The sequence below is a fragment of the Bacteroides sp. AF39-11AC genome (genome assembly GCF_003474285.1).
Classification (GTDB): Bacteria; Bacteroidota; Bacteroidia; order Bacteroidales; family Bacteroidaceae; genus Bacteroides.
The window spans coordinates 173,014-230,684 of the sequence record NZ_QROH01000009.1 but is presented as its reverse complement, the minus strand read 5'-3'; the positions used below and the strand labels follow the sequence as shown (position 1 = coordinate 230,684).

The 57,671-nt window shown below is 42.8% G+C and carries 47 protein-coding genes and 2 pseudogenes (2 of these 49 only partly in view); 39 read left to right on the top strand and 10 right to left on the bottom strand.

Going from position 1 to position 57,671, the window contains the following annotated elements; translation table 11 throughout:
- The 4 genes from DW036_RS20185 to DW036_RS20170 all read right to left on the bottom strand — a co-directional run.
- Positions 1–176, bottom strand: partial view of a hypothetical protein gene (locus DW036_RS20185; protein WP_118465975.1) — the 5' portion only. Its footprint begins 463 nt before the window's first position; 176 of the gene's 639 nt are visible here — the first part of the coding sequence; the start codon lies at positions 174–176; its stop codon lies off the left edge, out of view.
- Between the two features lie 74 nt (positions 177–250).
- Positions 251–907 carry a DUF4276 family protein gene (locus DW036_RS20180; protein WP_118465974.1) on the bottom strand — a complete coding sequence of 219 codons (657 nt, stop codon included), beginning with the start codon at positions 905–907 and terminating at the stop codon, positions 251–253.
- Positions 904–1,995: an AAA family ATPase gene (locus DW036_RS20175; RefSeq protein ID WP_118465973.1), complete on the bottom strand. Its 1,092-nt coding sequence runs from the start codon at positions 1,993–1,995 to the stop codon at positions 904–906. The genes DW036_RS20180 and DW036_RS20175 overlap by 4 nt, the downstream gene beginning before the upstream one ends.
- Positions 1,996–2,086: 91 nt before the next feature.
- A complete protein-coding gene (locus DW036_RS20170; RefSeq protein WP_118403274.1) occupies positions 2,087–2,539 on the bottom strand; it encodes a hypothetical protein in 453 nt (150 codons plus the stop codon).
- A 381-nt stretch (positions 2,540–2,920) separates the two neighbouring features.
- Here DW036_RS20170 and DW036_RS20165 point away from each other — a divergent pair, with 381 nt between their 5' ends.
- The 9 genes from DW036_RS20165 to DW036_RS20125 all read left to right on the top strand — a co-directional run bounded on the left by DW036_RS20165 (position 2,921) and on the right by DW036_RS20125 (position 14,243).
- Positions 2,921–3,856 (top strand): site-specific integrase, encoded by a 936-nt coding sequence (locus DW036_RS20165; protein ID WP_118465972.1) that lies wholly within the window; start codon positions 2,921–2,923, stop codon positions 3,854–3,856.
- Between the two features lie 455 nt (positions 3,857–4,311).
- Complete coding sequence (locus tag DW036_RS20160; RefSeq protein WP_118465971.1) at positions 4,312–4,686, top strand: hypothetical protein; 375 nt, start codon at positions 4,312–4,314, stop codon at positions 4,684–4,686.
- A gap of 52 nt (positions 4,687–4,738) precedes the next feature.
- Positions 4,739–5,281, top strand: a complete 543-nt coding sequence (locus DW036_RS20155) for a DUF3575 domain-containing protein (RefSeq protein WP_118465970.1) — start codon at positions 4,739–4,741, stop codon at positions 5,279–5,281.
- Positions 5,282–5,322: 41 nt separating this feature from the next.
- Positions 5,323–6,843 (top strand): DUF3868 domain-containing protein, encoded by a 1,521-nt coding sequence (locus DW036_RS20150; RefSeq protein ID WP_118465969.1) that lies wholly within the window; start codon positions 5,323–5,325, stop codon positions 6,841–6,843.
- Positions 6,844–6,875: 32 nt separating this feature from the next.
- Positions 6,876–7,997, top strand: coding sequence for a fimbrial protein (locus tag DW036_RS20145; protein WP_118465968.1), 1,122 nt, complete (start codon positions 6,876–6,878; stop codon positions 7,995–7,997).
- A gap of 126 nt (positions 7,998–8,123) precedes the next feature.
- A complete protein-coding gene (locus tag DW036_RS20140; protein WP_118465967.1) occupies positions 8,124–8,930 on the top strand; it encodes a FimB/Mfa2 family fimbrial subunit in 807 nt (268 codons plus the stop codon).
- 11 nt (positions 8,931–8,941) lie between these two features.
- Positions 8,942–11,293 carry a DUF4906 domain-containing protein gene (locus tag DW036_RS20135; RefSeq protein WP_118465966.1) on the top strand — a complete coding sequence of 784 codons (2,352 nt, stop codon included), beginning with the start codon at positions 8,942–8,944 and terminating at the stop codon, positions 11,291–11,293.
- 219 nt (positions 11,294–11,512) lie between these two features.
- Positions 11,513–11,863 carry a hypothetical protein gene (locus DW036_RS20130; protein WP_118465965.1) on the top strand — a complete coding sequence of 117 codons (351 nt, stop codon included), beginning with the start codon at positions 11,513–11,515 and terminating at the stop codon, positions 11,861–11,863.
- Positions 11,864–11,981: 118 nt separating this feature from the next.
- The gene (locus DW036_RS20125; RefSeq protein ID WP_118465964.1) at positions 11,982–14,243 is read left to right on the top strand and encodes a restriction endonuclease; all 2,262 of its coding nucleotides are present in this window, start codon (positions 11,982–11,984) and stop codon (positions 14,241–14,243) included.
- A gap of 299 nt (positions 14,244–14,542) precedes the next feature.
- Here DW036_RS20125 and DW036_RS26065 read toward each other — a convergent pair.
- A pseudogene (locus tag DW036_RS26065) lies at positions 14,543–14,780 on the bottom strand (site-specific integrase); the annotation flags it as partial.
- Between the two features lie 454 nt (positions 14,781–15,234).
- On the opposite strand from DW036_RS26065, the gene DW036_RS20115 reads away from it, so the two are divergent.
- From DW036_RS20115 to DW036_RS20095, 6 genes are all read left to right on the top strand, one after another.
- Positions 15,235–15,723: an HU family DNA-binding protein gene (locus tag DW036_RS20115; protein ID WP_118465963.1), complete on the top strand. Its 489-nt coding sequence runs from the start codon at positions 15,235–15,237 to the stop codon at positions 15,721–15,723.
- A 63-nt stretch (positions 15,724–15,786) separates the two neighbouring features.
- Complete coding sequence (locus tag DW036_RS25615) at positions 15,787–15,879, top strand: smalltalk protein (RefSeq protein ID WP_007215796.1); 93 nt, start codon at positions 15,787–15,789, stop codon at positions 15,877–15,879.
- Between the two features lie 272 nt (positions 15,880–16,151).
- Entirely contained in the window at positions 16,152–17,384 is a 1,233-nt protein-coding gene (locus DW036_RS20110) for a Cof-type HAD-IIB family hydrolase (RefSeq protein ID WP_007215797.1), read from the top strand.
- Positions 17,381–19,432, top strand: coding sequence for a DUF3352 domain-containing protein (locus tag DW036_RS20105; protein ID WP_118465962.1), 2,052 nt, complete (start codon positions 17,381–17,383; stop codon positions 19,430–19,432). Before DW036_RS20110 ends, DW036_RS20105 begins: the two co-directional genes overlap by 4 nt.
- A 14-nt stretch (positions 19,433–19,446) precedes the next feature.
- A complete protein-coding gene (locus DW036_RS20100) occupies positions 19,447–20,520 on the top strand; it encodes an alcohol dehydrogenase (RefSeq protein ID WP_118465961.1) in 1,074 nt (357 codons plus the stop codon).
- A 111-nt stretch (positions 20,521–20,631) separates the two neighbouring features.
- Positions 20,632–21,435 carry an RNA methyltransferase gene (locus DW036_RS20095; RefSeq protein ID WP_118465960.1) on the top strand — a complete coding sequence of 268 codons (804 nt, stop codon included), beginning with the start codon at positions 20,632–20,634 and terminating at the stop codon, positions 21,433–21,435.
- A 276-nt stretch (positions 21,436–21,711) separates the two neighbouring features.
- On the opposite strand, the gene DW036_RS20090 is transcribed toward DW036_RS20095, so the two are convergent.
- Positions 21,712–22,521 carry a hypothetical protein gene (locus DW036_RS20090; RefSeq protein WP_118465959.1) on the bottom strand — a complete coding sequence of 270 codons (810 nt, stop codon included), beginning with the start codon at positions 22,519–22,521 and terminating at the stop codon, positions 21,712–21,714.
- A gap of 472 nt (positions 22,522–22,993) precedes the next feature.
- Here DW036_RS20090 and DW036_RS20085 point away from each other — a divergent pair, with 472 nt between their 5' ends.
- The 21 genes and pseudogenes from DW036_RS20085 (at position 22,994) to DW036_RS19975 (ending at position 50,003) form a co-directional block, all read left to right on the top strand.
- A complete protein-coding gene (locus tag DW036_RS20085; RefSeq protein ID WP_117723683.1) occupies positions 22,994–23,224 on the top strand; it encodes a helix-turn-helix domain-containing protein in 231 nt (76 codons plus the stop codon).
- 3 nt (positions 23,225–23,227) lie between these two features.
- Positions 23,228–23,551 (top strand): HipA N-terminal domain-containing protein, encoded by a 324-nt coding sequence (locus DW036_RS20080; protein ID WP_117723479.1) that lies wholly within the window; start codon positions 23,228–23,230, stop codon positions 23,549–23,551.
- Positions 23,548–24,555 carry a type II toxin-antitoxin system HipA family toxin gene (locus DW036_RS20075; RefSeq protein ID WP_118465958.1) on the top strand — a complete coding sequence of 336 codons (1,008 nt, stop codon included), beginning with the start codon at positions 23,548–23,550 and terminating at the stop codon, positions 24,553–24,555. The genes DW036_RS20080 and DW036_RS20075 overlap by 4 nt, the downstream gene beginning before the upstream one ends.
- Before the next feature lie 121 nt (positions 24,556–24,676).
- Positions 24,677–24,793, top strand: a pseudogene (locus DW036_RS26215) (type II toxin-antitoxin system HipA family toxin); the annotation flags it as partial.
- A 336-nt stretch (positions 24,794–25,129) separates the two neighbouring features.
- Entirely contained in the window at positions 25,130–26,395 is a 1,266-nt protein-coding gene (locus DW036_RS20065; protein ID WP_255421321.1) for an ATP-binding protein, read from the top strand.
- A gap of 929 nt (positions 26,396–27,324) precedes the next feature.
- On the top strand, positions 27,325–30,150 hold the full coding sequence (locus DW036_RS20055; RefSeq protein ID WP_118466001.1) for an SNF2-related protein: 2,826 nt from the start codon (positions 27,325–27,327) through the stop codon (positions 30,148–30,150).
- Positions 30,151–30,165: 15 nt separating this feature from the next.
- Complete coding sequence (locus tag DW036_RS20050; protein WP_118465956.1) at positions 30,166–33,303, top strand: DNA methyltransferase; 3,138 nt, start codon at positions 30,166–30,168, stop codon at positions 33,301–33,303.
- A gap of 6 nt (positions 33,304–33,309) precedes the next feature.
- Positions 33,310–36,564: a DEAD/DEAH box helicase family protein gene (locus DW036_RS20045; RefSeq protein ID WP_118465955.1), complete on the top strand. Its 3,255-nt coding sequence runs from the start codon at positions 33,310–33,312 to the stop codon at positions 36,562–36,564.
- 146 nt (positions 36,565–36,710) lie between these two features.
- Entirely contained in the window at positions 36,711–37,310 is a 600-nt protein-coding gene (locus tag DW036_RS20040; RefSeq protein WP_118465954.1) for a TetR/AcrR family transcriptional regulator, read from the top strand.
- 159 nt (positions 37,311–37,469) lie between these two features.
- Entirely contained in the window at positions 37,470–37,976 is a 507-nt protein-coding gene (locus tag DW036_RS20035) for a hypothetical protein (RefSeq protein ID WP_118465953.1), read from the top strand.
- 89 nt (positions 37,977–38,065) lie between these two features.
- Positions 38,066–39,289 (top strand): hypothetical protein, encoded by a 1,224-nt coding sequence (locus DW036_RS20030; RefSeq protein WP_118465952.1) that lies wholly within the window; start codon positions 38,066–38,068, stop codon positions 39,287–39,289.
- Between the two features lie 69 nt (positions 39,290–39,358).
- Complete coding sequence (locus DW036_RS20025) at positions 39,359–39,862, top strand: DUF6714 family protein (protein WP_118465951.1); 504 nt, start codon at positions 39,359–39,361, stop codon at positions 39,860–39,862.
- 12 nt (positions 39,863–39,874) lie between these two features.
- Positions 39,875–41,023: a DUF2931 family protein gene (locus DW036_RS20020; RefSeq protein WP_118465950.1), complete on the top strand. Its 1,149-nt coding sequence runs from the start codon at positions 39,875–39,877 to the stop codon at positions 41,021–41,023.
- Positions 41,024–41,037: 14 nt separating this feature from the next.
- The gene (locus DW036_RS20015) at positions 41,038–41,919 is read left to right on the top strand and encodes a helix-turn-helix transcriptional regulator (RefSeq protein ID WP_147401520.1); all 882 of its coding nucleotides are present in this window, start codon (positions 41,038–41,040) and stop codon (positions 41,917–41,919) included.
- A 56-nt stretch (positions 41,920–41,975) separates the two neighbouring features.
- Positions 41,976–44,051: an Imm5 family immunity protein gene (locus DW036_RS20010; RefSeq protein ID WP_158585977.1), complete on the top strand. Its 2,076-nt coding sequence runs from the start codon at positions 41,976–41,978 to the stop codon at positions 44,049–44,051.
- Between the two features lie 22 nt (positions 44,052–44,073).
- Positions 44,074–45,156, top strand: coding sequence for a hypothetical protein (locus DW036_RS20005; protein ID WP_118465947.1), 1,083 nt, complete (start codon positions 44,074–44,076; stop codon positions 45,154–45,156).
- A gap of 149 nt (positions 45,157–45,305) precedes the next feature.
- Positions 45,306–46,127 (top strand): RteC domain-containing protein, encoded by an 822-nt coding sequence (locus tag DW036_RS20000; RefSeq protein WP_118465946.1) that lies wholly within the window; start codon positions 45,306–45,308, stop codon positions 46,125–46,127.
- Between the two features lie 234 nt (positions 46,128–46,361).
- Entirely contained in the window at positions 46,362–46,772 is a 411-nt protein-coding gene (locus tag DW036_RS19995; RefSeq protein WP_118465945.1) for a helix-turn-helix domain-containing protein, read from the top strand.
- Positions 46,735–48,822, top strand: coding sequence for a bifunctional DNA primase/helicase (locus DW036_RS19990; RefSeq protein WP_118465944.1), 2,088 nt, complete (start codon positions 46,735–46,737; stop codon positions 48,820–48,822). The genes DW036_RS19995 and DW036_RS19990 overlap by 38 nt, the downstream gene beginning before the upstream one ends.
- Positions 48,797–49,117, top strand: a complete 321-nt coding sequence (locus DW036_RS19985) for a helix-turn-helix domain-containing protein (protein ID WP_118465943.1) — start codon at positions 48,797–48,799, stop codon at positions 49,115–49,117. The genes DW036_RS19990 and DW036_RS19985 overlap by 26 nt, the downstream gene beginning before the upstream one ends.
- 400 nt (positions 49,118–49,517) lie before the next feature.
- Positions 49,518–50,003, top strand: a complete 486-nt coding sequence (locus DW036_RS19975; protein ID WP_118465941.1) for a deaminase — start codon at positions 49,518–49,520, stop codon at positions 50,001–50,003.
- 96 nt (positions 50,004–50,099) lie between these two features.
- On the opposite strand, the gene DW036_RS19970 is transcribed toward DW036_RS19975, so the two are convergent.
- The 4 genes from DW036_RS19970 to DW036_RS19955 form a co-directional block, all read right to left on the bottom strand.
- Entirely contained in the window at positions 50,100–51,182 is a 1,083-nt protein-coding gene (locus tag DW036_RS19970) for a YhcG family protein (protein ID WP_118465940.1), read from the bottom strand.
- Between the two features lie 132 nt (positions 51,183–51,314).
- Positions 51,315–51,782, bottom strand: a complete 468-nt coding sequence (locus tag DW036_RS19965) for a helix-turn-helix domain-containing protein (RefSeq protein WP_118465939.1) — start codon at positions 51,780–51,782, stop codon at positions 51,315–51,317.
- Positions 51,779–53,878 (bottom strand): type IA DNA topoisomerase, encoded by a 2,100-nt coding sequence (locus DW036_RS19960; RefSeq protein WP_118465938.1) that lies wholly within the window; start codon positions 53,876–53,878, stop codon positions 51,779–51,781. Before DW036_RS19960 ends, DW036_RS19965 begins: the two co-directional genes overlap by 4 nt.
- Positions 53,879–53,963: 85 nt before the next feature.
- A complete protein-coding gene (locus DW036_RS19955) occupies positions 53,964–55,517 on the bottom strand; it encodes a DUF4099 domain-containing protein (RefSeq protein WP_118465937.1) in 1,554 nt (517 codons plus the stop codon).
- 281 nt (positions 55,518–55,798) lie between these two features.
- On the opposite strand from DW036_RS19955, the gene DW036_RS19950 reads away from it, so the two are divergent.
- The 3 genes from DW036_RS19950 to DW036_RS19940 form a co-directional block, all read left to right on the top strand.
- On the top strand, positions 55,799–56,218 hold the full coding sequence (locus DW036_RS19950; protein WP_118465936.1) for a hypothetical protein: 420 nt from the start codon (positions 55,799–55,801) through the stop codon (positions 56,216–56,218).
- Between the two features lie 14 nt (positions 56,219–56,232).
- The gene (locus DW036_RS19945) at positions 56,233–57,423 is read left to right on the top strand and encodes a DUF2931 family protein (protein WP_118465935.1); all 1,191 of its coding nucleotides are present in this window, start codon (positions 56,233–56,235) and stop codon (positions 57,421–57,423) included.
- A gap of 67 nt (positions 57,424–57,490) precedes the next feature.
- Positions 57,491–57,671, top strand: the beginning of a protein-coding gene (locus DW036_RS19940) for a hypothetical protein (RefSeq protein ID WP_147401518.1). Its footprint extends 182 nt past the window's final position; only the first 181 of its 363 coding nucleotides appear in the window; the start codon lies at positions 57,491–57,493; its stop codon lies off the right edge, out of view.

The following is a 57,671-nucleotide window of genomic DNA, read 5'->3' as shown; positions in this document are numbered from 1 at the left end:
TCTGTTTCAGATTGTACACATTCTAATTCGGCTTCAATAGATTGAAATAAATCTTCTGCTTCTTTGTCTGTCAATTGAAAATAGGAACGGAACAGTTCTTTTTCGTTTTCCGTTAGAATACCGTCAGCCATTGCCATTTGCTTCAGTATTTCCAGATCGTGATTGTGCTGTATCATATCCTTTACTCGTTATAGGTGTATTTAGGAATCTACAATCAAAACTTCATCGTAATAATAGTAGAACTTTTCTCTTATGACTCTTTACACAGTTCTATGAGTTTTTCTATCCATGCCCTAAATCGGGTACATTTTTCTATTATTTTAGAAAAACCAATTTCTAATGCAATCAGGTTACCTTCCAATACTTTGTCATAATCTTCTTTGATAGCTAATATCCGTTTGGAAGGTGCACCTTCCGGGGTTGTATTAATATCTTCCGGATTATCATAAGAATTGATGATTTGTTGGGCTTTCTCTTTTTGTATTTCATCAAAGAATGAATTAAATCCTTCATTTGAAGCAAAGAGTAAAGCTTCGAATTCATGTAATTGTATGTAGGGAATGAAACGTACATCTTTAATATCATCTTTTATGCATCGCTCCATTTCTTCAACCTGTCCTATATGGCTGCTTTTTACACTCCATTTTTCTTTGTGTGGAACTTCCGGACAACGGAAGAAATCAACAAACATGGATACTATGAAATCTTTTTTTTCTGATTTCAATAACCGTTCTGCATCTTTTTTCAGATGTTGATAGTTTACAAAGCCACCCCGTCCTGTTTTGCTTGTACGTATCAGGATGGGAGTTACCTCGAAAATTTCATGCTTTTGTAAATAGGGAGCAATCAGTGTTTTGACAAACTCTTGCTCAGTTTGTCCTTCAACGATGATATAAAGTCTTTTCATGGTTGACCTCCTATCACATTTTTTTCCCATATATCACCGATGCTGTACTCGTCAATCCATGCTGCTAAGTCTTCTGCATTAAGTCTGTGGAATACAGTTTGTTTATTTTCCCTATCTACTACAATGATGTCTTGCGGTTCAAAGCAGTTGACAAAATTTACTGACTGAGTTGCCAAGATGATTTGTTTTTTTAGAGAAGCTTTCCGCACTAAGGCTGCTAGTTTGTTGATGGCTGTGGGGTGCAATCCTAATTCAGGTTCATCTATGATGACCGTTTCTGGTAATTCCGGTTGTAAAAGCAAGGTCGCTAAGGCTATAAAGCGGAGTGTTCCGTCGGAGAAACTGTTGGCATCTAAATACATGTCAGATTCAACTTCTTCCCATTCCAAAGTTATAGTGTCCGGAGATAAAGGGTTGGGTCTCAGCTTAAAACTTTTGAAGTAGGGGGCGATGGAGCGTATTACTCCCTCTATCAGCCTGAATGTCTGTGGTTCGTTCTCTTGTAATCGGTATAAATAGGCTGCTAAATTGGAAGCATCGTGCCTTAATCTTTCGTTGTCTCCAATTTTACATGCTTGTCTCATTGGAGAGTTTATGCTGGTATCATGGAAGTGATAGACAGTGAAACTTTTTAGGAATGCACGTAAATATCCACCATGCCATTTGGGGCTATGAAGGATTTCTGATTCTTCCACAGATTTGTCCCACCATGTTTTATTCCATTGACCTTCATAGTCTTTGGTCTTTTCTCCTTTTGTATTGAAGTAGTCGCCTGAATATTCAATAAAGGCTTTTTCTCCAACAGTCGGTTTTATCTCAAAAAAGAAAGCATTGGTATTCTTGAAATCAATGAGACTTCGAATGAAATCTGATTGTTTTCTTCCTTGGTATAGCATACGCTCTATTCCTCCTCTACTGAGAATATAGCTACCCAAACGTTGGTTTAACATAGCTTGAACCAGTTCAAAGAAAGAGATGAAATTACTTTTTCCTACACCATTGGAACCTATCAACACGTTCAGGCTGTTCAGCCTAATCTTTGCGTTGCGGATGGATTTATAGTTTTCTATGAAGATTTGTTCTATCATACTCAATGTTTTTATTTCACAAAGTTAGAAAAAGAAATTGTATAAGTGGTATGAGTAATGATGTTTTCTGTTGCATAAAGAAAATACAATTCTATTTTCTTTCCACCTTCTTCACCCACAAAAAATAACTCTTCAGCAGCGTCTCTTCCGGTATAAGCTCCGTCATTCCGTGCTCTTCCAGATACAACTCCGTAGCCCTTGTAAACATCATCCCGTTCTTAAACTTGTTCCTGCGCAGGAAGCGGTAATAATCCATTCTCATTTCATAGTTGATTTCCTGTTCCAGGATTTTCACGGCTTCTTCTCCTAAATAATTGTAGGTTCGTGGATCTTTCCCTACACTGGGGCAGGGTAGGGAAAAGGTGATATTTCCCTGATCCCGCCATGACACACCTTTGGGGCGGGGAGTGGTGAGCTGTAGCAGGCAACTGTAAAGATTCTGATTTTTTGTGAAACGGATGGCACCCTCTATGGTACAATGCGCGTATGCGCTTTGCAGGTAAGCCGCGAGATAGGGCTTTACCTGAATGGTAACTGTAATCATTTTGTATATTGTTTTGAAGTGAAAAATATTTCCATACGTTTGTGTACCTGTGGCGGGGAGCGTTCCTCGGAGCAGTGGAAGAAGGCAGATGTGTTACTCCGGCAAACGATGGAAAATCAAATGATTACGGTATGTCGATGTTGCTCTACGACCAATAGGTCGTTTCTCTACGAGGAAGGGTGCTTTGCCCGTAGAGGAACGCATGGCTCTTCTACGGGACTAAATCACCCGCCTCTGACCTTTGGTGCAAATATCTGTCAAATTAACATCTCTGGCAAAACTTAAAGGCGGTGGTTAAAGATAGTATTGTAATGAAACATTTGTCTTTAATGCCTGTTTGTGACGTAGTATATGCGCGTGCAATAACGTGCGAAAAAATGAATGAATATGAAGACAGCCTATTTAAACAATTTTATGAGTTCGGTGGTCACTGAACTTGAAAGAAACGGGCAGTACAGTACCGCCCATGTATGTGGTAGCGTGTTGCGGTCCGTGATGGTCTTTGATGGCGACGGTTTGCTTCTGTCCGGCATTACGCCCCTGTGGTTGAAGGCGTATGAGCATTACCTCCTCCATAAGGGCGAAAAAGGCTTGGAGTGGAATACCATCTCTACCTATATGCGTATGCTTCGGGCGGTTTATAACCGGGCAGTAGTGCGTAAACTGGTGCCTTTCGTTCCCCATTTGTTCAGGGAAGTGTTCACAGGGCGCAAGGCAGACCATCGGCGGGTATTGGAACGGGATGATATGCGGCAATTACTGGCAGAAAAGGATTTGGATATTATCTCTCCCGGTATGGAGTGGGCACGCGCATGTTTGGAACTTATGTTTCGCTTTCATGGGATGCCTTTTGTTGATCTTGCCCATCTTCGGAAGTCTGATTTGAAGGATGGCTATCTGACCTTGTGCCGCAGAAAGACGGGGATGCCGCTTTCTGCGCGTGTGGATAGTCGAGCTATGCAGTTGTTGGAGCGCTACCGGAACCGGGATGACACTTCGCCTTATCTGCTTTGTTTTTTGAATGGAAGTCTGGAAGGAATGGCTGCTTACAGGGATTACTTGCGGATATTACGCTTACTTAACAGTAAACTGCGTGCGCTTGCTCTGTGGAGGAAAGTAAAGGGTAAAGTGACATCGTACACGGCCCGACACACGTGGGCCACTGCGGGCAAGTACTGTCACATTCCCATTGAAATCATTTCCGAAGGGCTGGGACACGCTTCTGTAACTACTACCGAGGGGTACATGAAGGGGTTTGGAAATAGTCGGATGGATCGGGCAAATAAGGTTATAATGAATTACATATTTGAGAGGTAGTCTAATATGCTATTTGAAGACTAAATTCCTGATTTATAATTTTATGTGAAGAAATTACCTTGTAGGTAATGTAGATGTAATTATGGCGCAAAAGTAGATAATATATTTCTAAATCCCAAGAGAAAGATATTTTATTTGCTTGTTTACATGCATTTGTCAACCGGTGATTTATATTAGAAAACAAATACTACAGATTTTACAAGTTTTTCTTCCTGTGTATAGGTCTGGCGAATGATTATTTTCTCCTGCACCGTGCAAATTTGTATATTACTTCCCTTACCCGTTTCCGAAAGCTGAAGACGGGAAAAGGATTATTGTACACCGTGAATCGTATGTACATATAAATTCTTGTATATATCGGGCTTGTATGAGTCTTTTGTCTTGCTGTATATGTGGGTATCCGTTACCTACAAGGTAATGCCAGTGTATATAATGGATAAAACAGAACAATTATCATGATAACACCCAAAGCACAAGCTGCCATCGCAGTACTTAACGACATCTATGCGGGAGGAGACATAATCCGTGCGGATGCTTGCCAGCTTACAGAGCAAGATATGGATGTCCTGCTTTCGAAGCTTCTAAGTGCCGGACTCATAAAACTGTCTGACAAAGGAGATTCCCGTAATATGCATGTGTACAGCCCTGCACGTGACTCTTCTGATGTTTCTCTTCTCGATATCCTTGAAGCTACTGGCGAGCATCTGGATTGTAATCACCCCACTACTGAAGAATTTTACATGCGATATGGGAAAGCTGCGCAGAAACTCGGTATAGTGAACTATGTTACGAGGGAATATCTGAAAGAGATAAAGCTGTTCGAGTTGTAAACGTAATCCGTGAAACCTTTTGAAAAGAAATACTTTCATATTGTCCCTGATTATGTTGCTGTTCTGTTTTGCAGACTTGCATTCTCAGATTCTTGCAGTGAAGAGTGATCTGCTGACGGGAATACTTTCTTCGCCCAATTTCGGGGTGGAAGTGAAGCTTTCCAATCGGCTCACATTAGAAGCTGGTTTTCATTACAATCCTTTTCCGGCAGGCGGAGACAAGCGTTGGAAACATTGGTTTGTGCAGCCTGAACTGCGCTACTGGATGTGCCAGCCCTTTGGCGGCCACTTCTTCGGTGCGCATTTGTTGTACGGAGTATATAATGTGGGAGGTATGAAACTCCCTCTGGGGCTCTTTAAGGGAATACGTTCTTCAAGATATGAAGGGGACTTCATGGGGCTGGGAGTATCATACGGCTACCACTTTATTCTCGCCCCCCGGTGGAGTATCGAGACAAGCGTCGGCGTAGGATTTCTGCATACCGGATACGAACGCTACCGTTGTTTGCATTGCGGTGAACAGACCGGTGGCGAACATAAAAATTTCATTGCGCCAACCCGGGTTGCGGTATCGCTGGTATATCTGATAAATTGAGAGTTGTTTATAATTTAGTAATTTGTAATTAAACATAGAGCATGAAAAACTTAATCCGTATTCCTTTGACATTGACACTCCTGTTCGCTACGTGCTGTCTCTGTCTCGGGCAGGAGTTTTACCGGGGAGAACTATTTGTTACCGGACAACATTTTTCGCTGACGAATGGGCACCTAAATGTGGAATTGTCCGTTGACTTCGAAGGTCTGAGAATGCCTTCGGATGAGTCGCTGACCGTGACCCCCGTACTTAAAAACGGTGAATACGAGCAGGAGCTTCCTGCCGTACTCATCAACGGGGCGGAGAAACAAAAAGTATATCAGAGGACACAGGCTTTGGCGGCTGGTAAACGCAATAATGCTAAGGTACGCACTTCGCCAATTCCGGCAGTGGTGATACGCAACGATCATGCGGCCTCCCGGGCGTTTACCTATAAAGTGTCGGTGCCCTACGAGCAGTGGATGGAGCGGGCTATACTCCTGTTACGTTCACAGGAATGTGCCTGCCATGGTAAGAAAGGGGATGTTTATGAAGATAAGATAGCGGATGGAATCCGCCTGCCGAAGATGAGGGTAGCCCGGTTGGATGCGGATATCGATGCCGAGTTTCTTTCATTGGTGAATTTTATTCAGCCTGCACCGGACAAGGATACGTTGCATTGCATAACAGGGTCTGTCCCGTACTTTGAACTGGAGGGAGAACAGAAGAACGGGAAGCAACTTGGTGAGCTCTCTGAGGAAAAGCAGAACTTTGAGATTTACTACCGTCTTCGCGACGCCCTGAGGGACTTGCGGCAGGAGCGGGGTACGGAATTGACGAAAGTCAGTGTAACCGGCTATGGGGTCCCTGCGGGTAATCTGAAGAAAAACGAAGCCAACGCCCTGATACGCGCCTTGAAACTGAAGGAATATCTGCGCGAGAATCGCCTGGCAGGGAGGGCTCTGTTGGAAGTGCACTGGATTCCTGAAGACTGGGACTCTATCACTTCCTTGGTGAGGAGAAGTGATATGTTGTTGCGGGAAGCCGTCCTCGATCTTATTAATAATGTAGAGATAGCCAAAGGGCGTGAACGTATGCTGATGTCGCTTGCGGACGGTAAGCCTTACAAATATCTTGCGGAAAAGATTTTCCCGGAAGTGATGCGTGTGGAGTACAAAATAGAATACACCCGCAGGCCTTTGGATGCTGCTGAAAGCCTTCAGTTACTGCGTAGCGGAAAGCAGAGCGCCCTTCATCTGAATGAATTCTTTGCCGTGGCAGGTAGCTATCCGGTGGGTTCCACTGAATATAATGATATATTGGACCTTGCTGCAAGGCTTTTTCCGGAGAGTCCGGAAGCCAACATCAATGCAGCGGCAGTGGCTTTGAGCAAAAAGGAACTGTCTAAGGCACGTGGGTATCTGGAACCTTTTGCCACCCTTCCGATAGCCTATAATAACATGGGGATTCTCTGTCTGCTTGAAGGTAACCGGGATAAGGCGGAGGTGTACCTCACGATGGCGGCGGCCGCCGGAGTGGAACAGGCGATTAAGGCGTTGGAACAATTGAAAATTAAATATTAAGCAATGAATAATAACCATAAACGGTATAATATATGAAAACGAGTAATTATTTGTGGGCCGTGCTGGCAACAGTAACCCTTTCGCTGTCTGCATGCGGCAGTGATGAAAACGAGAATGGAATGCAGCCGAAAGAAAAGACTGCAAAACTTGAACTTACATTAGTGGGAGCACCAGCGGACAGCCGTGCTACGGGGACTCTACCCACCACCGATGAATCTCAGATCAACCGCCTGACGGTAGCTGTATTCACCGGAGCGACGGGTAACCCTGTCAATGCCTTACGGGAATTCACAGGCAAGGATATCAAAGACGCAGAGACTGGCAGTGGAAAGACGATTTCGATACTTTGCGAACCCGGCGACGAGCAAATGATCTATGTGGTAGCCAATGCTTCCCCGGCACTTTTTGCGGGAGTAACCAACCTTGCCGGGTTCAAAGCTAAGCTGATGCTTCTTTCGGAGACGACCAAGGCTGCGGGAGTAGGTGAGGTAACGGATGCACAAAAGGCCAATAACCTTCCGATGTTGGGAATAGTAAACAAACAGAATCTCACGGCGGGCGCAGAAGCCACGGCTACCGCAGAGCTAACCCGCCTTGTAGCGAGGGTATCAATAAGCAGCATCAAGACCGCTTTCGACAAGGCGGGGCAATTTAAAGATGCTACGTTCAACGTGACCGATATCTATCTGAAGAATACAAATAGTTCTGTCAACGCTGAAAAGACTGGCAGTGTTCCTATCAGTGGGAGTGACAAGGCCAATAAATACCTGTATGAAGCGGTGTCCTCCCATACAGCCAATACGGAACTCACTACTCCGTACTACTTCTATGCATTTCCGAATGCTTCGGCTACGCCGACCAAACTTATAATTAAAGGAACGTTTGATGCGGATGGAACCGGTTTAACCACTGCTCCTGTGACCCGGTATTATCCCATCACTATTAATAAGAAACAGGCGAACACCACTATTACAGGAGGAGAGGGTACAGACAAAGGTAGCATAGCAGCTAACAACCGGTACGTGCTTACTGCCGTTATCAAGGGAGAGGGGGTAGATAATGATGATACAGAAATAGACCCTGCTACTTTGCAACTTACGGTTACTGTTGCTGATTGGGCGCTTACCATCAATCAGAATGTGACTTTTGAGTGATATTTCTATGAGACAGATATGACATTATAAACCAATCCGTACCAGCTTATGCGAGTTCTCGGAATATTTCCCATCTTTCCGCTTCTTCTTATTCTTCTCTGTTGCGTTTCGTGCGTGCGTGAGGATATGGAAGGTTGTGTCCGGTATGAACTGCATGTCCGTGCGGTGGATGCGGACGGGAACGACCTTACCGGAAATGGAGTTTTGCAGAAATCGGATATCTATCTTTTTAATGAGCAAGGTTTCGTCAGAATGATTCCCTCTGAGGGCTTCTCGGACTTTTCATTTGGAGAGGACAAGGACGAACGGTTCACGCTCGTAGCTTGGGGTAATCTGAAAGAAGATACTCTGATTACTACAGAGATAGCACCGGGAACATCCCTGAAAGATGCGAAACTCCAGCTTCGGCAATATACCCACGGTACGCACATTCCGCTAACAGACCTGTTCTATTGTCGCAGAGAAATAGGGGAGATAAACACGCGGGGTGTGGAAGGAACGGATATTACGCTCGTAATGGAACGTATGGTGGCGGGCCTCAGTATACGCACACGTTATCTTGCCGAACGTTATCCTTATAACGGTGAAGCATATCGTTTCATCGTACACTGCATCGGTACGGAAATGGATTTTATGGGTGAGGCTTCGGGGGCCGGGGCCGGATACGAACCGGCTTCCGTTACCGATGCCAAGGGGGATGTCTATGCACCGCTTTTTCATATATTCCCTACCGGGGAGGGAAAACCGTTGGAAATAGACGTCTATCGGAAAGATGAGAAATTATTCACTATCACTAAAGATAATGAACTACGTCCTTTGTATGCCCCTGTGGGGCAACAGACCAACATTGATATAGACTTTCGCTATGCGGAGGTTAAGGCTTTTGTGAGTGTGGTTCCCTGGGGAACGGTCGGTCAGGATGTAGAAATGTAAGTAAAAAGTGTATGATTAGGTTATTTGAATACAAGGTATATCCGAAAACGGAAGAACCCATACCGTTTTGTTGGAAGGTACTTTTCGTACTGTTCATGCTAGGCACACTGTTAGCAATGGCGGCTGTGTGCAGTTCTTGCCAATCGGAAGAAGAGGGTATGGAGGATGTGGACATGGAGGAAGGTATGCCCGCTACCATTCGGGTGGAAGTACAGGGTGAAGAACAGGTGAATTTCGTTACCCGGACAGTCAATGAGAGTGTGATCAGTGACCTGCACATTTTGATTTATAACAGTGTGGGTGAGCTGATCGGACAGAAATACCAGACGGGTGGTTCTACGGTTACCATTAATACGCGCAGTGCTACCGGATGTACCATATATGCCGTTGCCAATACGGGTAAAGCTGACTTGTTCAAGGGATATGTCATACATGAGGAATCTTATCTGAAAAGTATGGTATATAGTCTGACTAATTGGGATGACTTGAATAAAGGCACCAATCTGCCAATGACGGGAAGCATGAAAAGTGTGAATATCAAGGCGGGGACAAACACATTGTCGGGAATACTGGTATTAACCCGTATGGTCGCAAAAGTTGAGTTAAAGATTAAAGTGAAAGAAAGTAGTGGGATTAACATTACTAATTTGAAAATTTATAATCTTCCTAAGAACTCTTATTATGTATTCGGTACAGCGGATGCGACAAGTACTACTTGGCTGAATTGCGGCGGTATAGGTCCAAATAGTGCAACCACTGCCAGCACAATATTCTATATGTTTGAAAACCGAAGAGGAACCAAAACTATTTCTGCTCAAAAGGATAAAACGACTGCAAATGCGCCTGCACATGCTACATATGTAGAAATTAACGGCACAATAGGCACTGTTACTGCAAAGTGGACAGTGTATCTTGGAGAAAATAATACGAGTGATTTCAATATCAAGCGGAATGGCAATTATACGTATAACATTACTCTGAATGATGTTGCGGCAACAGATACAAGGGTTGTTGTAGATTTTACGGGAACAGAAGATTTGAGTAGTGTAGGTACGGCAAATTGTTATCTTGCCAAGAAGGTAAATACGTGGTATAAGTTTAAAGCTACAGTGAGAGGAAATGGGGCTGCCACTGCTGCATTGATTTCTCCGACCGGAAGTGCTTTGGCTGCTAATGCTGCTATCAGTCCTGCAAGTGCAGAACTCGTTTGGGAAACCAATGGTCATGGGCAAATAATACAAGGTATGATTCTGAAAGATGGATATGTTTATTTCAAAACTGGCCCGGCAGCTGAAGGGAATGCAGTGGTTGCGGTAAAAGACGGAAGTGGTAATATACTGTGGAGTTGGCATATTTGGAAAACCCATTTTAATTTGGCAGAGATACCTACGCAAACATATCAAACGAATCCAAGAGGTGGAATGAATGGCACCATTTACGCAGATGTTTTGCCGGCAAAACGTACACTGGTTATGATGAATTGTAATTTAGGTGCAGCTAGTAATATTGCTACCAATAATGCTGAGGTTGTGAAGACGTTTGGATTGTATTATCAATTTGGGCGTAAAGACCCTTTCCCAGCAGCAAAGAACAGAGAAAGAAGAATTGATAATAATTCTGAAATAGTAGATGTTTTTGATCGAAATGGAAACAAACTTAATGCAGCTACATTGAGGGGGGAGAACTATCAAATCATAAATAGTCTGATTTCATCATCTGTACAGTCAATTATTAGCTATTCAATAAAGCGACCGTTGGTTTTTATTGTATGTGGTGAGGATAATTCTTACAATTGGATTTATAGAGCCACAAGTCAGTCAGAAGCATGGAAAGCTTCCAATCGGTTGTGGGGTGGAGAACTTAATAATGAAGCAACCAGTAAACGTCTTGATACAAAGTTTACAGGTAAAACAATCTATGATCCTTGTCCTTTGGGGTGGTGTATGCCTCCTCAAGATACATGGATTAATTTTACCACCAGTCTTTTGAATGGAGATAAAAATAGTAACTACAATATAAATATTGCAAGTTTATATAATACTCCAATTGAAGATAAGAAAAATTATGTAGATGGTAATAATTCTGGATTTGTAAGTTCCACCGGAGTTTTTGGCCGTCGTTATTATATTAATGGCAATACAGGTGATCAAGCTTTTTATCCTGCGTCTGGTTATAGAAACGGTATTAATGGACAGATCTGTGATGTTGGTGCCAGTTCATGTGCATGGTCATCATCCCCCGTCAGTGCTGATTTGCCACAAGGGGCTTGCTTGAATACAAATATTGCATGGGTGTATCCTGTTAGTAGCCATAGTCGGGCAAATGGATTTCCTGTGCGCTGTGTTAAAGAAACATCTTTGTAAGCAAATGTGCTGCTTGAGTGGCTGATAGTAAAGATATGAATAGAAATATGGTTTCTGCTTCAAAAATAACACCTATACGTTTGATGTGATAAATAAAAAATAAAGATGCATTATTTATTAAGTGTTGTACTTCGATTGAAATAATTGTTTTGTTTATATTCTACAAATGCTTTTTAATTAGTAACTTTACCGAAAATATCAATCTGAAATTTTACAATTATGGAAGCAATGAATTATGAATATCTGATTAGGGCAGTCTTTAAATGTGGACGTACAAGAAGATTTGGAGCTGATGCTGATATTTTTCGTGGTTTTGAAAGAGTATCTGTACCATTTCCTGGTCAGAAGTCAGTTGACCAGTATAAACTTGGTTTCAAAATAGGAGAAGTGGCTGCATATTTACATACAGCATTATATGAAGTCCAAGAACAATATAAAGATGATAAAATGTTTATCTCAAAAATAGATAAATGCCTTGAATATCTATATGAGCCTTCATTAGAAGATATAGATAAATGTATTGAAGAAGCGTGGATTGCGTTCAAAGAAATTGGGTTATACGCAGGATAAAAAGAAAAATAACGGGAATAGCTGGCACGGTTATTCCCGTAACTATTTAATCAGTTATTATAAATCAGACAAGTCATTTGGGGTACTGTCGTAAATAATCACCCTAAGAATTAATATTATGCCTAATTATAATCTCAATGTTTTACAACCAGCTGAGTTTGAAGATTTGGCTCGAGACCTTATCCAGAAACAGTTTGGGGTTTTTGTTGAATCTTTTACAACTGGTAGAGATAGTGGTATAGACTTAAGATTTGCAACAATAAATGGAGGTAAGTCGATTGTCCAAGCAAAAAGATATAAGGATTATAGTTCATTACTATCCAATCTTAAAGGGGAGGCGGATAAAGTTCGAAGAATTAATCCAGATAACTATTATGTTGTTACGTCGGTAGGATTGACACCTAGGAATAAGGATGACATAAAAGAGTTATTCGCTCCTTACATCAAAGACACTACTCAAATTCTTGGGTCGAATGATATAAATAACTTGTTGGGTACTTTTGATGATGTGGAGAAAAAGCATTATAAACTATGGCTTACTAGTACTAATATACTCCAAAGTATAATCAATAAGGAAGTTATAAATTGGTCGGATTTTGAACTGCAACACATAAAGCAACAAATAGCGACATATGTCCCTAATAAGAGTCTTGAACAGGCCCGAAATATTTTATCTCAATATAACTATGTGATAATATCTGGGATACCGGGTATCGGCAAGACAACTCTTGCAAATATTCTTTTATATGATTATCTAGCACATGGTTATGAGGAATTTGTAAATATTCCAGGTGATATGGATAATGCATCAAAGCTTTACGATCCCCATAAGAAGCAAGTATTTTTCTTCGATGATTTTTTGGGAGCCAATGTTTTTGAAGACAATGGCTCTGGATTCGCACAAAAATTAATATCTTTTATTCGAGTAGTAAAGAAAGATAATTCCAAGAAATTTATATTGACAACGCGTGAATACATTCTACGCGATGCAAACATTCATTATGAAAAAATCCGCAATGAGAATATAGAATTGGCAAAGTGTGTTCTCGATATTGGTTCTTATACAAAAACTGTTAGAGCAAAAATCTTGTATAACCATATTGCAAATGCAGATTTGCCAAAAGAGTATATCTCCGAATTTTTAAAAGACAAAGGATATAGATGGATTATCGGGCATCGTAATTTTAATCCACGTGTTATTGAGACCTATATTGACAAACAGCTCTGGATACAAGTGCCTGTGTCGGAATTTATGAATCGTTTCAAAGAGTTTTTCTCGAATCCACATATGGTTTGGGAAATGGCATTTGAAAATTTGAAGCCAGAGAGCCAATATGCACTTATGGTTCTTGCTTCAATGGGTGGTGAGGTTTCAATAGAAAGCTGGAATAAAGCATATTCCCATTTTGGTAAATTGACATCAGACCAGCTTCAGTTGAAGTACGATGACATTACATGGAATAAAACTGTGAAGATTCTACATGATTGTTTCATTAGAACTGGCAAATACCAAGGTCTTATTGTTGTCACATTCCATAATCCTTCTGTCAGAGATTTTATTGCTAATTATATTGAAAAGAGCGCTTATACTCAACGACTACTTTTGGAAGGTGCATTCTATCCAGAACAGTTAACCTCTCTATATGATGAATTTTTAAGTCAAAATATGCCTGAAATTTTTAGGTCCAATAATATTAGCCTTTCAGATTCAAATCTGGAAATATTAAGAGCTAAACTTATAGAATTCTTAAGCAATAATCCAGAATCATGCAAATTGAGTCGAACAGGCATAAGTTTTATAAAAAACTCCTATAGTAAGACAGCGTTTTTGAAAAGCTTTGCAGATAGATTTCCGAGTTATTTTAAGAAAATTCAAAATCAATTATTGTCAATTCTTTTAACGCAAATTACTGAAGGTAATAATACAGATTTTTTTCAAAGAATTCAACTAATAAAGCGAATGAATTGGTCTAACAGAGAAACAGAGTTAAGAGATGTGCTGAATTTGTTAACTAATGAGGATAAGGATATTGATGATTATCCTGAATTGTTGAAATTGCTGCATGAAACAGGAAATATAGATTTAATAGATAAGACTCCATTTCTTGAAAAAATGGAGGAGGAAATGATAGTTGACATGGATACAATGATAAATGGTTTCGCTGACTATGAAGAACGCGAGGAGTTATATCTTGAAATTGAGAAAAGACTTCCAGATGGTGTTGCATTAAGCCGAGCATTCTCTCACCTACAAGAAATTCGGGATTCATTGGAGGATATTCCAGATGAAAATGATGAAGATTCTTATCGAGAGTCATCTTACGATAATGAACAAGAGGATTTTATAATAGATCGACTTATGGATTCATTATTACAATAGGCAAAATTGATCTTGCTTCATTGATCATTGCATTATATATAGTGGAAGATTTTTAGGTATAAATGTGAATATTGTTCTCAATAAAAGGTGTGTTAAACAATAATGTTATCTTTGCATTCTGAATTAGCGTTCTTTTAATTTAATGTAAAACGAAGTCGAATAAAGAATTTTGCTTGTTTTCAAATTGTTATCATCTAGGAATAAATATTTATAAGTTGTTTGTTTTCGGTAAGGAAGATAAATAAAATGTCTTGCGCTGTAAATGTGAATCGCTTGACAATTTCGGCCTCTTTCGCCTAAAGTTTTATTGACTGATTGACCTGTGTGATACATGGCAAGTCAAAAAATGATTCTCCGGTGTTTTATTGCCACGCTCCGGTATTCATTTCAACGCTTCAGGAGAAAGGGCAGATAAATAGGTCCTTAGGTCTTCTGCATGGATACTGTTAAACGGTATTTTCCTCTATCAACAAATACATCTCTCCATCTCAAACCGATAATATCGCTTATCCAAATCCCGCAGAAGCAGAAAAAAAGGATTTTGTTCAAGTTGTTTACTTAGGTAAAACGGGTTGATCTTGATAATATCCACATGGACAGCAGCCTTCAAAGCCCCATTTGTTAGAAATTGCTATATCTAAATATATATTTATCAGATTGGCATATTAAAGTATGACCAGTTATTATGTATAATCGTTTGTAAAATGAAGCCTATAGTTGCGTTTCTTAATTTGTACACTTGATTTAATCTCTCGAATTTTCCGGATATACTTCCCTGTTTTCTTCCTTTTTTATGGATATGAGTTAGTTAAAGTCAGTAGATTATAACTGGCAAATGCCTTTTAGTGCAACAATAGGGTAGATATTATGGATTTAAGATACCATAGTAAGTGTTCATTTGAGTTTTATAGAAGTTGCCGCATCTTTGCAACGTTAACGTTAGCGAAGAGATTTTGAACATGATTTATTTAATTTAAAAAGAAAAAGAACTATGAGTATTTTGTATAAGAAGGTTTGGAGATTACTAAATCCCCTCGATAAGCAATCGGCAAAGAAGGTATATCCGGTAATCACTTATAAGTATGGTGTGGCGATGGATCTGAAGCAGATTGCGAAAAAGATCAGCCGACTTTCTGGTGTGAGTGAAGGTGTGGTGAGCTCTGTGCTGAAGGATTTCCGCACGGAGTTGAAAGAAGAGTTGCTTTTGGGGCGGTCGGTGAATATTGACGGACTGGGATTTTTTTATCTTGCCGCCCGTAGCAAGGGGGCGGATACGGCAGAGGCGTTTACGGCGAATGATATCACTGGCTTGCGCGTTTGTTTCCGTGCCAACAAGGAAATTCGTATTACGGCTAACGGAAGCACCCGTTCCGAAGGACTTAGCCTCAAAGATGTGGATCGCATCAATGACGAACTTCCTACAGAAGGTGGCGGTTCGTCGTCACCTGACGGAGGAATAGTGGAAAACCCACTTGGATAAAGTCTAAAGCTGAGGAGCTTAGAAATTAAAAAATGAAGAATTAAAAATTAAACGATTGTATTTATGAAGAAGTCTGTTTTGAAAAAAATACTGAAAGTAGTGATGGCTATTGTTTCGGCTGCGCTGGGAGCACTGGGAAACAATGCAATGAAGTGATGACGAGGAGATATAAGATCCGAGTTAAATAATAGATAGGGGAGTGTCGGAATTCAGGCACTTCCCTATATTTTTAATGAACCATTCCGTAAAGTAAAGATCGTAAAAAGAAGCTATCTTGCGGAGTTGGTACCGTACTTGTTGCACTGATGAGCAAAAGAACTATGTGTAAATAACGAATGAAAATGCGTAAGAAAAAACTCGTTACTTAATTGCGTTTTCGCCTGAATAACTTTACCTTTGTTTTCATAAACCTAAAAAACCGGTAAGTCATGAAATACAAACTATTAGTTCTTGATGTAGACGGAACTCTGCTCGATAGTGAGAAGAAAATCAGCAAGCGCACACTGGCCGCCTTGTTGAAAGTGCAACAGATGGGCGTACGTATCGTATTAGCTTCCGGCAGGCCCACCTATGGCCTTATGCCCATTGCCAAGGCTCTGGAACTGGGCAATTACGGAGGCTTCATCCTCTCCTACAATGGCGGGCAAATTATCAATGCGCAAAGTGGCGAACTACTCTTTGAGCGTAGGATAAACCCCGAAATGCTGCCCTATCTTGAAAAGAAATCCCGTAAGAACGGGTTCGCCATTTTTACGTATCACGAAGATACCATCATCACCGACTCGCCCGAAAACGAGCACATACGCCACGAAGCCGAGCTGAATGGCCTGAAGATAATTGCCGAAACCGAATTCTCGATAGCGGTGGACTTTGCCCCTTGCAAGTGCATGTTGGTAAGCGATGACGAAGAAGCCCTCGTGGGACTGGAAGACCACTGGCGCCGGAGGTTGAACGGAGCGCTGGATGTATTTCGTTCGGAACCCTATTTTCTGGAAGTGGTGCCCTGCTCCATTGATAAATCCAATACGCTGGGCGCCTTGCTTGAGAAGTTGGGCATCAACTCCGAAGAAGTCATCGCCATTGGCGACGGAGTTTGCGATGTCTCCATGATACAATCCGCCGGACTGGGCATCGCCATGGGAAACGCCCAAGACTCGGTGAAGGTCTGTGCCGACCGCATCACCGCCTCCAACGATGAAGACGGCGTGGCCGAAGCCGTGGAGAAGGCGATACTTGCCGAAATTCGCCCCGCCGACGTGCCCCTGGAGCAACTCAACCAGCGTGCCCGCCACGCATTGATGGGAAATCTGGGCATACAATACACTTACGCCTCCGAAGACAGGGTAGAGGCCACCATGCCCGTGGACGAACGTACCCGCCAACCTTTCGGCATCCTGCACGGAGGTGCCAGCCTGGCATTGGCCGAAACCGTGGCCGGACTGGGTTCCATGATACTTTGCAAGCCGGACGAAATAGTGGTCGGCATGCAAGTCAGCGGAAACCATATCTCCTCCGCCCACGAGGGAGACACCGTAAGGGCGGTGGCAACCATCGTGCATAAAGGCCGCTCCTCGCATGTGTGGAATGTGGATGTGTTTACTTCTACGGCCAAGCTGGTGTCTTCGGTGCGTGTAGTCAATAGCATATTGAAAAAGGGATGATCGAAAATGAATTGGATAACGGACCACAAGAGCCACCCGTTGAATCCGCTAAGAAGAACAATACCCGGACCCTTGTAAAAAGAACACTTGCGATTGCCGGTTTAGCCTTGGTTGTATATTTTTTGTACTCCATCGTTCACCTGTTTGTTTCGCCCGACCGCAACATTCAGCAAATCTACCTGGTGCCCGAAGACGCGGCATTTATCATCCAGTCCTCGGCGCCCATCGACGATTGGGCAAAGTTCAGCGGAAGCGCAACCTGGCAATGCCTGAAGCGGGCGAAAGCCTTCGAGGACGTCACCCGAAATGTGGAAACGCTCGACACCGTGGTCCGAAGCAATAAAATGTTGTTATCGCTGGTGGGCAAACGGGATATGCTCATCTCAATCCATAAAGTCCGTGCCCGCGATTGGGATTTCCTGATTGTGCTGGACATGCAAAAGGCCTCCAAGATGGACTTGTTGAAGGATCAGCTTGAAACGGTGCTCACCATGGCGGGCAGTTCCGTAACCAACCGGATGCACAACGGGATTAACATCCTCGAAATGCGCGATCCGGATACGCGCGATATTTTTTATTGCGCCTTCGTGGACAACCATTTTGTAGGTTCCTATACCTCCAAACTTGTAGAATCGGCCATCGACTCACGCAACAAGCCCCAAATCGGTCTCGATCATTCTTTTATCGAAGCCGAAAAACTGGTGTCCGGCAAAGGACTTGTCCGCGTTTTTATCAATTATGCACGCCTGCCCCAATTCCTGAATATTTATCTGGGAACCGGAAACGAGTACATCGATATGTTCAGCAATTCCATGGATTTTGCCGGACTCTATTTCAATACCGACCACAAACGGATGGAGGTGAAAGGATATACCTTGCGGAAAGACACCGCCGATCCGTACATCATGGCCTTGCTGAACTCGGGTAAGCACCGGATGAAAGCCCACGAAATCCTGTCCGGCCGGACGGCACTCTATACCAACATCGGTTTCAGCAATCCGGTGACTTTTGTAAAGGAACTGGAGAATGCACTTGTGGTCCACGACCCGCAATGGTGCGAATCTTATAGAACTTCCCGGAAGAAGATTGAAAGCCTGTTCGACATCTCTCTGGAAGAAAACTTCCTGAGCTGGATGTCGGGAGAATTTGCCATCACCCAATCCGAGCCGGGGCTGCTGGGGCACGATCCGGAACTGATTCTGGTCATCGGCGCCAAAAGCATCAAGGACGCCCGTAAGAATATGGAGTTTATAGAAAAGAAGATCAGGCGGCGCACCCCGCTCCGGATAAAGACGGTTGATTATAAGGGATTTGAAATCAACTATGTGGAAATGAAAGGCTTCTTCCGTTTGTTCTTCGGAGGGCTGTTCGACAAGTTCGAAAAACCCTATTACACGTACGTGGACGATTATGTGGTGTTTAGCAACAAAGCCTCGTCTCTGCTCTCATTTATAGAAGATTACGATCAGAAGAACCTGTTGAAGGATAATCCGGGCTTTAAAAATGCCTTCTCGTACCTGAATTCGAGCTCTACCGTTTTCTTATATACGGATGTACATAAGTTTTATTACCAGTTGAAGCCTATGATGAATGCCGTTACGTGGGGAGAGATACAATCGGACAAGGACATTGTCTACTCATTCCCCTATTGGACCATGCAGATTACGGGAGACGGCCAGTCCGCCTCGTTGCAATGCGTGATGGACTATAAACCCTATCAACCGGAAGAAGCGGCCGTAGCGGTGGTAGTGGACGATGAAGCCGACGAAGTAATGAACGAAGATGCCGAAACGGAGAAGGAGCAAATGAGTGAGTTGCAACGCTTCTATGTTGAGAAATTTGAGGGCAACGTCTTGCGGGAGTTTTATCCCGAAGGAGCGTTGAAGAGTGAAGCGGAAGTGAAAGAAGGAAAACGCCACGGACGCTATCGCGAATATTATGAGAACGGAAAACTGAAACTCCGCGGGAAATACGGAAATAACATACCCAAGGGCACATGGAAGTACTATACGGAGGAGGGAGAGTTTGAACGGAAAGAGAAGTATTAAAAAAGAGAAAAACAATGCTTGCATATACCTATATTGAACACGGAAAATTTGAACTTATAGAAAAACCGAAACCCAGGTTGAAAGACCCCCGCGACGCCATTGTCCGCGTGACGCTCGGTAGCATCTGCACCAGCGATTTGCACATCAAGCACGGTAGCGTGCCGCGTGCCTTGCCCGGAACCACGGTGGGACACGAAATGGTAGGCATCGTGGAGCAAGTGGGCGCGGACGTTACTTCCGTCAGGCCCGGCGACAGGGTTACGGTGAACGTAGAAACCTTTTGTGGCGAATGCTTTTTTTGCCAACACGGATATGTGAACAATTGCACCGATACCAATGGCGGTTGGGCGCTGGGCTGCCGCATCGACGGAGGTCAGGCCGAGTACGTCCGCGTGCCTTATGCTGACCAGGGACTGAACCGCATTCCGGATGCGGTGAGCGACGAACAAGCGCTCTTTGTGGGCGACGTGCTTGCCACGGGCTTTTGGACGGCCCGCATATCGGAGATTACCGAAAAGGACACGGTGCTCATCATCGGCGCCGGCCCTACCGGAATCTGCACCCTGCTTTGCGTGATGCTCAAGCACCCCCGTCGCATCATTGTTTGCGAGGCGGCGCCCGAGAGAATCCGTTTTGTGCAGGAGCACTATCCGGACGTACAGGTGGTGAAGCCGGAGGATTGCCGGGAGATTGTGTTGCGGAGTAGCGATCATGGCGGAGCCGACGTCGTGCTCGAAGTGGCAGGAACCGATGGCACCTTCCGTCTGGCGTGGGAGTGTGCACGCCCCAATGCCATCGTCACCGTAGTGGCCCTCTACGACCGCCCCCAGGTGCTTCCCCTGCCCGATATGTACGGAAAAAACCTGACCTTCAAGACCGGTGGCGTGGACGGGTGCGATTGCGCCGAGATACTTCGCCTGATTGAAGAAGGCAAGATAGACACCACGCCGCTTATCACACACCGCTTCCCGTTGAATGAGATTGAGGAGGCTTACCGGATTTTTGAAAATAAACTGGACGGGGTGATGAAAGTTGCGGTATCTGGTACGCGGACGACGCGGATAAGGCGGACGAACGCGGATTTTTAATTTATCAATATTGTAGCGCAGCTTTTTTTAAAGTCCGCGTTCGTCCGCCTGATCCGTGTCGTCCGCGTACCCATTTAATTCATTACTCTCTAACAAAAAGAATAAAGCCTTATGCCCATTATCGAAATCACATCCTTGTCGCACCCCGGAATCGAGGTGTTCTCCACCCTCACCGAGGCCCAGTTGCGCAACCGCATCGAGCCCGATAAAGGCCTGTTCATAGCCGAAAGCCCGAAGGTGATCCGTGTAGCATTGGATGCCGGATATGAACCTCTGGCCCTCTTGTGCGAGCAAAAACACATCACCGGTGATGCCGCCGACATCATCAGTCGTTGCGGCGACGTGCCCGTCTATACGGGCGGACGGGAGTTACTCGCCACGCTGACGGGCTATGTCCTGACGCGCGGAGTGTTGTGCGCCATGCGTCGCCCCGCGCCCCGCACGGTGGAAGACACCTGCCGGGATGCCCGGCGCATCGTCGTCATCGACGGTGTTGTGGACACTACGAACATTGGTGCCATTTTTCGTTCGGCGGCCGCCCTCGGGATGGATGCCGTGTTGCTGACGCGTAACTCTTGCGATCCGTTGAACCGCCGTGCGGTCAGGGTGTCCATGGGTTCGGTCTTTTTGCTCCCCTGGACGTGGCTGGACGGCACTCTCAGTAATCTGGCACGCCACGGCTTCCGCACCGCCGCCATGGCACTCACGGACGATTCTATCTCCATTGCCGATCCTGTCTTGACGTCCGAACCCCGGCTGGCCATCGTGATGGGAACGGAGGGAGAGGGGCTTCCACCCGATACGATTGCGGCGGCGGACTATGTAGTCCGTATCCCGATGGCGCATGGGGTCGATTCGCTCAATGTGGCGGCGGCGGCGGCCGTGGCGTTCTGGCAACTTAGGATTACGGATTAAAACTATTGCTGTTTTAATTTCGATAAGTATCATTAGGTAGCTAATAATTAGCAATCTGAAGATTTTTCGTATGACACTTTCTTTTTTGCTATTTTCGGTAGCTTGAGAGTGACTTAAAGAACGAGTAGTCTGTCACGGAAGTGCGAGAAAGGAATGAGTGTGAGGTGATAAAGTGATAAAACTTCTTTCAACCCATTATATAATAAACAAAAATATATTCTTTTGCATATTATATGATGGGTTGCTACACTACAATTAATATTTTTCTTTTCGTCTTTATTTAGCTCTTCGTGTATATTCATCCTTGATGGCGGTGAAATTTTCTTTTACCTGATTGTACTCGGCTTCCTGCTTCTCTTCCAATTCAAGATCTAATGCATATATTTCGCTCGTTATTTTATTGTCTAATTTTGTCTTTTCAGCTTGGGTCAATATATTGTTGAATCGGGAAAATAATTTCACTTTCAGATCCAATAGTCTTTTTTCGAACCGTTCAAGGTCATATTTCAGGTTGTAATCAAGATAGGTATTGGAAATATGTTTCTTTTCACCTTCTTCATTATACTCTATTACTTTCACCTTTTTCTTCACCGCATTGAAAAGGGACGAAACGGACTCATCAAAATCCTGAAGGATAAAATCTATCCATTTATTATATATATTAATTTTGAAGCGCGAAACATTGACATTCTCGGGCAAAGGATAGAATAATAATATGAAATTCATCTGCGTTTGAGGTAAAAGTTGCTGTCTCTCACCTATGTAGTTTACGGGTAGATTTTCGTAGCACATAAACTCGCCCTCATGGATAAAACCCTCTCCATCCACCAATAAAACTTCATTAGAGGCGAATGTCCAATTCTCATGTCCTCCGATGTTTTTTATGTTTAGGACCAATTTATCAGCAGTAAATTGGGATTTAGTTTTGCCATTTCCCATTGTTAACTGGGCTGGACAATCTTGATAGTATTTTTTATCTTTAATATAACGACAGTTCTTGTTACATTTTATCTCGACGTTTCTCTCGAATGAGAGGATGGTATAGATAAAGCCTTCATTTTCTTTTGGAATATTAATCTCGCTCATAAATAATGTATTTTAGTGTTTTAATTTGTAGACTATTGGTGATTAGCTGGCATGTCTATTTGCCGATGCAGCATATTCGCACTATTAATTGTCAGCGTTTTGCTCTTTTAAACGGTACAGGCCTCATTTTTACAATTACATTGAAAGTACCGGGAAATTCAATGTGCTGGTTTTCAGACTTTTCGATATACGTGTTGTACCGCATTTTTTCAGCCCATTTGCGGAAGCCTCAAATCAACTTTAGAGGGTTGATTTGATGGGTGTTTCCGCATTGGAGTTACAAATGGTTTGCTGAGGCAAATATACGCATTATTTTTATATTATCAGGTATATCACATTATAATGTGATTATAGTCCAACTTGTCCACTAATAGTATCCTGGCATCTTTAAAATCATAATAAAATGTGATTTAAGCGTTGTTTTTAGAAAAATACACTATCTTTGCAGTATAAATCACAATATAGTGTGAATATGGATAATCAGATAAACTCATTACGGGTCACTATTGGGGAACAGATACGTCTCCGTAGAAAAGAACTTATGATTACGCAGCCTGACTTGGCAGATATTGCAGGTATCAGTATTAATACGCTATACAAAATAGAGCGTGGACAAGCAAACCCAACCATTGAGGTGCTGGGTAAGATTTTAGATGTGCTGGGACTGGAAATTACTGTGGGTGTCAAACAACTAAAACGATAAGCGATGCGAAGTGCAAAAGTCTATATGAAGGGTATTGAAGCCGGAACTCTAACCGAGAACGACAATGGGAGTTATTCGTTTGAGTATGAATCGGAGTATTTTGCCAACACCTTGATGCCGGAGGTGAGCTTGACATTGCCCAAAACGGAGATGAAGTTTACGAGCGATTATCTGTTCCCGTTCTTCTTTAGTTTACTATCTGAAGGAGCAAACAAAGAGGCTCAATGCCGATTGTTGAAAATTGATGAGAAAGACTATTTCGGACTTCTTCTTGCCACCACATCACACGACACAATAGGAGCAGTAACACTAAAACCGATTGAATGATGAAACTGACACATTGCCCATCAACTCTTGTGGAAGGGTATGAAACCTATTCTCCTGTTGCCCTGAGAAATCTTTTTGCAGGCAAAAAGGTATCGCATATCCTTCCTTATGATTCTCCGGAAAAGAACGAAGAGGATAATGAGAAGTTTATAGAGAATATAGAACATATCTCAATTTCAGGAGTACAAGATAAGGAGGTTTGCCTTGTTGAAAAAGGCAAAATACGCCTATCGCAAAAGGGAGAGCAAAGTACACATATCTTGAAGCCGATTCCGCTCAGCCGTTTGCGAAGAGTGAAGGAGATTCCTGCGAACGAGAATTTGACGATGCAAATTGCTTCACAGGTTTATGGAATTGAGACGGCTGCCAATGGTTTGTGCTTTTTCCAAACAGGTGAGTCAGCTTATATCACCAAGCGTTTTGATGTTGGAGTAGGGGGCGTAAAGCTACGCAAAGAAGACTTTTCTTCGTTGGCTAGTTTGATGCCCGCAAATGGTGGAAGTAACTATAAGTATGAATACAGCTACGAAGAACTGGCCGAGCTAATACAGCGATATATCCCTGCTTGGCGTATTGAAATTGAAAAGTATTTTAAAGTTGTACTTTTCAACTTTCTATTCTCAAACGGCGATGCTCATTTGAAGAATTTCTCTGTGCTCGAAACTTCAAGAGGTGATTTTCGATTGGCTCCCGCTTATGACTTGTTGAATACACACCTGCATGTTGATGATAGTGATTTCGCTTTGAGTCGCGGTTTGTTTCGCGAGGGAGATAAATCGGAATTCTTGAAATTTAACGGTAAGGCGAATGGGCGATCTTTCAACGAGTTTGGAAAGCGTATCGGAATCAATGAAAAACGGGTGGTTGAGATAATAACTCAATTCACTACGCAATACCCACTAATCGAACAACTTATAGAGGCCTCATTTCTATTACCCAGCACCAAGGAAACCTATTTGGCAGATTATCGTCAACGTAGAAATAGGCTCAAAGATATGAAGTGAGAATTTAGAAATTACATTCTTTTTACTAACCAAGTAGTTTTCTGCATCGTATTCTATCTGCACAGATCACTTTTCCCGAATAATATCTTCGACTCTAAACTCAAAAAACATACCTGTTTAGTGGCTCTCAAATCGGGATTTTTCTATTTCTCCGTTTGACTTGCCAAAACCTCGTCCTTTTGAAGGAGATTTCGGCGTTTTTGATGATTGTCTGCCTGATGGGTGGGGATTGCTGATTTACATTATGTCTTCTCTGTTGTAATCAATACCATTATATTAGGGATAATACATAAAGCCGAATTTTTCGCTGTATTTAAAAGTACTATTATACGGCAAGTTTATTATAGATTTATGCGCATTACAGGTGAAATGGCATCTTTTAAAAGTGCGTATTGCAGGTAGTCAATATGGATTTTTATTTGCGTATTGCAGAAAATATCATTGATTTTGTATATGAATGAGATGATAAACATTGAATGGTATGATATTCAAACGTAAATTATATGACAAACTGCTTGTCTGGAAACAGCAAGCGACAGGTACTAAGGCGCTTTTGATAGAAGGTGCCTGACGGATAGGCAAATCCACTCTTGTGGAAGAGTTCGCAAAGAATGAATACCGGAGCTATCTTATGATAGATTTCAACAAAGTTAGTGACTCGGTTATTTCGGCCTTTAACAATTACATGAATGATCTCGACACCTTTTTCCTTATTCTTTCTTCGGAATATGGTGTGAGGCTTTATCCAAAAGAATCCATTATCATATTTGATGAGATACAACAGTTTCCGAAAGCCCGGCAAGCGATAAAGTATCTGGTCGCAGATGGACGGTTCGACTATATAGAGACGGGCTCGCTAATCTCCATAAAGGAGAATGTAAATGATATTACCATTCCTTCTGAAGAAAGGACACTGCTTATGTACCCCATGGACTTTGAGGAGTTTGCTTGGGCTATGAATGAAGAGCCATTGATGGTATATATCCGCCAATGCTTTGATAAAAAGGTACCTTTGGAGCAGGGGATTCACGCCAAGGCTATGCTGCTGTTCCGCCAATACATGATTGTGGGCGGTATGCCGAAAAGCCTGTCGGCGTATCTGGAGAACAACCGGAACTTCGAAATGGCCGATATGGAAAAAAGAGACATACTGACACTGTACCGGAATGATATAAAGAAGATAAAGTCTGGCTACAGGTCGAGTGTACTAAGTATATTCGACCAGATTCCGGCTTTTCTTTCTCGTTCCGAAAGACGTGTAGTGATGAATCGCATTGAAAAGGGGGCGAGCTTTCCAAAATATCATGATACTTTCTTTTGGCTCTCCGATTCGATGATTGCCAATGAATGCTTTAACTGTTCGGACCCTAACGTAGGACTTTCGCTGAATGAGGACAGAACATATGTGAAGTGTTATATGGGCGATACCGGACTACTTATCAGCCATACATTTGATGAAAATGAGATCTCTGATGGAGAACTTTACCGGGAAATCTTATTGGGAAAACTGTCGGTGAATGAGGGTATGTTCTACGAGAACGTAATTGCCCAGATGTTGGTGGCGGCCGGGCACAAACTGTACTTCTACACGCGATACAATCAAGAGAAGCACCGCAACGACATGGAAATAGATTTTATCCTGTCGAACCACAGCAAACTGAAATATAAAATATTTCCGATAGAGGTGAAATCGAATGATAAATATTCCATCCGTTCTCTTACCCGGTTCAACGAGAGTTTTCGTCAGCGTATAGGAGGGAGCTATGTGATTCATCCTAAAAACCTGAGTGTAAAGGAAGGGGTGGTGTATCTACCTGCCTATATGACTTTCTGTTTGTAAGCATATTCATTCTTGTAATCACCATTTCTGCACACTATCATTCCAGTTTGATTATGTGCAGAGAGGGCTTATCGTTCATTACACTTTTCATGTTGTTCATAATCAAACGGGCTTTCTGTTTACTCCTCAAAACAGGGATTTAGTGGAAGAGCTACAGGCTTCTGTCAGGATGGTGAGGCGTGTTGGGGCCATCTGTAAAACAGAAGGATTTAGCATTGATACTTGTAAGAAGTGTCAAGACTATATTGTACGTTATGTTATCGGCAATGCCAATAACCGCAGAGCTATGCTCGGAGTCAAAATGCTGGAATACTTCAAGAAACATGAAATGCTTTTGGCTGATACAAAACAGAACCATAAAATTTCTCTGACATTATTCCTTCAGGCTTTGGTCTTTACAAGGATAAGAAGTCACCTGATAAGCTATTTGGAATTAGTCCATTCATTCTTTTCATACCGTTACATTCTAAATTTATGAACGAATCCGTAACTAAAACTTTTAATTTCAAAGAACGCTTATGTAATATAAAACTAAGGGACATTGATACTTTATTAGAAAAAAGCATATGTCCACTAATTGGGTTACAGTACGAACCAAAAACTTCAGAAATGTGGGCTAATTTAGGAATATAGAACTCTAGGTAAATCAGTGATCATCTTAAAGTGAACGGAAGGGGCAGATGAGAGTGAATTTTCCACATTACCAACTATTCCATAGATTTTTAGAAGAAAACGGTACAAATAATGGTATTTTCAAGTTTGAATGTGTATTTTTGCAAACACGTTCACCTATATAAATAGGTCAACTAAGAGTAAAATGTTTATCATTCAACTATAATGTAGTCGAGGTGATGAATCAAAAGGATACTCTTTCACATCTACGTCTGACTAAATCTGTTAAAGCGTTTTGTGACGAAGTTTTTAATAGTATGATAACTAAATATCACGCGAAGTATTACGCAAACTTGCTTACACAAAAAGCTGTGGGCGGTGAACTATCTTCAATCTCGCAATCACTAATGAGTGCGTCTGTTGACATTAATCCACATCAGATTGATGCAGCCCTTTTTGCATTCAAATCGCCACTATCCAAAGGTATCGTTTTAGCTGATGAAGTCGGTTTAGGAAAGACTATCGAAGCTGGTTTGGTCATTTGCCAATATTGGGCTATAGGCAAACGAAAGATTATAATTGTTTGTCCTGCTGCATTGAGAAAACAATGGAGTACAGAATTGATAGATAAATTTGGTATTGACAATATTATCCTTGACACCAAGAACTATAATGAAGCCATCAAGAACGGCAGATCTCCATATTCAAAGAATAAGGCAATTATTTGTTCCTATAATTTTGTGGCTCGTAAAAAGGATGAAATATTGATGCATGGTTTCGATATATCAATCATTGATGAAGCTCACAAACTAAGAAATGTTTATCGTCAGTCAAGCAAAACATCTCATGCAGTTCGTGATGCTCTCACAACAACAAAGAAGCTGTTGCTTACAGCTACCCCCTTCCAAAACTCTTTACTGGAGCTTTATGGCTTGACAAGCATAATTGATGATCATATTTTTGGTAGCGAGAAATCATTTAGAAGTGAATACGGTTCTGGAGAAAATAATGCCGACCTTCGTTCACGATTGTCTACGATGTATAAACGTACATTAAGACGTGATGTAAAAGAATATATCAATTATACAAATAGATTACCACTGACACAGAAGTTCGACTCAACTGATGCTGAATATGAGCTATATCAAGCTATTTCTGATTTTCTCAGAAGAAACGATATATACTCAGTTCCTGCACAGCAGAAGAAGTTGACTACAATGATAATCCGTAAGATATTGGCTTCTTCAACTTTTGCTCTTATAAGTACATTGACTAATATAAAATCACGTCTCGAAAAGATGCTCGAAACGGCATCTATGCCCTTATTTACAGCAGAGGATTTGATAGACGATGATGAAGAAATAGATTTGTATGTTGATGATAACGAAGATATATCAGCCGAGGAAGAGGATGCGATTGACATTGATAAACTAAAGGCTGAGATTGAGCTATTGCAAACATTTATCAACAAAGCCAAACAGATAAAGCAAGATTCCAAATCAGAAGCTCTTCTTCAAGCATTGGATAAATCATTTGAGATGCAAGCCAAAGAGGGTGCTTCACGAAAGGCATTGATATTTACCGAATCAACAAAGACACAGGCATATCTGAAAGAATATCTTGATGCTAATGGCTACGAAGGTAAAATCGTATTGTTCAATGGTCGGGGTTCTGACCCTAAAACAACACAAATATATAAAAACTGGTGCGAAGCTAATCCTTCAAAAGTTAGTGGCATCAAATCTGCTGACCGAAGAATGGCATTAGTAGATTATTTTAGAGAATCGGCAGATATTATGATTGCAACAGAGGCTGCTGGCGAAGGTCTTAATCTTCAGTTCTGTTCTCTTGTTGTAAACTACGATTTACCGTGGAATCCTCAAAGAATTGAACAGCGCATTGGTCGTTGCCACCGTTATGGTCAAAAACATGATGTTGTTGTTGTCAACTTCGTAAATATCAGGAATTACGCAGATGTGCGTGTATTCAATATTCTTAACGAGAAATTCAATCTTTTTGATGATATATTCGGCGCTTCTGATGAAATTCTCGGTAAGGCAGACGCTATCGACTTTGAAACTCGTATTTGGGAAATCTATCAGCAATGTAGAACTGAAGAAGAAATCAATGAAGCGTTCGATCGTCTTCAAACTGACATGCAGGTTGAGATAGACGAACGCATGAAAGATACTCGCCATCAAATTTTAGAAAACTTTGATATTGATGTGCAAGAACATCTTCGTGTAGCAAAAGATGAAGCAAGTACTTTCTTAAATAGATATGAACATATTCTTTGGGAATTAACAAAGTATGTGCTTGATGGCAAAGCTAAATTCGATGATAAACAACATTCTTTCGTTCTCAAAAAGTCAGTTGCGAATTGCGCGTGTGGTAAATATGATTTATTATCACAACTGCAAGATGGTGCTCCGTATCGACTTTCTCACCCTTTAGCTCAGTATGTCCTCGACAAAGCTATGATTTTAGATACAGACAACTGCAACAGTGAAATCGTATTCAACAATAAAGATACTGGTATAAACGTAGTACTGCCTGAATATCTTAGATGTCAATCAGGCTATTTAGGCTTATCAAGACTTCAAATTTCATCATTTGAAGACGAACAATATTGCTTGTTTACTGCATTCACTGAGGATGGCAAGTTCTTAACACAAGAAGAAGCCGAAAAACTATTCCTCTGTGGTGGAATTGAAAAGATAAATACCCAAATACCTGATACTATTGTTTCTCGACTGAGTGCAAATTCAAAACAACACATCATAACAACAATAAAGAATGTGGATAGTAGAAACCTTTCATTCTTCAAAGAAGAAGAAGACAGAATCTATCGTTGGGAACGCGATGTGATTGATGGTATTGAGCAAGAGCTTGATATAGTAAAACGTAATATACGTGAAACAGAAAGACTTGCTCGTCAAGCTGAAAATATAGAAGAACGTATCAGTCTTGAAGCTAAAGCAGAAGATCTGCGCCGTCAGAAGCGTAGAAAGCGCAATGAACTTGAAAACAGGGAAGATGAAATATCTGTTCGTAGAAAAGAGCTCGTTGCTGAACTTGAGAGAAAAATGATTCAAACAACTTCATCAGATAATCTATTTATTGTCCGTTGGAGTACTAACTAATTAATAAACAACATAATGAATGAATATCAGAAGCGCTTCGTCGCATTATTGAAAACCATATTTGAGTTAGATAAGTCTGACCTTGATTTCGGTATTTACAGAATCATCAATATTCGTCAACGTGAGATTGTTGATTACTTCGAGAATCGTCTACCCAAGAAAATACAAGAGATTCTCGCACCATTTGCAAATGAAAAGACTGATGAAATCAAGCAAAAGTTGGCTAAGATAGGGTCTGATGTTGAATCAATGGGTATGACTATTGATGCTCTTCAAGACAATACTCCAAAGAAGCAAGAATATATTGCTTTGCAGAAGCAGTTATCTCAAGGTTCTGATATGTCAGCACTCGAAAGCGACGTCTATTCTGCACTATATTCATTCTTTAATCGTTACTACGACGAAGGAGATTTTATCTCTAAACGTCGTTATAAAGAAGGTGTCTATGCTATTCCATATGAAGGTGAAGAAGTAAAACTGTATTGGGCTAACCAAGACCAGTATTACATCAAGACTGCTGAAAACTTCAAGGATTATTCGTTTGTTACAAAGGAAGGGATAAATGTTCATTTTCGCTTGGTTGATGCTACAATCGAGCAGAACAATAATAAGGAAACTGACGATTCTAAACGTGTGTTCATGCTGTACACAGAAAATGATGAGCGACCTGAATTGAAAACATTCGAATGGAATGCTGAATCAAAGGAACTAATCATTCGCTTTATCTTTGACATACCTGCAGACAAAAAGAAGAACTATGTTGATGATAACTATACAAAAATTCGTGAATATATTATTGGTGTACCTGAATTGATGATGCCATTGATGTACCAAACATCAACAGACCCAAAGAAACCTGTAACTTTGATTCAGAAACATCTTAACGGATATGTAGCAAAGAACACATTCGATTATTTCATCCATAAGGATTTAGGTGGATTCCTCACACGTGAACTTGATTTCTTCATCAAGAACGAAGTGATGCATCTCGATGACCTTGACACAGATAATGAAGTACGTGCAGAAAGTTATCTTGCAAAGGTGCGTGCGGTAAAACGCATCGGTAAAGAGATAATCACATTCTTGGCGCAGATAGAGAATTTCCAGCGCAAACTTTGGCTGAAGAAAAAGTTTGTGGTGGAAACGAATTGGTGCATTACACTTGACCATATTGATAAATCTTTCTATCCGGAGATTATTGCTAATAAGACACAGATTCAGGAGTGGATTGATATGTATGCTATTGATGAAATCAAAGGAGATCTAAATACAACAGCATTCACAAATCCTCCGAGCATAGAATTTTTGAAGGAGAATCAAAACTTAATTGTTGATACAAAGAATTTTCCGACCACATTCCGTGACCGTTTAATTGCATCTATAGATAATATAGATGAGAACACTAATGGTTTGATGATAAATAGCGATAATTATCAAGCTCTAAGACTAATAAAAAATCAATACTCCAATAGAATTCAAACCATATATATAGACCCTCCATATAATACTGATGCTACACCAATATTATATAAAAATGGATATAGAGATTCATCTTGGTTATCATTAATGCAGAACAGATTATTTGAAGGAAAATCATTATTGGTTGATACGATTGGATATTATTCTATAGCTATAGATGATACTGAACTTCACAATTTATACAAAGTTCTGGAATTTACTCTTCCTAACTATAATATATTTCAAGTCATTGTTAATCATTATCCTGGTTCTGGAACAGGCAGAAGTAATGTAAGTAAAACCCATGAATACAACTTATTTGCAGTAAAAAAGAATAGTGATATATTGCGAGGAAAAGCTAAAAATGCAGGAGAAAGAGTAAGAGGGTTCTGTCGGAGTGGTACTGGTGATAATAATTTTCGATATGGCAGACCTAATAGTTTCTACGCAGTATTAGTTGACCCAACAACTCACACTATTAAAGGTTTTGAAAAACCTCCATTAATAAACGAAGACTTCCTAACCTCAAATACAAATGAAGGTTATCTACGTGTATACCCATTAGGAGCAGACGGAGCAGAAAGATGTTGGAGTTTAGGATATGAATCTGCTAACGAGTATTGGAAAAACGATATGCTATTTTGTTCTGATAACAACGTAATTAAAAGACGTTATTTTGATGATGAGAACAGAGATTTATTACCAAGCATGTGGGTAGATTCAAAGTTTAGTGCTGTTGTTAATGGTACTAACTTATTAACAAAAATGTTTGGAGACTCTGGTAGATTTCCATTTCCAAAGTCACTTTATACAGTAGAAGAAGCAATAGAAGCAGGCACATTTGACGATAAACAAGCTATTGTTCTTGATTATTTTGCAGGCTCAGGAACCACAGGACATGCTGTAATTGACTTAAACCGAAAGACTAATGGAAACAGAAAGTATATCCTTGTTGAAATGGGTGAATACTTTGAATTAGTTACCAAAACAAGAGTAAAGAAAGCTATTTATTCTTCTGAATGGGATAGTGGTAAACCAACAGAGCATAACAATGGCATATCCCAAATAATGAAATATATGCGTCTTGAAAGCTATGAAGATGCACTTTCAAACATTACTCTTGAAGAGAAAGGCTCATTCTTCGGCTCTAACTTAGGAGATGAATATCTAATAGGTTATATGCTTGATATGGAAGCAAAAGGTAGTTTACTAAATCTAGATGCTTTCATCTCTCCATTTGAGTATAATATGAAGATTACAGAAAAGAATGAATGTAAAGAAAAACGAGTTGATGTCATTGAAACCTTCAATTACCTTATTGGTCTTTCTGTTCATAGTCAATCTTCAATCTCCTACTTCTCAACCAAAGAAGCTGTTAATCCTCCATATGAGGGTGCAGTTGATTTACAAAAAGACCTTAATGGAGTTTATGGATTCCGTCAAATCGAAGGAACATTACCAGATGGTCGTAAGGCTTTAATTATATGGCGTAACATTAATCAAGATAATATTCTAGCGAGCAATGCTGCACTGGATGCCTATTTTTCGAAATATCGCATCAATCCTGCCGACCGTGAGTTTGATGTAATATATATCAATGGGGATAACAACCTTGAGAATCTGCGTCTTGACGATGAGCAATGGAAAGTGGTGCTTATCGAAACAGAATTCAATAAACGAATGTGGGAGGAATAACGAAATATGGCAAAAAAGAAAAGTTCACCATCAGTCAGCTTTGAAACCTATTTGGTTTTATTCCGTTACTTTCTTAGTGAGATAGGCACTACCGAACTGAAAAGTTTGGGTAACAAGCTCAACAGCGTTGAATATGAAGGATTGGATGAAAATGGCAATACTCATTTTCATCATTACATAGCTCAGATAGCAAAGATGAAACATTGTAGTATCACAACCGATAAGTTGCGGGAATACGATGAGAGAATTTGTCGATATACAAAAGAAATTGGAGAGAAGCGTGGTGGTATCAGTTTGAAGTATTTCCAATACATCTCGCTGCTTTTTACTGAGATGTATCTCGACAACTACTTTGCAGACAGATCAGCCTTCTGCAAGTCGCTTAACGAATTCATTGACAGGGAAAACACAAGAACACTTGGCGCTCTTACGATGGAACCATATACCATTAACTCAATGAACAAGTTAGCGTATATGTGTGCTACAGGTAGTGGTAAGACACTTTTAATGCACATCAACATAAAGCAATTTATATTCTATTTGAAGCGTGCAAAACGAATAAACGGCAGTATCGCTATCAATAAAATTATAGTGCTTTCGCCAAATGAAGGAATGAGTAAACAACATTTAAGTGAGCTTACTCTCTCTGGAATTAAAGCAAATATCTTCAATAAAGATGGTGGCGGTATGTTTAACGGACAAAATGAAGGTGTTGCCATCATTGATATGAACAAACTCAAGGAAGAAGGCAAAGTGAAAACCGTATCGGTAGATAGCTTTGAACGCAATAACCTTGTTCTTGTGGATGAAGCCCATCGTGGCATGTCTTCAACAGATGGTGTTTGGTACGACTATCGTACACGATTAAGCGAAGAAGGTTTTGCCTTTGAGTACTCAGCTACATTCAAACAAGCACTGAATGCCACATCTTCAAAAAAGGAAGACAGGCAAATGGTAGCGGAATATGGCAAGTCTATAATAATGGACTACTCTTATAAATATTTCTATGGCGATGGCTATGGAAAAGATTATCGTATCTATAACCTCAGAGCAGGTATTGATGATAATCACCGTCATTTGTATTTGATAGGTTGTTTGCTTTCCTTCTTCCAACAAGTGAAGTACTCTATTGAAAAACGAACCGAACTGATTCCTTTCAATATAGAGAATCCATTATTAGTGTTTGTTGGAAACCGTGTAACGGCATCAACATCAAAAGATGAATTGAGTGATGTTCAGGAAGTGCTATGTTTTATTGACAGATTTGTTCGTAACAAACAAGAAAGCATCCGTTGCATAGAGCAAGTGAAGTCAGAAGAAACGGGTCTTACCGATAAACATGGGCGTGATCTATTTTCACACGATTTCAATGCGTTAATAGATGTGTATGGCCAATTACCATCAGCGCAAGTGCTATATGAGGATATGCTTCATCTGATATTCAATACCGATACCGTTGCCGATGCTCCACGATTGCACATTGAAGCCATAAAGCAAGTGCAAGGTGAAATTGCAATGAAGATTGGCGAATATGGTGATTATTTTGGTGTGATAAACATTGGAGATACATCTAATCTTATTAAGGCTTGTGAGGCAAAGGGAATAGTAAGCAGAAGCGAAGAATTCGTTTCTACTTCATTATTCAATAGCATCAACGATAAAGAATCAAAGATTAGAATACTTATCGGTTCACGAAAGTTTACCGAAGGATGGAACAGCTGGCGTGTGTCTACAATGGGATTGATAAATTTTGCCAAAGGTGAAGGTTCGCAGGCAATTCAGTTGTTTGGTCGTGGTGTTCGTTTGAAAGGATATAAAGGAATGCTAAAAAGGTCTACATGCCTTGACGATACCTCAGTAAAACCTTTGCGATATATGAACTGCGTAGAAACACTTACCATTTTTGGTGTGAAGGCGCAATATATGGAGGATTTCAAGAAATTCCTTGAACAGGAAGGAGCTCCTATCAATGATGATATTATTGAAGTGACTCTGCCAGTAGTCAATCGTTATGATGAAATAAAGACAAAGAAACTTCGTGTCATAAAAGTAAAGGACGGAAAGAATTTCAAGAAGCAAGCACGACGTATGGTGCTCGATGTACCCAAAGAAGACTTCATGCGATACCTTGTTCGTAGTAAGTCGGTACTAGATTGCCGAAGCAAGATTCAATCCATTGAATCATCAGGCTCATTAAAAATGAATATTCAGGTGATTGATACAAGATTCACGATTCCAGCATCAACACTTGCCTTGCTTGATTATTATCGCATCTTTGATGAGATTCAGCAATACAAAAATGAGAAGTCTTATTTCAATATCAGCATTGATAGGAACAAGCTGAAATCTATTCTTGAAACAGATGGTTGGTATGAACTAATTATTCCAGAAAAGCAACTTGAAATAGATTCAATTCGCAAAATTGACTATGCCACAGATTATGCGATTATGGCATTAAAGTCTTATATGGACAAATTCTGCAAATTCGAGCAAGAAAGATGGGAAGCACCATTGCTTGAATTCCAAGAAATATCGACTACTGACAATAATTTTGTAGATGAATATACCTTCACCGTTACACCACAAAATAGCTTAGATACCACTGGTGAAGAATTGGATAAATTCATTGGAGATATAAAGTCTATTCTTGCAGATAATAATGGATTGAACGAATACGAAAAGAAGTTTGACTTCAACAAAAATCTGTGTCTGTTCGATTTCCGTTCTCACTTGTATGCGCCATTGGTATGCTTGAAAAAGGGAAATACCAATATACAGATTACCCCTGTCAGCTTGAATGAAGATGAAAAGCTGTTTGTTGATTATCTGAAGGAATTTACAGAGAATAATGGTGATGTACTTGAAAACAAATCCCTTTATCTTCTAAGAAATAAAAGTAAGGTGGGTATGGGATTTTTTGTTGCAGGTAATTTCTATCCTGATTATATCTTATGGATAGACACACCTGAAAAGCAATATATCACATTTGTCGACCCGAAAGGTTTGCTTCGTATTATGCCTGATGACCCTAAGATTGAATTTTACAAAACAATCAAGGATTTGGAAAAGCAGTTAGCACCGACAGCAGGTGATAAGCAGATTGTTCTCAATTCATTTATTATGTCTGCAACAAAATCAGCAGATTTGCATGAATGGTGGCATTGGGATAAAGCCACAAGAGAGGCACACAATGTCTATACTCTTGATGATGATCAATGTGTTATCAGTATGATAAATAAAATATGCCTTTTACAAAGTTAATATATAAATAGAAAACTATGTTAGGACAAGTCACTATATCTTGTTGTAAAGGGGGGGGATGTGAGGTTTTACGGGTGGAGATATGGCTGTTCGGAAGAAATGTATTATCTTCGTGGTAACCAAAGATAAATATATGCTGCGCTGATATGAAAACGAATAAGGCTGAAATATATAAAAATGCGTTCCGGCTGTTCTTACAGGACAATTACGAGAAGGTGACGGTGGTAAAACTGGAGAAAGCTATCGGATTGTCGTGCCGGGGTATCTATCATCATACGAAGGACAAACAGGGACTGTTCAAGGCGGTTGTAGATACCTATATCTTTGAACCGCACAAGGTGGAAAACAAGTTCGTGTTTGCGGAAGATATTTCATTGCGGGACTTCCTGCAAACCTATATCGAAGGGGTGGAAAGGACAATGGATTATCTAAGCAATGAACTGGGAGTAGATAGAAAGGAATGTGCCAAATGCTATTTTCAGTTCTTGTTCCAAGCGTACAAGTATTATCCGAACTTTGTGGAAAAAATGGATGCTATCTTTGAGAAAGACCAACAGATGTGGCGAAAGATAATTGATAAGGCAATCGCTTCGGGGGAAATCAGAAATGATATTGCCACGGAAGAGGTCGTCGATATGTTCCGAATGGCACATCTGGGAATGTCATACGTGCTGGCTTTTACCACGGGACTTGATACCGAACGGCTAAAACGGCAATTTGACGCTGTATATAAACTGCTGAAATGATTCTTTTGAACGGAAATTGAACATCATTCAATCTTTTATGTGATATGTGAAGCACCTTTCGGGGTGCTTTTTTTGTGTCCGCACGAAATAAAATACAGCAAACACTGTGTTTTCTGAAAGTTTGTGCTATATTTGGAAAAACAATAATGATGAAATAATATGAAACTTAAAATAGTATTGATAATGGGATTACTGAGTTTAGGATTAAATACCAATGCACAACAATACGATTACGGTGAAATAGAAAAGAAGGACTTCCTATACCATTTTATAGGAGATTCTGATTCATTGGGCTTGATTGATAAAAAGTATGTGGACGCATGGTGGAGCGTTTTGGATTCTGCTTCGATAATCCCTTTAACCCGAAAGGAAACACGAGACATTATTAAAGCCTTTAAAAGCGGAGCGTTTGATGATGCAAGTGTGATAAAACATGATGATGTTAAAAATGAAGCCGGGGAAATAATAGAATATGGTATGATAGAAAGCATATCAGTGCAAGCAGATCTTCCTCCCAAGACTTACTACATATTTGTTGGAAAAACCAAAGAACTTCCTTATAAGAATGGTCATTTTTACATGACAGACGTCACAAGTGTTTCACTCTCTAATAAATGGAAAAAGAAAGTGGATGCCATTATTAAGAAATATTGCTCTAATGAGTAGTTATCGAAAAAGAATGGATAGGAAGCGAAAAAGGATATGTGAGGTAACGGGGTATCTTTGCAGCCAATGGAATATAAAATGTATGAACCATGAAAATACTGATTATCATTATAGGAATATTGGGGATATTCTCTTCTTGTACAAGTAGAAAGGAAAGGCTTGCAGAAGGAGAAGAAGCAATTCTAAATGGGTATGAAGTAGAAAGAAACATATTTCGTCCCGATTCTTTTCCATTAAAAGGGGAAACACTGTACCTGATATTAAGGGAATATAACTTTAACAATGACGGTACAAAGAGTGCAGGCGCAGAAACCATTACCTTGTCACCGAAAGAAAGGGAAATGATTATACATGCCTATATGGGCGGACAAGGAGAAAGGCAGAAAAGGGTTGATATTGCAGATAAGAAAGATGTAAAGACGGAGAATGAGGAACAAAGACCTAATTACCCTATTTTCGGTTATTGGTTGTTTACCGACCAAAAAGACGGAACGCAAGGTCAGAAAATGTTGCCATATATGAACAATGTTTTTGATTACGGCTCTACTGATACAAAAGCAAAGTATGCATTGTTTGGTGATGAATTTTACGAAAAGGTAATTCTAACGAAAGAGGATCAGCGGAAAGTAGATTCGATTATAGCAAAATATGATTTAGGACGAAGATATGATAAAATATATCCTGTGGATAAAACCAGCCAAAGAATGTTTGCCACAATTGTTGAATATGAAGTACTTGATACCGTTACTTTTAACAAGAAGGCTATGGAAGAAGCAGGCTACCCTAATCCGGAATATAAAGTACGGGGATATTGCGATACTTTGCCTGACAGGGCTATCAAATTGTGCCAATATTATTATGACTGGAAGAATAAACAAGATGCTTTTTATCGAATAGAAGTAATCAGACCGGATTACATAATGGCTGGAAAGATTTACAGTGAAACAGGAATGATAAAGGAACAATATTGGGCTATAAATGATAACCGCCTTCTTAGAATTGGTAACACTTACCATTATGACTGTACAGGAAAACTGATAAAAACAGTTTGTGAAGATGAAGGATTTAAAATCAGCTTTCTACAATTTCAGGAGATACTTTGGAAAAATGGGTACTATATGCCGAATCATATGCAAAACGGAACAGTACACAAAGAGCGCACTATCAGTTTTGGAAAAGAAGTTGTAAAAAGAGAGGGAGAAATCCCCTGTTATATATATAGCTACATAGACTTTAATAAAGAGGTGACAATCACAGTAAACGGAGTAACCGGACAAATCATATCAAAAGAAATAAATCTGGTAGTGGACTGATAGTGAAATTGATTTAATATCGGAAAATTATAAAACATACAGACTATGAACATGAGAGATTTAGAAATTATGATACAAGAAATTAGAGATGCTTTTGTCGATATGCCTTATCCGGGTACGGAGTATATAACGAACGACTTGGAAGGGAATGATCTGGAACGAAAGCAGATACGGGAAGGGTTCAGCCGTTATGAGAACTGGCAGGATGTGCCCCGTGAATTGCTCGTGCAAGAACGGGATGCGTTGCCTTTATTTGAACCACAGGGGTTCAGGTTCTACCTTCCGGCGTATATGTTGTTCGCACTGGAAGATTATGAGGGGACAGACATGATACCCGAAAGCATTGTTCATTCGCTGACATTACCGGATGCCGGAACGGAGCTATACGAGTTTGTACGGGAAAGGCTGGTGCTGTTCAGTGAGGAACAGAGGAAGGCTGTACTACACTTTTTGGAATATCTGGAACGATGCCATGCGGAAGATTTTACGGATATATGTGTGGGCGATTGGTGTTCGGCTACTCCACGCAGGGCGATTGAAAGATGGTGCAGACTTGTTACTGACGAAATATAAAATATATGAACCATGAAAATACTGTTTATCGTTATGGGAATATTGAGTTTGTTTAGCTCCTGCTCCGGCAAAAAGGAGAAGCAACAGGAGAAGGAAAAGCTATATTCGTGGTATCCGAGTGAAAGCGCACCTTATCTTTATCCTACGACTATCCATGTAGGGTATTTCGGTATGCCGGACAAAAGTACGGTTTATATACCGAGTAAATCATTAGTTGGCAATGTATGGGGAGTGGGACAATCATTGCACGTTGTGGGTGAAGAATATAAACCCTTACCGGAAGCGATAGAGATCGTATGGTTGTCGTTTACTGAAAACAAATTTTATTTTGTTTCGGAGTGGTTGCCAAAAAACAGATTGCAATCGTTATTTGACACGGTTTGGATGAATGTGCGGAAAATAGAACAGCGATATAACGGGCTTGTTGTTGGCATGGCTCCCTATGGAATGATACAAATATGGGCGGTTGGTTATGGTAGACGGACAGAGGTTTGTTGTCTGCATGGGCCGGAAGTGCCCGTAAAGATGTCGGAATTTCGCCCTCGTGCTATTATTAGCCAAGATGAATATGTCAAGTCCACTATTGAAGATGAACCAAGAGTATATGAGAATTTAAAGAAAAATGGTTTGCCTGACAGTTTGTTGTTTGAAAATTACCGTAAACGTTTTAATTATCATATAGTTCCTGAAATAGAAATGGAAGATGTGGATTTGACACAAATTGCAGTACATTATTTCAATGGAGAATATGATGTGATTTTATGGGAAAGACTGAAAGAGAATCTATATTCTTTACAGGCTCGTCCCCGTAATATCTATATAAGTTGGACGGCAGGTAAGGATCAATATGAAGTTAGATTCGTATTTGACGAACAAATGATTCTTTCTGCTTTTGAAAAGGTGTTCGGCAGTGATTATCCGCAGAGGGATGATTTTGATATTATGGAGCTTTACGAAAAGTTGTATGGTGAAGGAAAGTTGCCGAAAGGTGATTTTACCATTCATATTGATAATGAAGGAAATCCCACCGGAGTAAGTCTGAAAACAGAGAAAGGGGAAATGAGTGTACCAACTGATAAAATACAAATCTTAGTTATCAAAAATGATAAATTGATTTATGAAAGTAGTAATTATAACGAAAGCGATTGGTGGGGGTATTAAAAAATTATACGGATATGGAAACAACATCAACATTAAGCCAAGAACTGGTGCGGGCAGCGGTGACGGCAGAATCGGAGATTGCGGAGAAGGTGCAAGCTCTGGTAGAAACAATGGAAGGAATGATACGAAGCAAGCAGGATGCGGGGGAATTTGCTGGGCTGGAACAGCTTGCCGAGGACCGACGGGTAATGCGGTTCGTGGCAGATACGCTGAACAAGCTACCGGAAGCGGTGACGTACAGCGACAAGGGTTTCGAGGCGTATGTGATGCTGGTTGCCTTGTCACGGGAAGATGCGGCACTGCGGTATGTGTTCCGGTTATCGAGTTGGTATATCAACTACGGGTGCAACAGGGAACTGCTGTACTTGTGCCGGATATTGCATATCTATCCTGAACGGGGGTATCTGAACGGGGTGTATAACCGACTGGCGCAGTATGTGCAGCAAATGAAGCGGAAACGTCCGCACTGTACCAAGAGCGAGGATTTGCCGAAAGGTGCTACGGAACTGGAAATACCTATTGCCTGTGCGAAGGTAAAGGAAATGACGGGTGAAGAGTTGTTGCAGGCAGAGGTGTATCTGGGAATGGTGAAGAATAAAAGGCTCGTGGAGAAGGTTACGAAGCATTGCATGAAGGCAAAGAATACGGGACATCTGGCTGACCTTTGCGGGTACAGCCTAAGCACTTTCCGGCGGCTGTTCCGTGAAGAGTTCCGTACTACTCCCCATGAATGGCTGAAAGGACTGCGGAAAGACAAGGTGAAGAACCTGCTCACACAAACAGACTTGCCGCTGCTGGAAGTGGCAGAGGTGTGCGGGTTTGTGTCGCAATCGTACCTGACGGAGTTCTGCCAGATGAATTTCGGGGCAAGTCCGGGTGAGATACGGAAAAATTGATAATGAAAGATTAATGATAAGTTACAATGAATATAAAAACACTTCTTTCCCATTTTATGAAAAACAAAAAAGTTGAAATAAGCGAGCTAAGGACGGTTATAGAGCAAAGCGGTAACGGTCATTTGCCTTTGTCCTGCCGTGTGGAACTGTTACAGTCCATCGGTAACGTGGAGATAGTGAACAAAGTGTTTGCGGAGTGCTGCAAAAAGGTATATCCTCTTTGGGGAAATGAGATTGAAGATACCTTGTTGCGGAAACTGCTGTGTTCGGCGGACGAATACCTTTACCACGGAAAAGGAAAAGCGGATGCCTTAGTCGAAGAAGCGAATAGACTACGTAACTATGTAGAGGGGCAATCCTGTACGGAAAATATGGCAGGATGGGCGGTAATCTCACTTTGTTATTCGATAGCGGATCATGCGGCCGCTATGCTGGATATTGATGAATACGAGGGAGAAGATGATGGTGCGTTTGAGTACGAGGTATGGAATACGGACTTTTTCGCTTCGATGGCTTTTGCCGGGGGAAATCCTTTTGTGGATGAAGGGGATGCGGGAAAAAGGCGGGAGTTCTGGTACTGGTATCTTGATACAGTAGAAACGCTGTGCCGTAAATCAGATGCGCCGCTGATCCGAATAGATGCCCCAAAGAAAAAAGAGGTGGAACAGAACACTATTCCACAACGGATACAGACCTATCAGACACCTGATATATTGCTAAAAATACAACAGATAATAGAAAAATCCACGAAAGTATTTAATAATTATTGTACGGGGAATTGGGATAGAATTATTGTAGAAGCGCATTGTATTGGTGATGTAAGAACGGAAGGATATTTTATATGTAATAATATTGTTTCAAAAATGCCTGTTTCATTAAGTACAGCGGATTTATTGTCTGAAATAAAAAATGATATGTATAAACAGGCAAGTATTGAAGGCGCATGGCTTATGTGTAAAATAGTGTTTGATACCCAAAAGAAATTTATTATTGAATTTAATTATGACAATAAGGCTTCATTGCCCAATGATGTATTTGATAACCCGGAGAGATTAGAAACGGCGTTCAAGAAGTCTCCACGAGCCAAAGGTTATACTCCGATGTGGTGGCAAGAGATATTGGGAAAGAAAGCGAAGTATTTGAAAAATACTATTATCGTGGAGCAATTCGCTATTCCACAACGGACACAGACTTATCAGACACCTGAGATATTATCTAAAATTCAAGAAGTCATAAATAGTGCATTAGTGTTATATGATAAGGATTACAATGATAAATGGGATAAAATTATAATATCTGTTCGTTGTATGGCTGTGGGGCTAAGAGCAAAAAATACTGTAATTAAAGAAGGGCAGGAACATAGAATGAAAACATCTTTGCAGGTGTTTGATATAATGAACGATGTTAAAAAGGAAATGTACAATCAGGCAAAAGTGGAAGGTGCATGGTTCTATTGCATTATTGAGCTAAATCCTGACTTGACGTATTCTATCCGATTTGTCTATGACGATAAAAGTCAGATTCCACAAGACCACTTAGTAGATTCAGATGATTTTGTTGCTGAATTTAAGAAGTACCCACGTGCAAAAGAATATACTCCATTATGGTGGCAAGAGATATTGGGAAAGAAAGCGAAGTATTTGAAAAATACTGTTATCGTGGAGCAATTAGCTATTCCACAGCGAACACAGACTTACCAAACACCTGCGATACAAGAGAAGATTCGGCAAGTTATAGAAAATTCGATGAAAGTATATAATGAAAATTATACAGGAATGTGGGATAAAATCATTATTAAAGCAGAAGGAATTGATTCTATTACTACAAATAATCATTTCATATTAAAAGGAACAACAACCAAATTTCCCGCATCTTGGAAAAATTTCGATTTAATGGAAGAAATAAAAGATGAAATGTATTCACAGGCTGACTTTGAGGGAGCATGGCTTACATGTACAATAGAACTAATGCCTAATAAAACATTTACTGTTTGTTTCAATTATGACGAAATGCTTGATAATAAAACACCTGATAACTTTAGCCATGAGTTTAAAAACTATCCACGTGCCAAAGAATATACTCCGGTATGGTGGCAAGAGATATTGGGAAAGAAAGCGAAGTATTTAGAATAACTATATCTGTAAAATCAAGCGTATGGCAAAGAAAGTAAAATGTACGACGAGCGATGTGTTCGCTATTCCGGTGTCCGAAACGGAGTTTATATTCGGAAGGGTGCTGTTTGATGTAACGAAACAGTATATTAAGATTGTGCCAGAAGAAGAAAGAGAATTAAATGATCTGGAGTTCTTCAATAAGAGTGTGCTGGTTGAAATGTTCTTGGGTGTGTACACTTCGGTGGAAGATGTGGACTTTGAGAAGAAAGCTGTTACCGGGACGTTCGTGTTTAACGATTTTCTTAGTAAATACGAGGGAGTGATAGTCGGTAAAAGAGAGGTTAATCCCATTGAAGTGAGTTTCCCGGAAGTTCTAAGTCGGTATAATATGAATGTTTATTTGGCTTCGGGTGAATTATACTTACCAATTCCAATAGATGGTGATAAATATAGAGAGATAGGTGTTTACGCATCTTCCGGATACGGATATTATAATCTAATTGTTGCTACTCTGGATTTTTCCGGGCGGGATGATTTAATTAAAGAGGATGCCAAAATGGATAATTATTTTGAGCATATAGACTTGCGTTCACGACCGGAATTAAGGAGTGAAATTTACGCATCAATTCACGAAGATACTAACCAAAATTATTATGATATGGCATTGAAATATGGCTTTGATTTAAAACGATTATACGAGCAAATTACGGGAAAGGAGAAGGCACGTGCGAAGAAAGAGAAATACCCACAGGAAATAATGACAGATGTGCGTTGGGCGTTCTATGGCGGGCAGTACGATACCATCGAGGAGTTTATGAAGGCTGTGCAGGAGTACCACGAGGAACTGGATGCGGACGGGTGGCAGCCGGAAGAGGTGGTACTGGCGTGTAAGGAAGTGACAGTGCAATACGCCTATTGGGAGGAGGAAGACGAAACAGAGGAAGATTTCAGACTGACGGCGGACGGGGACGGATTTACCGCCGGAGAATTGCTGTTTAAGATTCATAACCGGGTGGTGGGACATCTGGAAAATGAGGATCACCATTTTTTTGAAGGATTGTCACTGTACAAGGATGCCGCACCGGAAAACAGACCGTTCTATTTTCTGGGATTGGGGAGTTGATAACGTGGGGTATGCCACATCCGGCATGGTAAAAGTCGTTTTTGTGCGATTTGAGCGATTATCGAAAAAGAATGGACGGGAAACGAAAAAAGTAATATTCGGATTGCCAATAACTTTGCAGCCGTTTTTAGAAACCTAAAAAGGATTGCATGGATAAATTTTTTGATTCAATGTTACAGGAGATTGACCGATATACGGGGACGGTCAATCTGGAAGGGGAAAACATTATTCCGGGATGCCGTGAAATGACGAAGTTCCTGAAAGAAAAGATGGCTGAACTGAAAGACTTCGCACTGTCACACAAGTTTAAGGATGACGCAGAGGAAATCCGATTTTTTAAGTACCAAAAGCCGCTGATACTCGGGCGGCTGCTGTACTTCTACAAGCTATACCAGATTGAGAGTAACCGCCCACCCAACTATGAACTTGCCGCTGGTTATTACCAATGTGAGATTGAGAAACTGAAAACGGTCTTTGAACGCAGCCTTTCCTTTTTCCAGTATTACCGTAGCGGGGCTACGTACCGGGACAGCTTCTACTTCAAACGGGGACAGACGGAGATAAGCCCGGAAACGGACACGTTCATCTTCGAGCCGGAAGCGGAGCTATCCACCGGATATGACCGGTTGGTCGCCCGGCTGATTGCGGTGGAACTGCTGTTAGCCTTCCTGACAAGGCGGATGCGTGAGCCTGCGGACGGCGAGCCGTTATCGGGAAAGAAGCTGTACTGGACGGACAAGAAAGCGGCGGCGGTGGAACTGATATACGGCATCCATGCGGTGGGGAGCGTGGATAACGGGAAAGCGGACATTATCGACATTGTGACGGCATTTGAACGGACGTTCCATATTGATCTGGGCGACGTGTACCACACGTTTATCGCCATGCGAAACCGGAAGAACAGCCGGACGGTGTATCTCGACCAAATGATAGAGAAACTGCTGAAACGGATGGACGAAACGGACAGCTAACCTGTTGTAAACCAGTTACAGGATTACCAAGTTCATAGCAAGCTGCTAAAAACAGCCCAATCAAGCCCTAACCAGTGAAGAAGCGGCTTGCAGCCGCCGGAACGAGCCGAAAGAAAGCTCCCCGGCGGCTTTTTTGTGCCCGGAAAAAATCTTTGGCAAGGTGGTACGGACGTGAAAAGAAAAACAATCGAATAGCCGGACATTTGCGACCAGAAATCTAAATATCAACAGATTATGGAAGTAATAACAATCGAAAGCAAAGCCTTTGCCGCCCTCGTGGAAAAGATAGACGGGATAGCGGCATACGTGCAGGAATCCCGGCAAAGGGAGACGGAACAACAACAGGGACAGGATGAGAAGAACCGCCGGAAAGCGGACAAGTGGATGCAGAATGCGGAGGTATGCGAATATCTTGAAATCAGCCCCCGCACGCTGCAACGCTACCGCACGAACCGGATTCTCCCGTTCTCCATCTGTGGCAAGAAGATCCGCTACCGCCGCACGGACGTGGAGCAGTTCCGGGAACGCTGGATGCGGGAAACACCCGACACGCTGATTGACCGGATGGCGGAACAACACCCTTTACACGAACGAAAAAACAAGCTGTATGGTAAGAAAAGAGGAAATACTGGCACGAACGAGTAACGGGCTGGACGTGTTCCGCCACTACCTGCCCGTGAAATGGCGGGTGGGCAGGAATTTCCTGAACCCGCTGTACGAGGACAGCAAGGCGTCGTGCAACGTGTACTATGACCGCCGAAGCGGAACGTACAAGATGAAGGACTTCGGTAACGGGGACTTTTCAGGCGACTGTTTCTTTCTCGTGGCGAAAGTGAAGGGGCTGGATTGCCGGAACGCCGCCGACTTCGTGGAGGTGTTGGAAACGATAGACCGTGAACTGTGTCTGGGTATCGGTGAGGATGTGCCATCGGAAACGGTACGGGAACGGCGGGCTGCCATGCGGGTTGTTCCCGTGGCGGAAGGAAACGAAACGGTAGAGCCGAACGGGACGGAAGAACGGGCGACAGAACCGGAACACAAGCCACGCCCGTACCGGACGGTGCAGCAGCCATTCACGGAAAATGAACTGGAGTATTGGGCTGGGTACGGGATCACGGAAAAGGTGCTGAACCGTTACGGGGTGCAGTCGCTAAAGGAGTACCGGAGCGAAACGAAAGATGGGAAAGCGTTCGGCTTCACGTCCACGTCCGCAGAACCGATGTTCGGGTATGCGGGGAAATGGGGCGTGAAGGTGTACCGCCCGAAATCGGAAGTACGGTTCGTGTATGGCGGGCATACGGGGGATAACTACTGCTTCGGGCTGGAAGAGTTGCCGCCCAAAGGCGACACGCTGTTCCTGACGGGCGGGGAAAAGGACGTACTGACACTGGCGGTGCACGGGTTCCACGCCATCTGTTTCAACTCGGAAACATCGGTTATCCCCACGAAGATTATTCGCAAGTTAGTGTACCGTTTCAAACATATCGTGCTGCTGTACGACGTGGATAAAACGGGGCTGGAAAGCTCCGAGAAGCACCGACAACAGCTAACAGAGTACGGGATAAAACGGCTGGTGCTGCCACTGACGGGAGAAAAGACGGACAAGGACGTGTCGGACTACTTCAAGGCGGGACGGACACGGGAAGAGTTCGTGAAGCTGTTCCTCAAAATGCTGGACAGCCTGTACGGGGACACGATGGCGGTACTGAAATCGTGCGAGATCGACTACGACCACCCGCCACTGGCGGCGGTCAGTATCATTACCGCCGGGGACGTGCCATTAGGGACGGAAGAGAATATACTCTGCATCACGGGCGGGGAAGGTACAGGAAAGAGCAACTACACGGCTGCACTGGTAGCCGGGGCGATTCAGGAGAAGGAAACGGATACCGACCTGCTGGGCGTGCGGGTTGAACCGAACCGGAAAAGGCGTGCGGTGCTGCTCTATGATACGGAACAGAGCGAACAACAACTGTACAAGAATACAGGGCGGTTGCTACGGCGTGCCGGACGGGAACGAATGCCGGAGTTCCTGCATGTATATTGCCTGACGGGAATGTCAAGAAGCGAACGGCTGACCGCTATCATGCAGAGCATGGACAAGTACCATTATCTGCACGGGGGTATTCATTTGGTGGTAATCGACGGGGTGGCGGATTTGATACGCTGCGCCAACGACGAGGGGGAAAGCGTGGCATTGATCGACGAGATTTACCGGCTGGCGGGGATTTACCGTACGTGCATCGCCGCCGTGGTGCATTTCGTACCGAACGGCTTGAAGCTCCGGGGACACTTGGGCAGCGAGTTACAACGCAAGTCGGCGGCTATCCTCTCGATAGAGAAGGACGAGAACCCGGAAATATCGGTGGTGAAAGCGTTGAAGGTGCGGGACGGCAGCCCACTGGATATTCCGTTGATGCAGTTCCGCTGGGACAAGCAAGCCGGGATGCCTGTGTACGTGGGCGAAAAGCCCCGTGCGGAGAAAGAGAAGCGCAAGGAAAAGGAACTGGCGGAAATGGCACGGGAGGCGTTCACCCGGCAGGAGAAGTACGGTTATATCGAACTGTGCGAACTGATACAGGAAATGCTGGAAGTGAAGGAACGCACGGCAAAGGGTTATATCCGCTATATGCGGGAGAAGGAAATCATCGAAAAGGAAGGAGATTGTTATGTACACAGACCGGGAAGAGTTTGAAGGCTGGATGCAGCGGATCATGCAGCGGTTCGACCTGACGGAAAAACTGCTGGAACGGGTGCTGAAAAAGAACAGTCTGCTGGACGGTGAGGAACTGCTGGATAATCAGGACTTGTGCCTGCTGCTGAAAGTAGGCATACGGACATTGCAGCGATACCGGGCTATCGGGGCGTTGCCTTACTTCACGATCAGCGGGAAGGTATTCTACCGTGCGAAAGATGTGCAGGAGTTCATCCGTAACCGTTTCGATGCGGTGACGGAGAAAAAAAATCCGGAAAGAAAAGCAAGCGGATAAGAGTATCAACAGACCATTACCCCACGTTCACCATGTACTTAGGCGTAAGTGAAGAGTGAACGGTTGCCCTGCTTTGTCGTGAGATAAGGCGGGGCTATTCTTTTGTAGTTCGGCAGGTTTGCACTATATTTGCAACTGAAAATATGAAAGTTCATTGCCCGGCTTGAACGCAAGCGGGTTTTGATTATATAGATTGTACGTTCGCTGAACGTCTCGGTACGAAAACTGGCACTTTTCATTAAGAAACGGGATTACGGCGCAATGCACATGCTGTATGCACATACAGCGTGTCTTGCCTGTTTCGTTTCTTAGGTATGCCAGTACCTCGTACCGGAATAGCGTAATTCACGCTGTTTTTTTATGGCGCAAGGCGGGCATAACCGATAAAAAGAAAAGTGTTATGAAACAGATTACCTTGTATGTGTACCAGTCCATTGACGGATGCCCTGCCCGTGCTGACAAGCAGGTGGATGATGCTATCGGGAAAGCCGATTGCCTGCTCTTGGATGAAGAAACTTATTTAGACGTATTTATGAATCACCTCGGCTGGCCAATCACGCAAAAGGACACTTTTGTCGTGGCGCAAGCAGACTGTAACCTGACGGAAAAAGAAAGCGTGCGGTTCATCACAGGGGATGCCGTGGCGGAAATCGGACGGATGAAAGCTGCGGGTGACGGTGTGATTGTCGCTTACGGTGAAGGAATTGCCGCCATGTTGCTGAATAGCAGGCTGGCTGACGAAATCGTGGTAATTACGCTGCCGAAGGTTGCAGGGGGTGAAGAAAAGGCTTTGCGGCATATTACGGGTGACGGTGCGGCATGGGTGGTACGGTCTTGCAGGGTGCTGGATGGCGAGAAAGTAAGGACGGTGTACGGAAGGGTGTAATTTATGCGACAGTGTCGCATGAATGGGAGATAACAAAGAAAAGTGCAACAGTGTCGCACTTTTCTTGTTGAATTTAGGCAACAGTGATGCCTAAATTCAAAGCGTATCTTCGCTATCCTGTAACTCCCGGCTAAGTTTATTCTCCAGTTCTTCAATGGACGGCAACCCGGATTTAATATCTTTGGGTAATGCCTTGCCTAATTCGTAGTCTGAAATACCGATAGGCTTGTGTACATCACGCAAAGCGTATTCAGCCATAATACGGTCTTTGTTCTGACAAAGCAGCAAGCCTATGGTCTGGTTATCCCCTTCCCGGCAAAGAATATCGTCCACCGCCGAACAATAAAAATTCAGCTTGCCAATATATTCGGGCTGGAACTCCCCCCGCTTCAACTCCACAACTAAATATCGGTGCATAAAGGCATTGTACATGAGGATGTCGATATAAAAATCCTTTTCCGAAACTTCGATGTGGTACTGCCTGCCCATGAAAGCGAAACCTGCCCCCATTTGGAGAAGGAACTTCTCTATATGTTTAATCAAACCTAATTCCACGTCCCGTTCGTCGTACTCGTCGGTAAAAGTCAGCATATCGAAAATATAGGGATCTTTCAAGGTTTCTTTCACCTGCTTGGCTTGTATTTCGGGAAGGGTGGCATCGAAATTATTTGCCAGTGCGCCGTGAATATTGTAGTAGTCCTGATTGATGGCTTCGACCAGAAAGTTACGCCCCCAACCGTTTTTAAGGCACTGTATCATATACCAATACCGAGCTTTGAGGTCTTTTACCTTTTGCATCAGAATAACATTGTGTGACCAGCTTAGTTGTTTAACCGGAAGGATTAAATTTGACACTTCTAATTTGGCAACAGGTTGTTGCCAAATTGTAAGTTCTTGATTATATTCTTTATAGAACTGAATCATGCACCTGCAATTACGTGGTGAAAAGCCTTTTACCTTCGGATAATCATTCTTCAAGTCGTTGGATAACTGTTCAAGGGCATTGTTTCCCCAACCGATTTGCTTCTGACTTTCGGATAGCAGTTTGCCAATGTCCCAATACATGGTAAGCATTTCTTCATTGGCTGCGTAGATAGCCTTTTTCTGGGCGAGTGCTACACGTGCCTTGACTTGTTTAAGCAAGGTTGCATAGCTAAAGATATTGTTCTGAATTTCCATTTTATTCTTTTTATTTGAGATTAAAGGCGTTCGGGGTATTGCTGCCCTGAACGTCTGCCATCCGGTTACTCTGAAAAGGCAAAGCAACCTTTTCGGAGTGACCGACTGGCAAAGGTACTAATTATTATGGGATTAAGGGTATAATACCCGGAAATCCCGTGATCCGCCGTCGTCTATGAGTTCGTTACGGTGCAGCCAACGGAGAATTTCAGTGCCGGACTGACTACCGAAGTTACGGACACAGTACAGCCGGGAAAGGCGATACCTTTTCAGGTGGATCAGCAAATGTTCAGTTGTGAAAATGCTAAGTTCCCGACAAGCCTTGACGACACGCTGCGAGAAGCCGAGCCTATCCAACGGGGTATTCAGCAACTCACTGTGCTTGCCCGGTCTGCCCCTCTTTTTCTTCTGCTGTACATCGTCATAGATGGTATCTACCCGGTTACGCTCGAAAAGGGCGAAAAGGGATGCGCCGTCAATCATCAGGACGTTATCGAAACGGGCAAAAGCGATGTGGTTGCCGTTCATCCAGAGGGTGATGCGCTGCACGTCCGTACCGCAGATACGGGCGGCTTCTTCCACGGATAACCAGCCGTTCATCGTCTGCCGCCCTTTCCTTTTGCCTTGTCCGTGCGGGGCGGGAACTCGTACACGGTGCGGAAGTCCTTGTCGAAGGTGACGTGCGCATCGAAGGCTTTGCCGTCCTTGTTCCTGAAGCCTTTGATAAGGGATGTTTTGCCCTTGGTTACAAGGTCGGTTATCTGTTTGTCGGTAAGCTCTTTTTCGCCCTTGCTGCGGAAGATGGTAACGCCACAATCGACGTTGCTGCACTTGGCGACTTTCGGATAGAAGAGGATGCGCCCGGACTGGCATTTGGGGCAAGGGATGCGTTCACCGTCCGCAACCGATACCTGCACCTGCAAAAGTTCCTCGGTGATCTGGGCGGTATAGACTTCGATTCCCTTGCGGAACGTGGCTGCGTCCATCCCGCCCGTCTCGATGCGGGCAAGGGCGGTTTCCCATTGTCCGGTCATTTCGACATCGGCAATGCGTTTGCCCTTTACGGTATGGTACACCGCCAGCCCTTTCTCGGTCGGGACAAGATTCTTTTTGTCCCGGCGCACGTAGTCACGGGAGAACAGGGTTTCGATAATGGACGCACGAGTGGCGGGCGTGCCGATACCGATGTCTTTCAAGCTGTCCCGCAGTTCGGTTTCCTGCAACTCCTTGCCGCAACTCTCCATTGCCGAAAGCAGGCTGCTCTCGGTGTGCAGTGGACGGGGCTTGGTCTGTTTCTCCACGTTCTCCGCCGATTGCAGGGGGAAGGTTTCGCCGGGCTGCAAAGGCGGAAGGGCGGCGGCTTCTTCTTCCTCGTCCTTCTCGCCACGGACGGCACGCCATCCGGCGGACTTGATAATTGTCCCTTTGGTGGTAAAGTCGCTACCCGCTGCGGTGAAACGAACCGTTGTAACGTCCTTTACGCAACGGGCGGAGAAGGATTCGAGCAGGCGGGCGGCAACCATATCGTAAATTTTGCGTTCGTCCTCCGGCAGTTCGCCGGGCAGACATTCGGTGATAATCAGGGCATGATGATCGGTGACTTTCCCTGCGTCCACGCTGCGGCGGTTGAGTGCCGTCCCTTTCAGGGTGGCGGCATAGGCGGAGAAAGCGGGGTATTGTTCCAAAAGGGCGATGCGGGACGGGATTTCGTCGAAAACATCGTCCGAGATAAAACGGGAGCCTGTGCGGGGGTAGCTAAGTACCTTTTTCTCGTAAAGCGATTGTGCTATGGAAAGGGTTTTGTCGGCTGAAAAGCCGAGCTTGCTGTTGGCTTCTTTCTGCAAAGCGGTTAAATCAAAAAGATGCGGCGGTTCTTGGTTCACTTCCTTGCGCTGCACATCGGCAACCATGACCGTGCCCGTGGCGGTAACGGCACTAAGGGCGGTCGTTGCTGCCGGAAGGGTTTCGTACTTGTGTTCGGAGATGGCGGAGAAGGGCGTGCCGTCCTTTTCCGCCGTGATCTTTAGCTGGTAGTAGGTCTGCGGGGTGAAATCCCTGTTCTCCAGATAACGGGAACAGATCATCATCAAGGTGGGTGTCTGCACCCGTCCGAGCGAGAAAATTCCCTGTCCGGCGGCGATGGAAAGTGCCTGCGTCGCATTTAATCCAATTTCCCAATCGGCGATGGCACGGGCTTCGGCGGCACGGTAGAGGTTATCGTAATCGCTGCCGGGTTTGAGTTTATCCAGCCCGTCACGGATGGCACGGTCGGTCAGCGAGGAAATCCACAGACGGTCAAAGGGCTTGCGGCAACCGAGGTAGTTGTAAATATAACGGAATATTCCTTCTCCTTCACGACCTGCATCAGTCGCTACGATGATCCGGTCAGACTGGGCGAAAACTTCCCGGATCACCTTTAGTTGTTTGAGTACGCCGGGATCGGATTTGTACTCCTTGCCTTTCCGTATCTGGCGGGGAATGAACTTAAATTCCTGCGGGATGATGGGCAGGTTTTCCCGGCGGAAGCCCGTGTAACCGTAAGCGTCCGGCATAGCCAACTGTACAAGATGGCCGAACGCCCAGGTAACGAGGTAGTCGTTGCCTGCGAGGTAGCCATCGTGACGTTCACGGACTCCCAACACGTTTGCTATATCCTTCGCCACGGAAGGTTTCTCGGCGATAATTGCTGTAATCATAAATGTTCAATTTTTAATGGTTTGACAAAAAGTGTCCCGTCACTTAGGGCGGGACAACTGAATCGTAATAAAAAAGGGGAAAGAATTAACGGCGAACGCCCTTGCGCTGCTTGGGCTTGTCCTGCTTCTGCTCCTGCCGTTGTTCCTGTTTCTTATCCTCTTTCTGCTGCTCCTTGCGGTCTTGCTGCTGCTTCTGTTCCCCGGTAGGTTTGGTCTGGGCGGACTGCAAGGCTTCTTTGAGGCTCTTGGTCGCTTCGGTGGTTTTACCTTGTGAATTGACCGCCACCTGCACCTCGTTCTCGACTGCGGGCTTGACACGCCCCTCTTCGAGTGCGGTCTTGTAATCCTTCGGGAACATGAAAGCGGGATATTTCTGTCCGGGCTGCCATGTGATATAGCCGTGGTAGGCTTTACCTTGTTTATCCACCAGACCGGAAACCTTGACCGTCCCGCCACCGGAGAGTTCAAGCTGCGACTTCTCGGTGAGTTCCTGCTTGCGGAAGGTCTTGGGGACTTCCTGATTGGCGGTCTGCTTCTGCATTTCCCGGTGTTCGTCCATCGCCAGTTTGCCCCGTTCGCCAAAGAGTAGTTCAAGCTGCATCTTGGCGGCACTGAACTGCACGGGGGCTAAATAGGTCTTGGGCTTCTGCCCCTCTTTCGCTTTGGTCTGGAACTGGCAGACGACGGCTTCGCCCTGCTTCAACTTGGTAATTTCATCGGGGGTGAAGGTATGCCCGTTCTTCTCGGCAGGGATGCGCACCTTGTCCAGCGGGAACGACACCAGTTCGTTCGTTTTCAGGTTACGGCTGATAAGGGACGGGATTTTCTCGCCCGCCCGGTTGGTAACCTCGGCGGGATGTCCGATATTGCCAGAGAGTTTCACGGCGTCCATGTCCTTTTGGGAAAGATCGTACCCGAAAAACTGTTTCTGCATCTTGTCAAGGTCGAGAATGCCGTGGCTGCAAATGACGAGCTTGCCATCGGCGTTCTCACGCAAGGAAAGCTGGCTGTCGTTGCTGTGGGAAAGAGAACCGAGGTTGAAGTACACACGGGCTGTCTTGTCGGTCTGGAAACCTTTTAGCATCTGGTCGAGCATACCGTTCTGTTCAAGCTGCTCCCTTTTGATGCCGATGGATGCGGCGGCTTCCCAGTCAATCTTGTTCACGTCGTACTTGTACTGCGGCTGTTGCTGCTGTTCCTGCGGTTGTGGTTGCTGTTGTGGCGCATCGGTCTGTTGCTGTTGTTGTCCGGCGGCAGGTTGCGCCTGCTGTTGGCTCTGTTGTTGTGCCTGCTGGGGCGGCTGTACTTCGTACTGTGCCATGCGTGCCTGTCCTTCGGGCGTGGGATTTTGCACAGTCTGCTGGAAATCGGCGGCTACCCGTTGCACTTCCTCTTCCGGGACACGGAAGAAATGGAAACGGGTGGGATCTTTAATCTGGTTCCAGAGATTGGAAAAGAAGTTGGAGAACATATCGCCGTGGCGATCCACTTTGAGAAGGTCGTTGTTGTCCTCCAACGGGTTCTTGGTTTGTAACTTGCCGTCCTGCACTCCGCTGACGGCTTGGATGGTCTTTTCCTCCTTATCCATGACAAGAAGGATGTCCATCAACTGCTGGCTGTTGTCCGGTCTTTCGTCCATAAACTTAAATTTTTAAATGGTGAATACTAATGGTTTCCAGTGAAACCGGACGTAAATATATAGGGGAAAACATGGGTTATCAGCAAGTTTGAGGCGGGGCGTCGCTACTTGTCGTCCGGTTCGCAGGTTTGTCGTGGCGGATGGCGGGAGAACCGGAGAAGTTCGAGGTGCAAAGCAATATAAAACAAAGGGGGAAGTATTTTATCAGGTATCAGAAGAATAAAATACAGTAATTACTGTATTTTATCGGGATTTTGTTTTATATTTGGGCAAAAGGACAAATGAAGCCGTTAAATATCCTTTTGCGGACGATTATCGAAAAAGAACGGACGGGAAACGAAAAGGGAATTGAAGGACGGCGGGGTATCTTTGGCAAAAGAAAGAGGTATAATGAGATTATAAACTTAATATTTAAGCGTATGGGTGCAGTTGCAAAATTTCTTTTAACCATCACGCTAATAACTGTTATCAGCGTTGTGTTACGGATTATAGTTTCTTACTATCCGGATTATGATGCAGGGGATTTTGACTGGAAAATATTCCCTTATATCATAACAGGGCTATTCTTTCTTGCTGCCTTTCTGAACCCGGAAGGAAGCCTATGCCGTAAAGGGGATTTGATTATAGGTATCATCGCCCTTGTCCTGTCGATCATCATATCCTTTATAGCTTACGAACTCGAACACATGAGTTGGCACTAACTAAATAGTCATTTATGGAAACGATCTATCATTTCTTCAAAGAGGACAAAGCCAATGCGGTGCTATTGGTTATCGCCTGCTTGTTGCTGTGCTTTCTTTTTTACAAGGCGGCAGGAATCAAAATCAGGTTCAACAAGAAAGAACCGAGAACAATCTTTTCGTGGAGTCCGTCTGTCAGTACTCCACGTAATTACCCGGTAGAACTTCTCCGCTGCAAAGTGGGTTTCGGTAACAAAGGGGAAAGTATTCAGGTCTTTGGTTCTTTTCCGAAATTGGGTATCGGAAGAAGAGGAGCAGGTGGAGTTGATTTAAATGCTTTCGACATAGAACGTGGGTTGCCTATCCCTAATAGCCTTGATATTTTGTGGGCTGCATATACCGAGAAGAAATTCTATCAAGCAAATATCGAGTTTTCAGAGGAATTGCAAAACCGAATGTTAGAATTATTTCGAGAGGGGTACTATGGTGTCAAAGAAAAGCAACGTTTCAGATACAACAACCTTGTCATAACACTTTTGCCGGAAGGAAAAATATGGCTATACCTTGATGGCTCTCACCGTTATGCCCGTTTGGATTATACTCTACAGGCAGAAGAAGTATCAGTAGAATTAAGTGATTATGTGGATACCCGTCATAAAACAATGGATGATTTTTGTACAGGTCGATTGTCGGATTATCCCAAAGCGATTGAAAATCTATCGAAAAATGGTATTCCTAAAGGATTATGGGATACTTATGCAGAAAGATTTTCGTATGATATTCAGATTGAGTTTGAGAATGAGCAGACTGTATTTGATCCGGATTACGGGTATTATTGTTCCAATGGTGAGATGTTCGGAAGTCTTGATGATGTAAAATATTACCCTATGGCAAGGCTGAAACATTTGATAATGGCATGGAACGTTGCCGACACAGTATATGTAGGGCATCTGTTTTTTAATGAGAATGAGGTTATACACAATTATCCTGCGGCATTTGGCGATGAATCCAATCCCGATATTCGGGGGAAATTTCTGATTAAAGTCGGAGAAGATAATAACCGATTTGACATCAGCCTTAGAGTTGGCGAGAGAGAATGTAAATTTGAGGAAACACAAATTCATGTCTTTAAACGTGGAGCTAATCAGCCTAAAAAAGAAACAGTTGTATATTACAATAATCACCAACATATCCATTCGAGTGATATTAAATATATAGGAGAATAAAGATATACAAATCGGGGTATCTTTGGCAGAAAATGGAAACGGAATGTTCAACTTGAAATAATAAATAATGAAAGCAGTAATAACCCTATTAATATGTATAGCTATGGCGACTTGTTCCAATACCAGACGAGGGGCTTCTTCCGAGAAAGAGACGGGAGATATTCCTATCGCAGAACATTACGGTGATAGCTTGATCGGAAAGTTTGTCACGAACTTGTACGAGTTCAAGCTATACGACCAGCCGGAAG

Coding starts and splice junctions, on each gene's coding strand:
- DW036_RS20180 (WP_118465974.1), bottom strand. CDS start 907: ATGAAAAGACTTTATATCATCGTTGAAGGACAAACTGAGCAAGAGTTT.
- DW036_RS20175 (WP_118465973.1), bottom strand. CDS start 1,995: ATGATAGAACAAATCTTCATAGAAAACTATAAATCCATCCGCAACGCA.
- DW036_RS20170 (WP_118403274.1), bottom strand. CDS start 2,539: ATGATTACAGTTACCATTCAGGTAAAGCCCTATCTCGCGGCTTACCTG.
- DW036_RS20165 (WP_118465972.1), top strand. CDS start 2,921: ATGAATATGAAGACAGCCTATTTAAACAATTTTATGAGTTCGGTGGTC.
- DW036_RS20160 (WP_118465971.1), top strand. CDS start 4,312: ATGATAACACCCAAAGCACAAGCTGCCATCGCAGTACTTAACGACATC.
- DW036_RS20155 (WP_118465970.1), top strand. CDS start 4,739: ATGTTGCTGTTCTGTTTTGCAGACTTGCATTCTCAGATTCTTGCAGTG.
- DW036_RS20150 (WP_118465969.1), top strand. CDS start 5,323: ATGAAAAACTTAATCCGTATTCCTTTGACATTGACACTCCTGTTCGCT.
- DW036_RS20145 (WP_118465968.1), top strand. CDS start 6,876: ATGAAAACGAGTAATTATTTGTGGGCCGTGCTGGCAACAGTAACCCTT.
- DW036_RS20140 (WP_118465967.1), top strand. CDS start 8,124: ATGGAAGGTTGTGTCCGGTATGAACTGCATGTCCGTGCGGTGGATGCG.
- DW036_RS20135 (WP_118465966.1), top strand. CDS start 8,942: ATGATTAGGTTATTTGAATACAAGGTATATCCGAAAACGGAAGAACCC.
- DW036_RS20130 (WP_118465965.1), top strand. CDS start 11,513: ATGGAAGCAATGAATTATGAATATCTGATTAGGGCAGTCTTTAAATGT.
- DW036_RS20125 (WP_118465964.1), top strand. CDS start 11,982: ATGCCTAATTATAATCTCAATGTTTTACAACCAGCTGAGTTTGAAGAT.
- DW036_RS20115 (WP_118465963.1), top strand. CDS start 15,235: ATGAGTATTTTGTATAAGAAGGTTTGGAGATTACTAAATCCCCTCGAT.
- DW036_RS25615 (WP_007215796.1), top strand. CDS start 15,787: ATGAAGAAGTCTGTTTTGAAAAAAATACTGAAAGTAGTGATGGCTATT.
- DW036_RS20110 (WP_007215797.1), top strand. CDS start 16,152: ATGAAATACAAACTATTAGTTCTTGATGTAGACGGAACTCTGCTCGAT.
- DW036_RS20105 (WP_118465962.1), top strand. CDS start 17,381: ATGATCGAAAATGAATTGGATAACGGACCACAAGAGCCACCCGTTGAA.
- DW036_RS20100 (WP_118465961.1), top strand. CDS start 19,447: ATGCTTGCATATACCTATATTGAACACGGAAAATTTGAACTTATAGAA.
- DW036_RS20095 (WP_118465960.1), top strand. CDS start 20,632: ATGCCCATTATCGAAATCACATCCTTGTCGCACCCCGGAATCGAGGTG.
- DW036_RS20090 (WP_118465959.1), bottom strand. CDS start 22,521: ATGAGCGAGATTAATATTCCAAAAGAAAATGAAGGCTTTATCTATACC.
- DW036_RS20085 (WP_117723683.1), top strand. CDS start 22,994: ATGGATAATCAGATAAACTCATTACGGGTCACTATTGGGGAACAGATA.
- DW036_RS20080 (WP_117723479.1), top strand. CDS start 23,228: ATGCGAAGTGCAAAAGTCTATATGAAGGGTATTGAAGCCGGAACTCTA.
- DW036_RS20075 (WP_118465958.1), top strand. CDS start 23,548: ATGATGAAACTGACACATTGCCCATCAACTCTTGTGGAAGGGTATGAA.
- DW036_RS20055 (WP_118466001.1), top strand. CDS start 27,325: ATGATAACTAAATATCACGCGAAGTATTACGCAAACTTGCTTACACAA.
- DW036_RS20050 (WP_118465956.1), top strand. CDS start 30,166: ATGAATGAATATCAGAAGCGCTTCGTCGCATTATTGAAAACCATATTT.
- DW036_RS20045 (WP_118465955.1), top strand. CDS start 33,310: ATGGCAAAAAAGAAAAGTTCACCATCAGTCAGCTTTGAAACCTATTTG.
- DW036_RS20040 (WP_118465954.1), top strand. CDS start 36,711: ATGAAAACGAATAAGGCTGAAATATATAAAAATGCGTTCCGGCTGTTC.
- DW036_RS20035 (WP_118465953.1), top strand. CDS start 37,470: ATGAAACTTAAAATAGTATTGATAATGGGATTACTGAGTTTAGGATTA.
- DW036_RS20030 (WP_118465952.1), top strand. CDS start 38,066: ATGAAAATACTGATTATCATTATAGGAATATTGGGGATATTCTCTTCT.
- DW036_RS20025 (WP_118465951.1), top strand. CDS start 39,359: ATGATACAAGAAATTAGAGATGCTTTTGTCGATATGCCTTATCCGGGT.
- DW036_RS20020 (WP_118465950.1), top strand. CDS start 39,875: ATGAAAATACTGTTTATCGTTATGGGAATATTGAGTTTGTTTAGCTCC.
- DW036_RS20015 (WP_147401520.1), top strand. CDS start 41,038: ATGGAAACAACATCAACATTAAGCCAAGAACTGGTGCGGGCAGCGGTG.
- DW036_RS20010 (WP_158585977.1), top strand. CDS start 41,976: ATGAAAAACAAAAAAGTTGAAATAAGCGAGCTAAGGACGGTTATAGAG.
- DW036_RS20005 (WP_118465947.1), top strand. CDS start 44,074: ATGGCAAAGAAAGTAAAATGTACGACGAGCGATGTGTTCGCTATTCCG.
- DW036_RS20000 (WP_118465946.1), top strand. CDS start 45,306: ATGGATAAATTTTTTGATTCAATGTTACAGGAGATTGACCGATATACG.
- DW036_RS19995 (WP_118465945.1), top strand. CDS start 46,362: ATGGAAGTAATAACAATCGAAAGCAAAGCCTTTGCCGCCCTCGTGGAA.
- DW036_RS19990 (WP_118465944.1), top strand. CDS start 46,735: ATGGTAAGAAAAGAGGAAATACTGGCACGAACGAGTAACGGGCTGGAC.
- DW036_RS19985 (WP_118465943.1), top strand. CDS start 48,797: ATGTACACAGACCGGGAAGAGTTTGAAGGCTGGATGCAGCGGATCATG.
- DW036_RS19975 (WP_118465941.1), top strand. CDS start 49,518: ATGAAACAGATTACCTTGTATGTGTACCAGTCCATTGACGGATGCCCT.
- DW036_RS19970 (WP_118465940.1), bottom strand. CDS start 51,182: ATGGAAATTCAGAACAATATCTTTAGCTATGCAACCTTGCTTAAACAA.
- DW036_RS19965 (WP_118465939.1), bottom strand. CDS start 51,782: ATGAACGGCTGGTTATCCGTGGAAGAAGCCGCCCGTATCTGCGGTACG.
- DW036_RS19960 (WP_118465938.1), bottom strand. CDS start 53,878: ATGATTACAGCAATTATCGCCGAGAAACCTTCCGTGGCGAAGGATATA.
- DW036_RS19955 (WP_118465937.1), bottom strand. CDS start 55,517: ATGGACGAAAGACCGGACAACAGCCAGCAGTTGATGGACATCCTTCTT.
- DW036_RS19950 (WP_118465936.1), top strand. CDS start 55,799: ATGAAGCCGTTAAATATCCTTTTGCGGACGATTATCGAAAAAGAACGG.
- DW036_RS19945 (WP_118465935.1), top strand. CDS start 56,233: ATGGAAACGATCTATCATTTCTTCAAAGAGGACAAAGCCAATGCGGTG.